General features: G+C 44.6%; 51 protein-coding genes (2 of these 51 cut by a window edge). 21 read left to right on the top strand and 30 right to left on the bottom strand.

Annotation, left to right across the window (positions count from 1 at the left end):
• Positions 1-117 carry the beginning of a methionine synthase gene (locus tag KJB35_RS18715; protein ID WP_031780992.1) on the bottom strand. Its footprint begins 912 nt before the window's first position, so the window shows 117 of its 1,029 coding nt (coding positions 1-117); its start codon is at positions 115-117; its stop codon lies off the left edge, out of view.
• A gap of 30 nt (positions 118-147) precedes the next feature.
• Positions 148-1,122, bottom strand: coding sequence for a DUF1852 domain-containing protein (locus KJB35_RS18720; protein ID WP_025767248.1), 975 nt, complete (start codon positions 1,120-1,122; stop codon positions 148-150).
• Positions 1,123-2,222: 1,100 nt separating this feature from the next.
• On the opposite strand from KJB35_RS18720, the gene KJB35_RS18725 reads away from it, so the two are divergent.
• Together KJB35_RS18725 and KJB35_RS18730 are read left to right on the top strand one after the other, a co-directional pair.
• Positions 2,223-3,140, top strand: a complete 918-nt coding sequence (locus KJB35_RS18725) for a leukocidin family pore-forming toxin (RefSeq protein ID WP_005376731.1) — start codon at positions 2,223-2,225, stop codon at positions 3,138-3,140.
• 75 nt (positions 3,141-3,215) lie between these two features.
• Positions 3,216-3,899, top strand: a complete 684-nt coding sequence (locus KJB35_RS18730; RefSeq protein ID WP_064354156.1) for a hypothetical protein — start codon at positions 3,216-3,218, stop codon at positions 3,897-3,899.
• A 65-nt stretch (positions 3,900-3,964) separates the two neighbouring features.
• Here KJB35_RS18730 and KJB35_RS18735 read toward each other — a convergent pair whose 3' ends face one another.
• The 7 genes from KJB35_RS18735 to KJB35_RS18765 form a co-directional block, all read right to left on the bottom strand.
• Positions 3,965-4,666: an ABC transporter ATP-binding protein gene (locus KJB35_RS18735; RefSeq protein ID WP_141135643.1), complete on the bottom strand. Its 702-nt coding sequence runs from the start codon at positions 4,664-4,666 to the stop codon at positions 3,965-3,967.
• A 22-nt stretch (positions 4,667-4,688) separates the two neighbouring features.
• The gene (locus KJB35_RS18740; protein WP_064354158.1) at positions 4,689-5,972 is read right to left on the bottom strand and encodes an ABC transporter permease; all 1,284 of its coding nucleotides are present in this window, start codon (positions 5,970-5,972) and stop codon (positions 4,689-4,691) included.
• A gap of 2 nt (positions 5,973-5,974) precedes the next feature.
• Entirely contained in the window at positions 5,975-7,189 is a 1,215-nt protein-coding gene (locus KJB35_RS18745) for an ABC transporter permease (protein ID WP_149192479.1), read from the bottom strand.
• Positions 7,186-8,457 carry a TolC family protein gene (locus KJB35_RS18750; RefSeq protein WP_213908146.1) on the bottom strand — a complete coding sequence of 424 codons (1,272 nt, stop codon included), beginning with the start codon at positions 8,455-8,457 and terminating at the stop codon, positions 7,186-7,188. The genes KJB35_RS18745 and KJB35_RS18750 overlap by 4 nt, the downstream gene beginning before the upstream one ends.
• Positions 8,450-9,583 (bottom strand): efflux RND transporter periplasmic adaptor subunit, encoded by a 1,134-nt coding sequence (locus KJB35_RS18755; RefSeq protein ID WP_213908147.1) that lies wholly within the window; start codon positions 9,581-9,583, stop codon positions 8,450-8,452. The genes KJB35_RS18750 and KJB35_RS18755 overlap by 8 nt, the downstream gene beginning before the upstream one ends.
• A gap of 227 nt (positions 9,584-9,810) precedes the next feature.
• Positions 9,811-10,245 (bottom strand): hypothetical protein, encoded by a 435-nt coding sequence (locus tag KJB35_RS18760; RefSeq protein WP_017633884.1) that lies wholly within the window; start codon positions 10,243-10,245, stop codon positions 9,811-9,813.
• A gap of 2 nt (positions 10,246-10,247) precedes the next feature.
• Entirely contained in the window at positions 10,248-11,060 is an 813-nt protein-coding gene (locus tag KJB35_RS18765; protein ID WP_017821644.1) for a TIGR02594 family protein, read from the bottom strand.
• Between the two features lie 425 nt (positions 11,061-11,485).
• Between KJB35_RS18765 and KJB35_RS18770 the strand changes: the two genes are divergently transcribed.
• Positions 11,486-11,707 carry a hypothetical protein gene (locus KJB35_RS18770; RefSeq protein ID WP_017633882.1) on the top strand — a complete coding sequence of 74 codons (222 nt, stop codon included), beginning with the start codon at positions 11,486-11,488 and terminating at the stop codon, positions 11,705-11,707.
• A 49-nt stretch (positions 11,708-11,756) separates the two neighbouring features.
• Here the strand turns inward: KJB35_RS18770 and KJB35_RS18775 are convergent, their stop codons facing one another.
• The 5 genes from KJB35_RS18775 to KJB35_RS18795 all read right to left on the bottom strand — a co-directional run bounded on the left by KJB35_RS18775 (position 11,757) and on the right by KJB35_RS18795 (position 17,406).
• Complete coding sequence (locus KJB35_RS18775; RefSeq protein ID WP_213908148.1) at positions 11,757-12,272, bottom strand: protein disulfide oxidoreductase; 516 nt, start codon at positions 12,270-12,272, stop codon at positions 11,757-11,759.
• Positions 12,269-14,380: a protein-disulfide reductase DsbD gene (locus KJB35_RS18780; protein WP_213908149.1), complete on the bottom strand. Its 2,112-nt coding sequence runs from the start codon at positions 14,378-14,380 to the stop codon at positions 12,269-12,271. Before KJB35_RS18780 ends, KJB35_RS18775 begins: the two co-directional genes overlap by 4 nt.
• 64 nt (positions 14,381-14,444) lie before the next feature.
• Positions 14,445-14,843 (bottom strand): hypothetical protein, encoded by a 399-nt coding sequence (locus KJB35_RS18785; RefSeq protein WP_005376702.1) that lies wholly within the window; start codon positions 14,841-14,843, stop codon positions 14,445-14,447.
• Positions 14,844-14,945: 102 nt separating this feature from the next.
• The gene (locus KJB35_RS18790) at positions 14,946-15,548 is read right to left on the bottom strand and encodes a response regulator transcription factor (protein WP_213908150.1); all 603 of its coding nucleotides are present in this window, start codon (positions 15,546-15,548) and stop codon (positions 14,946-14,948) included.
• A gap of 25 nt (positions 15,549-15,573) precedes the next feature.
• Positions 15,574-17,406, bottom strand: coding sequence for a sensor histidine kinase (locus KJB35_RS18795; protein WP_213908151.1), 1,833 nt, complete (start codon positions 17,404-17,406; stop codon positions 15,574-15,576).
• Between the two features lie 178 nt (positions 17,407-17,584).
• On the opposite strand from KJB35_RS18795, the gene dsrO reads away from it, so the two are divergent.
• From dsrO to KJB35_RS18845, 10 genes are all read left to right on the top strand, one after another.
• Positions 17,585-18,352 carry a sulfate reduction electron transfer complex DsrMKJOP subunit DsrO gene (dsrO, locus tag KJB35_RS18800; protein WP_213908152.1) on the top strand — a complete coding sequence of 256 codons (768 nt, stop codon included), beginning with the start codon at positions 17,585-17,587 and terminating at the stop codon, positions 18,350-18,352.
• Positions 18,349-19,479 (top strand): NrfD/PsrC family molybdoenzyme membrane anchor subunit, encoded by a 1,131-nt coding sequence (gene nrfD, locus KJB35_RS18805; RefSeq protein ID WP_213908153.1) that lies wholly within the window; start codon positions 18,349-18,351, stop codon positions 19,477-19,479. The genes dsrO and nrfD overlap by 4 nt, the downstream gene beginning before the upstream one ends.
• Before the next feature lie 17 nt (positions 19,480-19,496).
• A complete protein-coding gene (locus KJB35_RS18810) occupies positions 19,497-22,589 on the top strand; it encodes a tetrathionate reductase subunit A (RefSeq protein WP_213908154.1) in 3,093 nt (1,030 codons plus the stop codon).
• A 277-nt stretch (positions 22,590-22,866) separates the two neighbouring features.
• On the top strand, positions 22,867-23,430 hold the full coding sequence (locus KJB35_RS18815) for a cytochrome c (RefSeq protein ID WP_370687796.1): 564 nt from the start codon (positions 22,867-22,869) through the stop codon (positions 23,428-23,430).
• Between the two features lie 8 nt (positions 23,431-23,438).
• The gene (locus KJB35_RS18820) at positions 23,439-24,491 is read left to right on the top strand and encodes a c-type cytochrome (protein WP_213908156.1); all 1,053 of its coding nucleotides are present in this window, start codon (positions 23,439-23,441) and stop codon (positions 24,489-24,491) included.
• A 301-nt stretch (positions 24,492-24,792) separates the two neighbouring features.
• On the top strand, positions 24,793-26,124 hold the full coding sequence (locus KJB35_RS18825) for a paraquat-inducible protein A (protein WP_213908157.1): 1,332 nt from the start codon (positions 24,793-24,795) through the stop codon (positions 26,122-26,124).
• Positions 26,117-27,763 (top strand): intermembrane transport protein PqiB, encoded by a 1,647-nt coding sequence (gene pqiB, locus KJB35_RS18830; RefSeq protein WP_064354173.1) that lies wholly within the window; start codon positions 26,117-26,119, stop codon positions 27,761-27,763. Before KJB35_RS18825 ends, pqiB begins: the two co-directional genes overlap by 8 nt.
• Positions 27,763-28,341, top strand: coding sequence for a membrane integrity-associated transporter subunit PqiC (locus KJB35_RS18835; RefSeq protein WP_054577654.1), 579 nt, complete (start codon positions 27,763-27,765; stop codon positions 28,339-28,341). The genes pqiB and KJB35_RS18835 overlap by 1 nt, the downstream gene beginning before the upstream one ends.
• Positions 28,342-28,443: 102 nt before the next feature.
• Positions 28,444-29,217 (top strand): hypothetical protein, encoded by a 774-nt coding sequence (locus KJB35_RS18840; RefSeq protein WP_031778929.1) that lies wholly within the window; start codon positions 28,444-28,446, stop codon positions 29,215-29,217.
• 206 nt (positions 29,218-29,423) lie between these two features.
• On the top strand, positions 29,424-29,663 hold the full coding sequence (locus tag KJB35_RS18845; protein WP_005376679.1) for a hypothetical protein: 240 nt from the start codon (positions 29,424-29,426) through the stop codon (positions 29,661-29,663).
• 60 nt (positions 29,664-29,723) lie between these two features.
• Here the strand turns inward: KJB35_RS18845 and KJB35_RS18850 are convergent, their stop codons facing one another.
• The 8 genes from KJB35_RS18850 to sohB form a co-directional block, all read right to left on the bottom strand.
• On the bottom strand, positions 29,724-31,562 hold the full coding sequence (locus KJB35_RS18850) for an extracellular solute-binding protein (RefSeq protein ID WP_005376669.1): 1,839 nt from the start codon (positions 31,560-31,562) through the stop codon (positions 29,724-29,726).
• A gap of 499 nt (positions 31,563-32,061) precedes the next feature.
• Positions 32,062-32,763 carry an orotidine-5'-phosphate decarboxylase gene (gene pyrF, locus KJB35_RS18855; RefSeq protein ID WP_005376667.1) on the bottom strand — a complete coding sequence of 234 codons (702 nt, stop codon included), beginning with the start codon at positions 32,761-32,763 and terminating at the stop codon, positions 32,062-32,064.
• 84 nt (positions 32,764-32,847) lie between these two features.
• Positions 32,848-34,023 carry a lipopolysaccharide assembly protein LapB gene (gene lapB, locus KJB35_RS18860; RefSeq protein WP_005376665.1) on the bottom strand — a complete coding sequence of 392 codons (1,176 nt, stop codon included), beginning with the start codon at positions 34,021-34,023 and terminating at the stop codon, positions 32,848-32,850.
• An 18-nt stretch (positions 34,024-34,041) separates the two neighbouring features.
• Positions 34,042-34,338 (bottom strand): LapA family protein, encoded by a 297-nt coding sequence (locus KJB35_RS18865; RefSeq protein WP_005376663.1) that lies wholly within the window; start codon positions 34,336-34,338, stop codon positions 34,042-34,044.
• A 281-nt stretch (positions 34,339-34,619) separates the two neighbouring features.
• Complete coding sequence (gene ihfB, locus KJB35_RS18870) at positions 34,620-34,901, bottom strand: integration host factor subunit beta (RefSeq protein WP_005385816.1); 282 nt, start codon at positions 34,899-34,901, stop codon at positions 34,620-34,622.
• Between the two features lie 213 nt (positions 34,902-35,114).
• The gene (gene rpsA, locus KJB35_RS18875; RefSeq protein WP_005385817.1) at positions 35,115-36,785 is read right to left on the bottom strand and encodes a 30S ribosomal protein S1; all 1,671 of its coding nucleotides are present in this window, start codon (positions 36,783-36,785) and stop codon (positions 35,115-35,117) included.
• A 110-nt stretch (positions 36,786-36,895) separates the two neighbouring features.
• Positions 36,896-37,576, bottom strand: coding sequence for a (d)CMP kinase (cmk, locus tag KJB35_RS18880; RefSeq protein WP_021033981.1), 681 nt, complete (start codon positions 37,574-37,576; stop codon positions 36,896-36,898).
• 208 nt (positions 37,577-37,784) lie between these two features.
• A complete protein-coding gene (gene sohB / locus KJB35_RS18885; RefSeq protein WP_005385819.1) occupies positions 37,785-38,846 on the bottom strand; it encodes a protease SohB in 1,062 nt (353 codons plus the stop codon).
• 254 nt (positions 38,847-39,100) lie between these two features.
• On the opposite strand from sohB, the gene KJB35_RS18890 reads away from it, so the two are divergent.
• The 4 genes from KJB35_RS18890 (at position 39,101) to KJB35_RS18905 (ending at position 45,179) form a co-directional block, all read left to right on the top strand.
• Complete coding sequence (locus KJB35_RS18890) at positions 39,101-39,847, top strand: YciK family oxidoreductase (protein ID WP_005372980.1); 747 nt, start codon at positions 39,101-39,103, stop codon at positions 39,845-39,847.
• A gap of 129 nt (positions 39,848-39,976) precedes the next feature.
• Complete coding sequence (gene imuA, locus KJB35_RS18895; protein ID WP_054577653.1) at positions 39,977-40,669, top strand: translesion DNA synthesis-associated protein ImuA; 693 nt, start codon at positions 39,977-39,979, stop codon at positions 40,667-40,669.
• A gap of 4 nt (positions 40,670-40,673) precedes the next feature.
• Positions 40,674-42,077, top strand: a complete 1,404-nt coding sequence (locus tag KJB35_RS18900; RefSeq protein WP_206970736.1) for a DNA polymerase Y family protein — start codon at positions 40,674-40,676, stop codon at positions 42,075-42,077.
• A 27-nt stretch (positions 42,078-42,104) separates the two neighbouring features.
• The gene (locus KJB35_RS18905; RefSeq protein ID WP_206970737.1) at positions 42,105-45,179 is read left to right on the top strand and encodes an error-prone DNA polymerase; all 3,075 of its coding nucleotides are present in this window, start codon (positions 42,105-42,107) and stop codon (positions 45,177-45,179) included.
• Positions 45,180-45,251: 72 nt separating this feature from the next.
• Here the strand turns inward: KJB35_RS18905 and KJB35_RS18910 are convergent, their stop codons facing one another.
• Positions 45,252-46,205, bottom strand: a complete 954-nt coding sequence (locus KJB35_RS18910) for a chemotaxis protein CheV (RefSeq protein ID WP_005372976.1) — start codon at positions 46,203-46,205, stop codon at positions 45,252-45,254.
• A 363-nt stretch (positions 46,206-46,568) separates the two neighbouring features.
• Positions 46,569-47,786: an ROK family protein gene (locus KJB35_RS18915; protein ID WP_005385828.1), complete on the bottom strand. Its 1,218-nt coding sequence runs from the start codon at positions 47,784-47,786 to the stop codon at positions 46,569-46,571.
• A gap of 407 nt (positions 47,787-48,193) precedes the next feature.
• Between KJB35_RS18915 and pyk the strand changes: the two genes are divergently transcribed.
• A complete protein-coding gene (pyk, locus tag KJB35_RS18920) occupies positions 48,194-49,636 on the top strand; it encodes a pyruvate kinase (RefSeq protein ID WP_005372972.1) in 1,443 nt (480 codons plus the stop codon).
• A gap of 108 nt (positions 49,637-49,744) precedes the next feature.
• Here pyk and KJB35_RS18925 read toward each other — a convergent pair whose 3' ends face one another.
• Positions 49,745-50,896, bottom strand: coding sequence for a patatin family protein (locus KJB35_RS18925; protein ID WP_005372971.1), 1,152 nt, complete (start codon positions 50,894-50,896; stop codon positions 49,745-49,747).
• A gap of 44 nt (positions 50,897-50,940) precedes the next feature.
• Positions 50,941-51,033, bottom strand: a complete 93-nt coding sequence (locus tag KJB35_RS18930) for a YnhF family membrane protein (protein WP_005372970.1) — start codon at positions 51,031-51,033, stop codon at positions 50,941-50,943.
• 127 nt (positions 51,034-51,160) lie between these two features.
• Between KJB35_RS18930 and KJB35_RS18935 the strand changes: the two genes are divergently transcribed.
• The 3 genes from KJB35_RS18935 to KJB35_RS18945 all read left to right on the top strand — a co-directional run bounded on the left by KJB35_RS18935 (position 51,161) and on the right by KJB35_RS18945 (position 53,879).
• A complete protein-coding gene (locus tag KJB35_RS18935; RefSeq protein WP_047103413.1) occupies positions 51,161-51,751 on the top strand; it encodes an outer membrane protein in 591 nt (196 codons plus the stop codon).
• A gap of 569 nt (positions 51,752-52,320) precedes the next feature.
• On the top strand, positions 52,321-53,787 hold the full coding sequence (locus KJB35_RS18940; protein ID WP_005372966.1) for a sodium-dependent transporter: 1,467 nt from the start codon (positions 52,321-52,323) through the stop codon (positions 53,785-53,787).
• A complete protein-coding gene (locus KJB35_RS18945) occupies positions 53,784-53,879 on the top strand; it encodes a MetS family NSS transporter small subunit (protein ID WP_005372963.1) in 96 nt (31 codons plus the stop codon). Before KJB35_RS18940 ends, KJB35_RS18945 begins: the two co-directional genes overlap by 4 nt.
• A gap of 67 nt (positions 53,880-53,946) precedes the next feature.
• Here the strand turns inward: KJB35_RS18945 and KJB35_RS18950 are convergent, their stop codons facing one another.
• The 4 genes from KJB35_RS18950 to KJB35_RS18965 form a co-directional block, all read right to left on the bottom strand.
• Complete coding sequence (locus tag KJB35_RS18950; RefSeq protein WP_191116261.1) at positions 53,947-54,348, bottom strand: hypothetical protein; 402 nt, start codon at positions 54,346-54,348, stop codon at positions 53,947-53,949.
• Positions 54,349-54,560: 212 nt separating this feature from the next.
• Positions 54,561-55,991: a PTS glucose transporter subunit IIBC gene (gene ptsG, locus KJB35_RS18955; RefSeq protein WP_005372959.1), complete on the bottom strand. Its 1,431-nt coding sequence runs from the start codon at positions 55,989-55,991 to the stop codon at positions 54,561-54,563.
• Positions 55,992-56,438: 447 nt separating this feature from the next.
• Complete coding sequence (locus KJB35_RS18960; protein WP_054577648.1) at positions 56,439-57,203, bottom strand: TatD family hydrolase; 765 nt, start codon at positions 57,201-57,203, stop codon at positions 56,439-56,441.
• Positions 57,194-57,671, bottom strand: the 3' portion of a protein-coding gene (locus KJB35_RS18965; protein WP_054729226.1) for a DNA polymerase III subunit delta'. It continues 485 nt past the right edge of the window; only the last 478 of its 963 coding nucleotides appear in the window; its start codon lies off the right edge, out of view; its stop codon occupies positions 57,194-57,196. The genes KJB35_RS18960 and KJB35_RS18965 overlap by 10 nt, the downstream gene beginning before the upstream one ends.

Below are 57,671 nucleotides of genomic sequence, written 5' to 3' on the forward strand. Positions count from 1 at the left end.
GCCATCAATCAGTTCTTCACCTTGCAGTTTCCACGGCGACCAAAGTTTTTCTGGTTCCGCTAGCCAAGAAGGTTTCGGTAAGCTCCCAGCCGTTGAAGTCGGTAATAGTGTTTTCATCGTCATTCCTTTCTAGATTCTCGTTATCGATTACGCGTAGCTTGCAGACCATTGTTCAAGCACAGATTGATAAGGTTTGATGAAATGCTCCTCGGCAAATTTCCCTTGTTCAACTGCCAGTTGGCTGCGCTCTTCTCGGTCGTAAACGATTTGAGTTAGCGAGTGGTCTAGGTTTTTTAGGTTTGGCTGGTAGCAATTACCGGCAACCGCGTTGGCATTGTAAATCTCAGGTCGGTAAATCTTCTGGAATGTCTCCATCGTGCTAATCGTACTGATAAGCTCTAGGTTTGAATAATCGTTCAACAAGTCACCGAAGAAGTAGAATGCCAATGGTGCAACACTGTTTGGCGGCATAAAGTAGCGCACCTGTAAGCCCATCTTTTTGAAGTACTGCTCCGTCAACGAAGATTCGTTCGGCTGATATTCAAAGCCCAAAACAGGATGTTGGTTTTCAGTACGTCGGTATACTTTGTTGTCCGATACGCTCAGACAAATCACTGGCAGCTTTTTGAAATGCTGTTTGTAAGACTCAGAATTAACGAAAGCTTTGAACAGTTTGCCATGCAAATCACCGAAGTTCGCTGGGATGCTGAACTGTGGCTGGTTTTTGTTGTGGTCCAACAGCAAAACGCTAAAGTCGTAATCACGCACGTATGAAGAGAAGTTGTTGCCCACAATGCCTTCGATACGCTCGTTAGTGTTGTGGTCAACAATGTTAGTTTTGAGCACTTCAATCGATGGGAAGGCTTCTCCACTACCTTGGATATCCATATCAACGGAGATGATTTCAAGTTCAACGGAGTAGCGGTCACCTTGCGCGTTATCCCAATATGCCAACGCATTAAAACGATTGTCGATCATTCGGAGTGCATTGCGCAGATTCTCTCGGCGGTAGTTTCCGCGAGCCAGATTAGCAAAGTTGGTAGTGATTCGCGTGTTGTCTGATGGTTGGTAATTCTCATCAAAGCGAATGCTTTTGATAGCAAATGTGAAATCGTTATTCATCGTGAGTTGGTATCCTATTTCCTTAGATAAAGCAGACTTTTCCTAACTCTGTGCATGGGGACATTTTTTGTTTTTTGGTTTTCCCAATCGTTAGGTTGCACAACACTTACGACGAACGGTTCGTACAAAAAACGACCGTCGCAGTGCCTAACACCAGAGCAGTCCTTTTTTTATACTTGCTTCACGAGTTGAGTAATATTGGTATTGTTTCACATTGAACATGAAGGAAATTCATAGTGGCAGTTCCAACCCTGAGAGAGCTATCGTAGATACTGTTTTTTATTGACACCAATACACGTAACTTGGCGAGCATATTGCCAATATGTGTAATTAAGAAACGGATAAGAGATTAGCAGTACGTAAACCAGTTTAAGCCGAGAAAACGCATTGTATGAACAAGGCACCAACTGGAATATAGGACAGCGTAACTTAAATAGCACTTTTCACACTCCATCGTTTATTCAAGCATTCGTTTAATTAGAAGTACGTTACATTTTATATTCTCGAAAAATGATTATTTAATAATCTTATTTATTTCTTTTTCTATCTTTACCATCTTAAACGTAAAGTTTAATTTCCTACTATAAAAGCACATATAACTTTATACATGAACATGGCAACTTCATTGACGGACTTTATCACTAAACTATTATATTAAGCTCTAAAAAAATAAGAACAAAAAAACATAAACCACTGTTTTAATTTGAATTAAACCCATAAAACCGAGATAACCACATAACGATACTTTACTTAATTTGGTATAACAAAAACCCTAAAAATAACATGGCTAACATTTATAAAATTCACTTTTATCAATAGAAAATCTCAACACAACATTAGAAAATTAAAATTAAGCAATAACTTAAAAAGACAAGACTTAATAACCAAATTCTTATTTATTATAGTTGAGTGGTGAATTTAAAAACTATGAGACATTAATCCCACGAATCTATCCTTTTTCTTTTTTTAATAAAAAACAAGATGCACTATTTCACCGCTCATTTATTGAGCTTGAATTTATAACCTGTCCATAATTATAAAGTGCCCATCAAGATGGTTTAAAACAAAAGTCTTTATGGGCTGACTAATAGGAAAAAATAATGGAAAAACAGCATCTTTCCGCGAGTATTATCGCACTCGCTTTACTTGGTTCTTTAGCACCAGCACATGCTGAAGATACATTGAAATCTTACACTTCGACATTGCTTCAGCTTGATGATGGTGATGCACGCTCGAAAAAAATCCGCTTAATTTATTCTTTAGAAAATGTCTGGAACCAATCTTTGCTACCAAATGGCGCTAAAGAAGCCAAGTTGATCCTAAATGGCGGTTCTGGCTTCGACATGACTAATGTTCCAAACAAAGAACAAATCTATGGTTTTGCTACTGGGGGAGATTACCGTTACACCGTTCCAACGGCTTTTAAGCTGGCACTGAGCTATTTAAATGGCGCCCCTTTACGCCACATGAGCCATGCTCCAGAAAACACCATTGCAACGGCATCTGTCAGTGAGTCGCTAGATTTTAACCTTGGATTCAGTGCTTCTACTTCTCCAAATATTAGTGGGGGAATCTCCTGGAGCAACCGTGTAACGTACGACCAGCCAGAGTTTCAAACGGTTGCCGATTTTAACCAAGCTAACGAAAGCATTAATTGGTTAATTGAAAACAAGACTATCCGCCATAATACGCCAGCTAAAGACTGGTTATTGTATCGTTGGACCAGTTGTGACATGGGTAATTTGATTGATTACAATGAGTTACCTGTCGTTATGCGTTCAGATTTTAAACCACAAGTCGGCGTCGTATATAGAAAAAATGACATTCAAGATGGCCTAGATACATCAGAGGTCAAGCTGGTTGCTGGTTGGCGAAAAACCAATTACTACTTTGGTCGCGACTGGTGTAGCTGGTATACCACTCCAGAAAATACCTGGAAGAAAAATCGTGATAGCAGTCAATGGACAGAGACTAGCCGAGCCGTAACTATCTCTTGGAATGACGATCTCTACCACTAACTTATTAGCCTGCGGCCACGGAATAAATAAGTGGCCGCTATATTTACTAATGAAATAAACGGTAAGACATGACACATGACAAGTAACAAAAAACTCTTGACTGGATCGGCGCTAGCACTTGGTGCAGTACTCGCCATATTTCTAATTAATTCAAATAACAAGAATGCCCAGACCGAACCTGTTGCAAGCCTTGATGAGCAAATCAAGACAGAAGACGCTGCGACAATAAGTGTAACGCCTCCTGAGAGCGATGCTGCTCAAGAGGTTGTTACCGCTCCAACACCACTAAGTCGCAATGATGATACTTCCGACGTCATTCCAGCTACACCTTGGATATCTGCCCCATTAAATGAACTGAGCAATGAACTGTACGATTTTATTGAAGCTGAACAGGTAAGTTACATCAGTACGACCGACTATCCATTCGACGAGAAAAAGCAAAAACAATTGCGAACATTAGCTAAGCAAGGGGGTCCTATCTTGTTTGACAATACGGAGTCATCCTATTTGGATAGCTACGGTGTCAGCGAAACCAAAGTCGTATCAGAGTATTTTGGTACGGCGTCTGAAGGTGATGTCATCATCGCTACCGGAGTACAGAATGCAGATGGCAGCATTCATTATCTAGTTTTGCCTTTGAAGAGCAAAGATCTCAACGATAACAGTAAATTGATTGAGGACACTAAGCTCGCAATCACTCTACTTAAAGAACAAAAGCATGACTTGATAAAAGAGAGACAAAGCGAACATCGCGAATAAAAGTAAAGGGAGATAGCCTCTGTATCGCTATTTCCCTTAAAACTCAGTTCTCAATTAAGAAAAGCTCATCTCTCCCTACTTACCGGCGCTCTATCCGAAATCACCTTGCCATCTTTGATCGTGATGATGCGTTTGGTGCGTTCTGCGAGGGCGTTATCGTGCGTCACGATGATCAATGTTCTGCCTTCGGCGTGGAGTTGGTTGAACAGAGCTTCGATCTCAGCACCAGATTTTGAATCGAGCGCGCCGGTTGGCTCGTCAGCTAGGATGATTTGAGGGTCGTTGACCAAGGCTCTTGCAATCGCAACTCTCTGCTTTTGACCACCAGAAAGCTGGGTTGGTTTATGGTCTAAACGATCCCCTAGCCCGACTTGCTCTAGCAATTTGGCGGCGCGCTGGCGACGTTCTTTGCCTTTGATGCCAGAGTAAACCAACGGCAGCGCCACGTTATCGAGCGCCGTCGCGTATTCCAATAAGTTAAAGCTTTGGAAGACAAACCCGATCTTTTGGTTACGAATGCCAGCTAGGTCATTCGCACTTAAACTTGCGACGTTTTGGCCGCCAAGTTGGTACTCGCCATCGGTGGGCTTATCTAAACAACCGAGCATGTTCATCAACGTTGATTTGCCTGAACCGGACGGGCCAAGAATCGAAAGAAACTCGCCTTGATTAATGGTTAAGTCAACGCCGTCTAGCGCGCGAACTTCCGCCTCCCCGCTTGAGTAATATTTGCAGATGTTGGTCAGCTCAACAAGCGGCTTCGACATGTTCTCTCCAGAGTTATTGTTGTTATTCACTTTGTAGCGCCTCCAACGGGCTGACTTTTGCGGCTCGGTTTGCAGGTAACCATGCCGAGGCCACACCAATGATCATTAAGGTGAGGATGACAATCGCGACAACGACCCACGACAACTCAGGGACAGGTTTACCCAATTGTTCATAAAAGGCATTGCCCTCTAAAGGAATGGAGCTGATGGCAGACACCAGCGCGTACGTCACGGCTAACCCAAGCGCGCCCCCCATCAACATTGTCAATAAAGACTGCACTAAATAGTGCATGCGAATGGCCGTTGGGGTTGCACCGACTGCCATGCGCACGCCGATATCACGCGTAGATCGCTTTACGGTGGCATACATCACATTGGCGATGCCAACGCCAGCAACAGCTAACGTCACGAAGCCGATAATGCCAAGAAAACTCTGCAAACCTATCAGGAACTGCTGCATACTCTTTTGCTTAAGGAACATATCATCGACTTGGACGATCTGCTCATCGCTGACACTTGCCCCGTGCTTACGGGCAATCACTTGCCTTATCGTCTTTGCTAAGGCTTCTCGGTCTACATTCGCTTGTGGCTGCACATTGATGCCACCAATTTCACCGTTGACATGAAATCGCTTCCACGTCGCTAACGGCACAAAGCTGGAATAGTTGATAAGATCCCCCAGCTCTATTTGAGCGCTGTTTTTCTCCAATACGCCCACAACGGTGAACTCCTCATTGCCGATTTTTACCTTTTTCCCCACAGGGTTGACTTGCAATGTGACTGTCGCAAACCAACTAAAGTCCTCATTCGGGTTGAATAAGTCGGCTGCCAGTTCATAACCCAGTACAACGACTTTGCGCGTCTCTTTTTGATCGAGTGGATTTAACCATCGCCCCCCCGCCATCGGCACCAAATTGGTCATGGATTGAAACTCGCTCGTGACCGCTAACGGCTCTTGCCATGAGTTTCTATCACCAACGGTGATGCGCTCTTTCCACTTCGCAGTTGGCGCAACACTTTTTACATCGGGTAACGCTCGAACGACCTCTGAATCGTCCATTTTTAATGTCAGAAATTTACCTTGGTGAAAAGCACCGTGGTCGACGGTGGCCATCCCTCCGGTCAAATAAATCAAGTTGCCGTTACCATTTTGTGCGGTTTTCAATACGCCCTGACGAATACCCTCACCTACCGCCAACATAGCAGCGATACAGAGGGTCGCCCACGCTACAGCCAGAATGGTCAAACCCAATCTCAGCTTTTCTGCAGCCATTTCTTGGAAAATTTGTCTCATCGGTAACAACATGACTAGGCCCTCGCACTCAAAGCAATGACTGGCGTGAGACGCGATGCTCGCCTTGCTGGGAAATACGATGCCATCAATGCCAAGATAAGCGTCACAAGTAAAGACCAAGCAATGGAATCTGGCGTGATCACAGGCAAACCAATCCATTCCGGTAATGCCATGCTGCTTAAGACAGATACCACGGCATACGAAAACATCAGACCTAATGCCGTGCCCACGGCTACCAAAATAAGCCCCTCAAGAATAAACTGACTGAGTATGGATTTTTGAGTCGCCCCGATCGCCAAACGCACACCGATTTCACGCGTGCGCTCCGTGACAGATAAAAACATGATGTTGGCAACGCCAAGCGCACCGACCGCCATGGTCATCGCGCCACTCGCTCCGAGAAAAATCTGAATGCCACGCAAAATTCCACTGATGACCGCCGCACCTTCACTAAAATCGGGTAATTCGACCGCATCTTTATCACTTGGGTCAAAATGAAGCTGCTTGGCGAAAAAGTTCACGATATTTTGTCGAAATGACGATGCATCCATCCCTTCTCTCGGCTTCATCAATACCATCCAAGGTTTCGCATCCCACAAATCGCGGTACGTTGTTTGAGGAATGAAAACCGTGCGGCTATCGCCGAATGAAATGCCAGTGTCCTCACCAACGGTTATCCCAATCACCAAAAACGGAATGCCGTTGACTTTGAGCCTATCCCCGATTTGGATTCCACCCATTTGCGCAATTTGATCGCCTAACACCGCCACGCGAGTGTGGTTGTCCATATCACTTGGTGACAGGTTTCTCGAACCGGATTGCAGCTTGCGTTGCATTAAAGGAAAGTAAGACGTATCAATACCGCTGACCGTACTCGATAAATTCTGTCCTTTGAGATTGGTGATATTCGCATCCCATTTGGCGTAAACGCTCGACGCCAGTTGCACGAAGCCCGACTGTTTGATCATGTCGACTTTTTCTTGTGGAATATCAATTTGTCGCCTTGAAGGTAATCCTTGCCACGGTTTACTGGTGCTCGATGGAAACACCACTTGCACATTGTTGATCATAAATGAAAACGACTGGGTCTGATGGCGATAAAAGCCTTCGCCAAGTGCGATTAACACCACCACAGAGATCACGCCCCAAGCAATCGCGATAATGGCTAGCACGCTCTTCATGCGGTGCGCCATCAACGTTTGCCAAGTTTGCTGCAATAGGCTGCTCATGAATGAAAAGCCCGAGAGATCAACGCCATGGTATCGTCATCGAGTTTCCCTGCGGTTTGCAGTAAGCCGATTCTCTTACGCCAGTAGCTGTACAAGTTGGTTTGCAGACTGTTTTTCGCCTCAAACAAGCTGTTGTGTGCGCTGATAACTTCCGACACTTCAAGCAGACCAGCGTCGTAAAGTTTCTCTTTGCTTTGCAACACTCTGGCGCGCGACTCAACCAGCTCGTTCGCTATCAAAACTTGATTCCAGTTGATATCGACCTGAGTAAACTGCTGAATAACTCGTTTCTGAATATCAATTTCCACTCTACGCATATCTTGCTTGGCGCTTAAAATGTTCAACGATGCTTCGTCCACTTTCGCTCGCACTGCACCATTGAGGTCAATCGGCAAACTCAAACTAATCCCAGCGTTAAACTCGCCGTTTGAACGATTGTCACCATCGCTGTAGCCCACACTGCCTTTGACGGTTGGGTAGTATCCACCTTTAGCTGAATCTTTCGCGAACTCGCTCGCTTTCACCATCTGCGCCGCCACCAACAGCTCTGGACTGCTGTCTTTAGCCAGCTTTAGCCATTGCTCCTGAGAGTCCACCAGCATCGGCGGCTGAATCAAAGAATCCGTTCGAATTTGGTCGACACTCTCCGGCATTTGATTGATTAACGCCGCAAGCTCTGCTTTTTTCACTTCGAGATCGGCTTTTGCATTGAGGATACTTGCTTGCTCAGAAACTTGATTCGCTCGCATCTCTTCGACATCAACCGACTTCACTTTGCCTGCTCGATAGCGTTTCTCAATGATGTTGAGAAGTTCTTTCCCCTCCTCCAGCTTGGACTGCGCCAATTTGAGGTCGCCCTGTGCGCTTGCCACATCTAGGTAAGCGGTGAGCAACTTTTGCGCAAGCTCGTTATGCGCTTGAGATAACTCTAACTGTACTTTGAGATAATTGGCATTCGCTTGATCCAGTTCCGACCACAAACTACTATCCCAAATAGTTTGAGTTAAGGTAGCGCCGTAACTGTTCGAATGGCTTGAGGACTCATTCCAATCCGCTGACGCACTGGCACTTAAACCCGGCAATAACGCACTGCGGCTGCTCTGTACGCCAACCTCGCCAAGCTGGACGCCGATTTTCGCTTTTTCGTAATTTGGATCGTTCTGCTTTGCTTGTTGCCAAGCTTCTTCAATAGAAATTGCGTAGGTCGGCAAACTGAGCGTGGCAGCCAACAATGCAAAGGCGATTGTTGATCGTTGCAGCTTAACCATGCGCCGCTCCCATCATACTGTTGTCGATAACCTCTTCATCAAGCTCCACGCCGTCAAGCACTTCGACATTGATGCCATCTGACAGACCGAGTTTCACAGGTTGTTTATGAAACCCTTGTTCTGAGCTATCGGGGATCAGAACATTCGGTGCGTCACCATCAAATTGCAGAGCGCGCTCCGGTAGCGTGAGCACGTTTTCAGAAGTCTTCAGAATGATTTGAGCCGTCGATGAAAAACCAGAACGAAGCAACACATCTTGTGGGATCTTGAGTTCTCCCACCTCAACCTCAAAACCGTTATCAAAACTTTTTGCCGAGGTATTGCCCTCTGGTGAGTTGAGGTTCTCAGATTGAATCGCCACTTTGGTTAGCACACCAGAAATCGCCACATCAGGATAAGGCGCAACCGTCAACATAACGGGCATTCCCGGAGACAACTGCGCAGCATCATGCTCACTGACGCTACCTTTAAAAATCAGACTGTTCATGTCGGCCAATGACATCATTTCAGTCGCGGCTTGGCTTGATTGAGTCGAAATGATCGGCTCTCCGACCTCAACTTTCTGGTTGAGTACCGTGCCATCAATTGGCGCGTAGATCGTCGACGTTAAACGCGCATCGCCGATCGACGCCTCACCACTGCGGATGAGTTCGAGATTCTGGCGCTTTTGCAATACGTCCGCTTGCGCAGATTTGACTGCCGAGCGCGCACTTACGTATTCGTCGTAGTTACTTGGAATAATATCCTGCTTGACCAAGCTTTCTAAGTTGGACATTTTTTGTTTGGCGGATTCCAGATCGGCTTCACTACGCATGAGTTCTGCCGATGCATCCGTTAATGCTTGGGGGGTTGGGTTTGGACGCACTTTGATCAGCGGCTGGCCTTGCTTCACCTTTTCACCAACTTTCGCGTAAATTTCACCGACGATACCGTCGATTTGTGACTTGATAGACACGGAGTGTGCAGGGACAATTTTACCAACAGCCACCGCTTGTTTTTCAATCGTGCCTTTTTCCACAATCAATGTAGGCAGTAATTCTGGTTGAGCGGAAGATTGGAGATAGAAATACGTACCACCGCCGAGCAGCGCAATGCTCACAGCGGAGACAAGCCAACGTTTCGTCATTATTTATTCCAACAATTATTGGGTAGTCTAATGACTACTCCTAAAACACAAAGTTGAAGGAATAATATCCTGCTTTAATAGCGGTATGGTTGTCACAGTTGGTATGGTTTTGTCAGTCGCCTCTGACAATCAAAGACTAAAAAATCTCGACGAATCATTCAGCAAAGACGCTGTCTACGATGGCGACTAACATGCTCTGTAACCGCTCGTTTCAACCGCCACCCTTTTCATTCTGAACAATGTGCAAAATGGCGCTGTTCTGTATCCAAGTGAGCAGCTGTTTCTTGAGCGTTTAATATGTTCTCTTGATTAGCCCCAAACTCAGCCCCCGTTCCAGGCCAATAATATGTATCTTTATCACGACATAGTGTGAGAATGACAGGATCATTGTGTATATTGGGCTCATCTCCTAGCTCGCCATACATACTGAAAGTAATCTCAGACCCAACGTCTCCACGAAGTTTCTGAATCACTTCTGCTTGAACTTTAAAGAGAACATCTTCCTCGTGTTCAGCAAACTTTTCAAAACCTGTAATTTTCACCACTGCAGAATAGGGCGTTTGAAATATCGCATCTTTGAGTACCTCATTCTGAGAGTACACTCCCTGTGAAGCACAAGCTGATAAGCTCACACAGCCTAGCAAACTTATAAATTTCTTCATGTTTAACTTTCCGTTCCTGCTAAGGCAGAGCCTTTTGTATATACAGGTAAAGTACCTTTTGTTTCATCGTAGTTACTCGGTACTACGAACTTGTCCCAGACATCAATAGAGTACTTTGCTATATTGACTTGGTTGCTTTGGTTTCCTCCTAACATGTACAAATGCCTACCATCAGGGCTCTTTCCCACGACAAAAGCAACATGCCCACCACCTTTTCTCGATTTAATCCCTAGAGCTCCATGTATAGGTTCTGAGATGTTTTTACCAAAACCCTTCCACTCCTTTGCTCGATAAGCTTCTTTTACTGGAGTGATTCCGTGTTGTTTAAAAACCCAAGCGGCAAACGAACCACACCAAGCATTTTGACCTCCAGAGTCATCAGTGCCCCAGAACTTAGATGCTGTAAAATACTCTAAAATCCTTGGATTGGCCTTAGTGCCTGAAACTTCTTTTTGTCCAATTTCTCCCAACGCTGTTTTCATCCAAGGCACTTTGGTTACTAGTTTTTGAGCATCATGAGGATCATTTTTCACTGAACTATAGGATGGTAATCCATTGAGCTTACGATGAGTTCTACCATTTACATCGATCCGACCATCTGGCTTTACCATATAAAGTAGCTTACGCTGACACACTTTTATTGCCTCTACTGTTTTCGACAAATGAGGACTCCGCCCTAACGAGCCATCAACAACCAACAGTCGGGTAAAACCTATTCTCTTTTGGTTATCATTTAAAAATTGTTGAACTGCTTTAACATCATTTTTCGAATTAGTGCCATTTATACCAACAGAGCCACGGATTTTTAATCCCATTCTCGTTACCTTTATAACTAATCATATAATTAAGAAAGTACGCTTTAGCGTGACAACAATAAAGATAAAATGTTGTTTTATACGATTAGCCATACGAGGGGAATTAGGTGTTGAAAATATAGATTACAAATAAACTCAGCTCATATCACTAAAAACACCTATTTATCACCTTTTGGTCACGCTTCAAAGCAGGACAGCCAAGATGTTTTAAACCATGCGTATTAATAGACGAAAAAATGTTTATAAATGAACACTTAAATTAACATAGTAAAACTATCAATTACTATTTAAAATTTAAATAACACTTCCTTTTTAAAGGCACTCTATAATTAAATTTATCAAACTTTAATTTTTATTAAATTAAGCTTTAATTTATTAATCTGACTATTTAACTAATTTCATTTCAGTTAATTGTACTTTTTGGCATGTTAGCGAGTGATGGCGGCGCCAATAACACCGACCCATTTTCAGAAGGAATAACGGACGATAACCAATGGATTGTGGAAGAACCACACATGATGATTATTACCCTAGACCAAGTGTTGCTCGACTATCTACCCATCGGTTCAAGTTATGATGGCCCATACGTGATGTGGAATGGTATGCCATACGCACACATTATTATTCCCGTTAGAGCGAGAAAATAAAAAGAAAAAATCCGATACTCAATATTTTGAATATCGGATTTTTATAGCGTTATCGAGCTAACCAAACTCTCGCTAGTATTCCTATCGGAGTGGTAACGCCAGTTGTGACGGAGGAAATTTCACCATTTCTTAAAATATAAATGGTTGGAGTCACGCTAATTTTCCATTCACGCATAATATAGCTTGAAGGATCGTTTATGTTTTCAAAACGATATTCTTTTGCCCTCATAAACTGCGCCACACGCTCATTCGGTCCCGACGATCCAGAAACGCCAACTACGGTGTAGTCATCACTCAGCCAACTCACGCTTGGGCTTACAAATTTACAAGCGGGACACCAAGTCGCCCAAAAATAAACAACGACAGGTTGTTCATAACTTTGCGCGATTGCATCGAAGTATTCACCATCGCTCAATACGGAGCTCAATGGTGGTGACTCCTGTTTAGGAATATCTTTAGTGCGATACCAATCCATCGCGATAGAAATCGCGGTGACAATGAGCACCATCTGTACGATTTGAATGAGCCAATATCGGAATGTTCTACGCTGCTTTGTCGAACTCATTGAATAGCTCCCCCACTCGCTTGCTTCACCGCACTTAAAACAACATCATCAGTCAGAATCACAGGTAACGGGATACCTTGTGGCGCTGCCGGGCCATAGACGATGTTAAACGGCACACCGTAACGCCCATGAGCTCGTAAAAAGTCAGTTACCGAGCCGTCCGGATGTGTCCAATCCCCTTTTAACGTCGCTACATTAGGGCTTTGCAGCAATGAGTAGACAGGATCTTGCCAGATCACACCGATCTTGTTCGCTTTACACGTGACACACCAATCCGCAGTGACATCCACAAACACCACTCGCCCATTATTGACGTGATCTTCAATCGCCGAGTTAGAAAGCTCCTGCCACGCTAAGTCCTCAGGAAGCGGTGTCGCCCATTGGTCGGCAGTGACACTACCAAGTAACAGGCCACCAGCTATCAACACTAATGACGCAGTTCCGGATACAGCAAGCGCTTTCTCACCATACACTTTCTTAACTCTTGCCATCATTACAACAAAAGCAACCACAGCGATAAGTGCAATCCATAACATCGGTACATGATTTGCCATTAATGAAAGTAGCCAAATGCTAGTCGCCAGCATCATTATGCCAAACACGATTTTAACGACATTCATCCACGAGCCAGGCTTTGGTAGTTTCAGCGCGATATTTGGAAACACAGCGACTAAGATCCAAGGCAGTGCCATACCCAATGCTAATGCTGTAAAAGTTGCAAATAACGTTAATACGTCGGCACCCAAGGCAAACGCCACGGCCGTTCCTAGAAAAGGCGCGGAGCAAGGCGTCGCAAGCAATGTGGCAAACATACCTTGAACATAGTGACCAACTAGGGAGTTATCACCTTTCGAGGCCAGCCATGTATTGGTACCCGATGATAGACGGATTTCAAACAGCCCCAGCATATTGGCCCCAAACAAAGTGGTGACCAACACCATCAAACCTAAGAACCAAGGGCTTTGAAATTGCACGCCCCAGCCAATGGCATTACCTGTTAGCTTGAGCACCAAAATAAAACCAGCGAGAATCCAGAACGACGTTAATATACCAAGTGACGAGGCAACAAACTGAGCGCGAATTTGACGACGCTCGATACCTTGAGCGGCAACAATACTACTTAGCTTCATCCCCAAAACCGGAAGAACGCAAGGCATGATGTTAAGAATTAAACCGCCGAGCAACGCGAATAGAAAAACACTCGTTAGAGACGTGCTTGGCAGCGGTTCAACTATTGCCTCAGCAGTTGCTTGAGTGGTTTCTTCTGCTAGTAAATTGGTGTCTTTGATGGTCACAAACAGCGACTGACCATCTAACTCCACATCGCCCAGCCAAGTATCAACGATATAGCTCGCGGTGACGATGTTTCCTTCTTGATGCATTCCTTCAAGCTTGAAGCTATAGTCTCGCGTTGCTTCATCGACACCATCCACCAGCACTTGTGGTTGTTGCCAACCCTGACTGTTCTTTAGCTTGATTTGTAGTTTCGATTGGTTCGCATCCCAACTCGCCTGAGTAACATCAATAAACGGCGATGGCTGCGGCACGTTGCTCACTGCTTGAGCGTAACTGAACATCACGCCTTCATCGACTGTTAGATCAGAAGGCAAGAACGTCAATTGAATTTGATAGTCCGTCAGCACACAAATCGTCGTACAAGAAGAAAGTGTCAGTACCGCATCAATCGTGACAGGTTTGGACATGTCTTCGACGTGCAGCGTCATGGGGAACAAAGTGTCGCCTTTATACCCAAGAGTCTCGATACCTAATAGTTCGAATTTTTGTGGGTGCGGCCATTGCCAATCCACTTTGGATAAATTTTGTGAATTTTGCCAATCAATAGATGGTGCTACGCCGCCCTCACCAGGTGAACGCCAGTAAGTTTTCCAGTCCCCAGCCAACTTGACGTCCAGATAACCAGTGATTGTTTTGGCTTGCGGATCTTGTTGACCAGTGAGCACAAAGCGCGTTTGCACTGGAGGATGTTGTGGGTTGGTCAGCCAACCTGTATCAGTAGTTTGAGCTGAAACACTCAGAGAGAGCAAACTCAAAGCAAGCGTCATAAAAAACATGAACGCAAACTGAGTCAGTTTAGTAATTTGATTCATAGTGATTCCTAGTTAAAAGACAAAGGTGCTAAATAACTGACGCTAGTGGTCAGAAAGCACGCTTTTATTCTCGGAACACACAGAAAGTCAGATGGACTCGATACTTACGGCCTATCGGTTCCGTCCAATGTTGCGCACCAATATAGGCACTGCACAACCAAATTGCCGAAGCAAAAAGACCGACAAACAGAACAACAATAAATACATCGAGTTGATGTTGAGAAAACTGAATTAACTTTTCAGACAATTCGCACTTGCTAGTTTCTTTAGTATCAATCGACTTGACGCTCGAACGCTCATCAGCAAGTGAAACCGCGGGCGATTCCGTCTCATATTTCATAGAGCATGACGATGCAAAGCCTGAATTTTGCATCAGACACACAACGACCACCCAGCCAATAATCGCCAGTAGCCATTTTGCCCGCTTATGTGGCGTGTGATGTCGTTTAGTCAACAAACTCATAAGAATTCAGATAAAGTAAGAACGAAGAAGATAATACGCGAGTCGTCATAAAGCTCAAGTTGTATCCTCTAAATAGCCTTAAGAGGCTTCACTCGCTAAGCTTTAATCTAGCCTGCCATAAACATATGCCAACTCTGCGACGGTTTTTGCCGAGAACTTCTTCAATAGATTGGCTCGGTGTACTTCAACCGTTCGCATTGCTATGCAAAGTTCGTCAGCAATACGAATGTTGCGTTTTCCTTCAATGATCAAACGTAAAATGTCTTTTTCTCTAGGTGTGAGCGATTCATAAGCCGATTTAGCTGCTGCCATATCGAGGTTTGTGGTAGACTGCGCCTGTCCCTGCAAAATGGCTCGTGCCAGTTCATCGCCTTTGACTGGTTTTTGGAAGAAATTGACCGCCCCAGCTTGCAATGCATCGACCGCCATCGGAACATCACCATGCCCTGTCAGATAAATAACGGCCAACGGGCTGTTGGCTTGATTTAAAACTTGGTGCACTTGCTGACCACGAAGGTTGGGCATTCGGCTATCAAGGATCACGCATCCGGCCTGATGAATGTTCACTTTATCGAGAAAAGATTGCCCATCAGCAAAAGTCGTCACGTTGAAGTCATGCTCTTCCAGCATAAAAGCGAGCGAGTCACGCACCGCTTCATCATCATCGACTACAAAAACAGGTAGCTGCTTTTCACCGCTGCTCATTGAATGCTCCTATGCCTAGTTCAGATTAGTTTTGATATGGAAACACAAGCTCAACCAAACAACCATGTGGTGCTGTCGAGCTGATGACAAACTCGCCACCATGCATTTCCATCACATCGCGACAAATGGCTAACCCTAGCCCAAGCCCTTCTTCTTTGCTACTCACAAACGCTTGAGTCGGATTCTCTTGCTGCAACCCTGTACCATTGTCTAACACTCGAATAGAGAGTTGACTGATTTGGTAATCGCAATGCAGGGCAATTTTACCTTGATAACCTGATGAGTGATATTTCTCTTGGAACAAAGTACACGCATCAATCGCGTTGCTGATCACATTAACTAAAACCTGTTGTACGCCAACTGCATCGACAAGTAACGGACGAATGTTCCCTTCTGTACTGGCCACAATAGAAATGTTTTGCTTCTGCATCCGAAAATGGAGTAACTCAATCGTGTCATCAATGAGTACTTGAAGATCGCACGACGTTTTGTCGACACTGCGCTTGCGAATCAACGTTCTTAATCGCTGAATAATTGCATCGGCTCTTTCAACTTGGCCCTGTATTTTCTCAAGCACAGGGACAATATCTTCATGAGGGCGCTTTTTGGCCAAGCGAAGTAAACCGCCTTCACTATAGTTGCGAATGGCTGCCAGTGGCTGATTGAGTTCATGAGCAAGACTAGTGCCGATTTCTCCGACAATCGCGACTCTTTGTGAGTGTTCTAACTGTTCGCTTTTCTCTTTTAATCGTAACGATGTCTGCTCCAACGCTTGCTTACTCTTGCTAAATCGATACTCAAGCCAAAAGTGGTACGCGTTCAACACAATAACAAACATGAACAGCGCCCATGCCCATTCTTGATGACTACGCAGCCAGCGCAATGCTTCTTGCCACCAAGGTTGTTGCAACGGATGGAGATCCAACGCCTGATAAAGTTTGTCGATGCTCAGCAAGCTGACGGGGGACGTCCAACCTGACGCGCCTGCCGCAATAACCGCAGGGTGTTCAGGTGGCATCGCTAACAATACTTGCGCAATCTGTTTGGCAATCTGAGCTGAGCCGCGCTCTGTTTTGGCAAATGACCAGTTAGGATAAAGCGGTGTGGAAACAGCGCATAACGAGCGCTCGTTCGGCTGTTGATTTAAAACTCGGTAATTACCCGGTTGTAAAAGCCCTTCACTTAACATCTGTTCCAATAAACAAGCAGGGACGACGGCCGCTTCCACATTGCCATCACGTAATTGATACAGGTTGGCATCAATAGGAAAACCAAGATAGCGGACATCGGAAAAGAAATCGTTTGGATTAAGCCCCATTTTGACTATTTGATAGCGCATCGTGAGATAACCACCAAAGGCTTTTTCTGATACCGCCGCAACGGGACGTCCTGAGACATCTTGCACCGTTTGATAACTTGAATTGGCTCGAACCACAAGCGCCGAACCAATGCCGTAATTCGAGTTTTGTGGTGCTCTGCTGGTTAGCGTTGCCATCCACGACAGCGCGTATTGCCTGCCCAACCGCACTGCTTGACCTGGGTTGGTTAAGATGAAATCCATGGTCTGAAACTTCACCGCTTCGCCCATTTCATCCAAGTTAAGGGGATGAAGGACAAAATGCACATCGGAAATTTGCTGATTGAGCCAATCAATGGTCGGTTGCCATCTCTGCTCAGCATAAAGATGGCCGCGTATCGCTAACACGCCCACTTCGACTTTTTGCTTGGCCTGTGGCTGCTCTGCTTTTTGCTCTTGCATTCCTTGCAGATCTGCTTGTTCAGAAACTGCGCCCTGAGCCAAAGATGCAAAGGCAACTAAGCAAAGAATCCAAAGCTGAAGCCACAGTGCTTTTTTCATGATGAGTCGAATCGTTCCGTCAAGAGAGTACGACAAGAATAACAGCTACCTTCCCTAAACCACATTTGTTTTAGATCAAGTTTGATCTGGGTATGTGGAAATCCACAATATAAGCCTCGCAGTGCATTTCTCACAATGGAATCAGTCAATTCAAATACAACAAAAAAGCAGGTGAGTTATGGATTCCACCAAACGTCGCTTTCTTAGTGCGGTCACAGCCGGAGCCGCATTAATTCCGGTCGCGGGCATTGGCACGGCAACCGCAGGAAACATTATTCGAAATAACCAGTCTGTCGATCGAAAAGGACACGTTGGAAAACGTTACGCCATGGTGATTGATTTGCGTAAATGCGTCGGATGCCAGGCTTGCACCGTGGGTTGCAGCATTGAGAACCAAGCGCCTATCGGCCAGTTCCGAACCACCGTAAAGCAATACGAAGTCACGTTAGATGATGGTTCTACAACCACACGAGAAGCAAAGGCCTTTATGCTACCGCGCCTTTGTAACCACTGCGACAATCCACCTTGCGTGGCAGTGTGTCCGGTGCAAGCAACCTTTCAGCGCGAAGATGGCATTGTCATGGTGGATAACAGTCGCTGCGTAGCGTGTGCGTATTGTGTACAAGCTTGCCCTTACGATGCTCGCTTTATCAATGAAGACACCCTCACCGCAGATAAATGTACCTTCTGTGCTCACCGTCTAGAACAAGGCCTATTACCTGCCTGCGTGGAAACCTGTGTTGGCGGAGCACGTGTAATTGGTGATTTGAATGATCCATCAAGTGAAGTTCGCCGCTTAATTGCGAAGCACCAAGACGATATCAAAGTGCTAAAGCCCAATGAAGAGACCAAGCCGCATGTGTTTTACATCGGCATGGATGAACGCTTCACCAGCCACATCGACGGGCAGCCAGCTATTTACGACCCACAAGGAAAGCGCGCATGAACATCACCGAAGTGTTAGTCCAACCTCAAGCAATGGCTTGGCTCCCGTGGGCGGTGCAGTACTTCTTTTACATCGGTTCTGCTTACGCTGCCGCTATTTTGTTCCTAATCGCACTGTTATTTGAGCAACACACCAGTCATCGGTTACGCGCCGCGCTGGTGCTAACGATGGCCATCGGCGCTATCGTAGGCCCGTTGGCGTTAACTGGCGACCTTCACCAGCCGGGACGAGCTTGGCATTTTTACGCGCACATCACGCCGTGGTCATGGATGTCTCTAGGCTCGCTGTTCCTGCCTGTTTTCTCAGGTTTAGCGGTAGTGACTGCATGGCTGTATCTCCGCGAGGATCTGATCAACTTACGTAATCAGCCAGGGAAAGTACTGCCTCTAATTTCAAAGCTGTCACTGGGTGACTGGGTGCTCTCTCGTAGAGTCATGCTTATGGTATCTGTTATCACGGTGCTATCAGGCATCACCATTGCAGTCTACACAGGCGCTGAAATTGCAGTCGTTAAATCGCGCTCTTTATGGCACCAACCCGCGTCGCCGGTTCTTTGGTTTGTCACTGCATTTATGAGCGCGGTCGGATTTTCTCTGTTGATTTGGCTCTTGCTGCCTAGTCAGTCAAAGACACTGACATCTGGCGATACTAATTTACTTAAAAAATCAGTGGTTACCAGCGGTGTATTAACGCTGATACTGCTACCGATTTGGGCATCCAACAATTCCGCATTTTCGCTCTATTCTAGCGAACAGTGGATGCACAACATTGCCCTGCTCACTTTTGTCGTTTTAGGTTGTGTTTTGCTCGCTTTCATCTTCTTGCGCGATACCCAAAAGTCCGCATCAGCCAGATTTCGTCACGTCATAGGGCTCAGTTTTGTGTCTGCTGCCGCACTGGCAAGTGCATGGCTGATTCGCTGGTTTACCATCATGGAAGTGCAAATCATCGCCAAGTTCGATGCAGGGCTGTATCCATACCAACTCACTATGGATGGAAATGGCTGGATAGGCATTATTGGCATGCTCGGATTATGGCTTGCACTGGCACTGCTCGGTTCGGAGCTGGTTCAGTCAAAACAAGATATCGAAGCAAACGCATCATCACTCACCTTAACTGAACGCTAATCAAAGAGGATTTCATCATGGATAACAAACGCCGTCAGTTTTTGAAATCAGGCATTGCAGTGGGTGGGCTTGGCGCATTCGCTGCGGGTTACGCTACCACCACCAAACACATAGTCGAGGGTGCGCTCGAAGGCACTGCGGGAGAAAAAACGCGTGATATTCACCACGGTAACTCGCTTGAACCAGAGTACACGGTCAACAGCAAAGGCAACCTAATCCCGAATCCAAATCAGCTCGTTGCGCCATCGATGTGTTTTGGTTGTTGGTCACTGTGCGGATTGCGTGTACGCATTGATAACCGCAGCGACGAGATTTTGCGTATTACTGGCAACCCATATCACCCACTCTCTCATCAGCAACACATTCCGTTCGAAACGCCAGTCAAAGATGCTTATTTAAGTTTGACAGGAGAAGCGGGCCTTGACGGTCGTTCAACAGCATGCGCACGTGGCAATGGGATGCTAGAAATTCGCAACAGCCCGTACCGCATTACTCAGCCACTGAAACGAGTTGGAAAACGCGGCGAAGGAAAATGGATTCCGATCAGCTACGAGCAATTGATAGAAGAAATCGTAGAAGGTGGTGATTTATTTGGTGAAGGCCATGTTGATGGCTTACGCGACATTCACGATTTAACAACGCCCGTAGATCCTGAAAACCCAGAATATGGACCGAAAGCCAACCAATTGTTAATGACCAACGCCGGTAACGAAGGCCGAGACGACATATTCAAACGCTTCGCGTTCAACAGCTATGGTACACGTAACTTTGGGCATCACGGCTCTTACTGCGGCTACGCATTTCGTGCTGGCAGCGGCGCATTTATGAACGACTTAGATAAGAACGCACACTTAAAGCCAGATTTTGATAATGCGGAATACATCATCTTCATCGGTATGTCGCCAGCTCAAGCGGGTAACCCTTTTAAGCGTCAGGCGCGCCAACTCGCCAATGCGCGAACAGAAGGTGGCTTGGAATACACCATCATCACACCAAGTTTGCCGGCGGGTTCATCGAGCTTGGCAGCAGGTGACAATAACCGCTGGACACCAATCAAACCGGGCACCGACTCTGCCCTCGTGCTTGGCATGATCCAGTGGATCATCGAAAACCAACGCTACAACAAAACCTTCTTGGCGCAGCCGGGGGCAAACGCGATGAAACGAGCCGGCACCGCGCACTGGTGTAATGCTACGCATCTCGTGATAAGCGATAATCAGCACCCGAGAAACGGCACGTTTTTACGCGCGTCGGACTTGAATCTGCCATTCGAGGGCGAAGCGTTGTCTGACTCCGACCCGTACGTCATCGTGGATGAGCAAAGAGGCGAATTTGGTGTTCATACCCAAGCTGAGGAAGCGGCACTGTTTGTCGATAAAACGGTTTCGCTTGCATCGGGCGAAGTGCGCGTAAAATCGTCTCTACATAGACTCAAAGAAGAGGCGTTCAAATACAGCCTTGCGTTCTACAGCCAACAATGTGAAATCCCTGTCGAACAAATTGTTGAACTAGCAAAGCGCTTCACCAGTCACGGAACAAAAGCGGTGGTCGATACCCACGGTGGCAACATGCACACCAATGGGTTCTATAACTCGTTTACTATCATGATGCTCAATGCGTTGATTGGTAACATAAATATGAAAGGCGGCGCGATGGCCAAAGCGGGTGGCTACCCAACTTCCGCTGCGGGTCCTCGTTACGACTTCACCAAATTTGCTGGCAAAGTCGGCCCGAAAGGCGTCTTTTTGTCGCGCAGTAAATTCCCCTACCACAAAACAAGCGAATACAAACGTCGCGTTGAGGCAGGTGAATCCCCTTATCCAACTCGCGCGCCTTGGTATCCGTTTGCCGCGCCACTGCTGACAGAGCACCTATCTGCGGCTATTGATGGTTATCCATACCGCGTTAAAGCGTGGATCAATCACATGGCGAACCCAATGTATGGTGTACCCGGTTTGAAAGCGCTGCTGGAAGACAAGCTTAAAGATCCAAAACAACTCGGTTTGATTGTGTCTGTTGATGCGTTCATTAACGAAACCACCGCATTGTCGGATTACATTGTGCCGGACACGGTCACCTACGAAAGCTGGGGTATGGCAACGCCTTGGCACGACGTTCCGGTGAAAACCGTCACCGCTCGCTGGCCGATTGTGGGAGCGCGAACAGAGAAAACCGCCGATGGTCGTTCAATTTGCTTAGAAAACTTTTTGATTGATGTCGCCAAGAAAATGCAACTGGGCGGCTTTGGTGACAACGCGATTCAAGATGCGCAAGGGAATTGGCACGCTCTCCACAGCGCTGAAGATTTCTACTTACGTTCCGCGGCAAACTTGGCTTATGTGAAAGGCGGGGTGCCTGAAGTTTCGGCAGAAGACATTGCGTGGTCCGGCCTAGAGCGTTTAATGCCAGCCATGCAGAAGACGCTGACAGCGGATGAGATGAAACGTGTGGCGTTTATTTTTGCTCGCGGTGGACGTTTTGAAAATGCAACCGAAGCGTATCAAGGTGAGCAAATGAAGCACAAATGGACACGACCTGTCGCGATATGGAATGAACGTGTCGGCAGCGCAAGAAACACCATGACCGGTGATTTCTACACGGGTTGCCCAACATGGCATCCACAAAAACTGGCCGATGGCACACCAATGGAAGACCAGTTCCCAAGCTCAGAATGGCCTTTCAGCCTGGCGAACTTTAAATCCAACATTCACAGTGCGGTATCCAATCTATCGCCAAGGTTGAACTCGATTAAAGGCGTAAACCCAGTGTACATCCATCCAATCGATGCCGAGCGCGCAGGCATTAAAACGGGTGATGAGTTTGTTATCGAGACACCATCTGCAAGCACCAAAGCACTTGCGATGATAGTCAGCGGGATTCGCCCTGGCACACTCGGATTTGAACATGGGTTTGGTCATACCGAGCTAGGACAACGCTCGCACTGGATCGGTGATAAACAGCAACCCGTAAAAACGCGCAGCCAAGATGGCGTCAATATTAACGACATTGGCTTAATTGACCCTACTCGAGAAGGCAAAGGCGTGTTGTTGGATTGGGTAGTGGGCGCGGCGGCACGTCAGTCCCTGCCAGCCAAAATCCGCAAAGCGTGACGCCGCACGTTAAGACGTCTCTACCACTTAGAGCTGCCGATTTGTGCAGCTCTTCACCACTTTGTTTTTATCGCTTATAGAACAACCAATAAAAACAAATACGGCCATTTACACTTATTAAATATGTGGAAATCCACAATACCTTTCATTATTGACAAGGCCGACAATATCGTCCAAGTGACTACCAAGTAGCGCTTGGACATATTAATAAAAATTAAAGTGAGTCAGCATGTCAAAAATTCTTTCAGTGGTGGCGGCCTGTTTGTTAACAGCCACTATGGGCGCAAGCGCCTCGTCTATTCCGGAAAAAGCCAGCGTATGTAGCGGTTGTCACGGCCAAGATGGCATGGGACAGCCAAATATCGCGCCTATGATCGCTGGTTTAAACGCGAATTATCTCAACACTCAAATCGAACTATTCCTTAGTGGCGAACGCCAAAATGTGGTCATGCAAGGCATGGCGAAGGAACTCAGCGATCCCGCAGACCGTAAGGAAGTTATGGAGTACTTTGCTAACCTCCCGAGCTATGAGTTCACGAATCCAGAACAACGCGGCGACCAAGCTGATATTCGTAACCCTTATCGTAAATTAATTTTCCAAGGCGATTGGGATAGAAACATTCCAGCTTGCGCGACTTGTCATGGAGCCAGCGGTATGGGCGTCGACAAGTTCCCTCGCCTCGCAAGCCAACATGCTGATTACTTAAAAACGCAATTGATGGCATGGAAAAACGGCACTCGCAGTGGCGACCCGCTCAATATGATGGGGACCATCGCAAAAAATCTCACTGACAAAGAGATCGAAAATCTTGCTTACTACTTTGCCTCATTACGTTACTAGGAGCAGTCATGAAACGTTTCTATTCTTTGTTCGCACTGCCTTTCATTTCTACGCTCGTACTAGCTAACGATCCATTACCGGACCGCCAGAAAGAGCTACCTGCGATAGAAAAAGAAAATAACGGTGAATACTTAAAACCGCGTGATCTCAGCACAATTCCAAACACCGCATTTGGTGAGCAAGTAAAACGTGGTTACTCGCTCTTTGTTAACTCACAACAAATGCGCGGAAAATACGTTGGCAACGAACAAAACTGTGTGAACTGCCATATGGAGGCAGGACGAAAAGCAAACGCTGCGCCACTGTGGGCGGCTTACATGGCATACCCGGCATATCGTAAGAAAAACGATCGCGTAAACAGCTATGCTGACCGTATCCAAGGTTGTTTCGAGTATTCCATGAACGGTAAAGCGCCCGCTTACGATTCGACAGAAATTGTTGCCCTTAGTGCTTACGCCTACTGGTTAGCGATGGGCGGCTTGCTTGACAAACATGGTATGGTGGATGAACCCATTCCAGAGCTAGACGCAAAAACGTTGCAAATTGGTGGAAAAGCAAAAGACTTCCCGTTGCCCGAAGCCATCGCACAAGCATTACCAATTGAAAAGCGGGGTAATCTCTCTGGGCGTGGCTACCCAAAAATCGCCGCCCCTGAGCAAGAACCATCAATAGAGCGAGGCGCATTGGTCTACGAAAAGAACTGTGAAACTTGCCATCGCGCCGACGGTTCAGGCATCAAAGACACCAACGACCATTCATACATTCCACCACTTTGGGGCGAATATGCGTATAACTGGGGCGCAGGTATGCACCGGATTAACACAGCGGCCTATTTTATTTACGAAAACATGCCGCTTGGGAAAAGTGTGCAGCTGACAGAGCAAGAAGCTTGGGATGTCGCAGCATACGTCAACAGCCATGAGCGTCCACAAGATCCTCGATTCAAAGGCAATGTCACCGCAAACGCGGAGAAATATCACCAGCACCAAGGCTATTACGGCAAAACGCTCAACGGTACGCAAGTCGGCTCCAATGCTTTTAAGAGCGGAACGGTCAAGTAAAGTACAACTAAGCACCTTAAATAAAATGCTCTTTTTCCCTGCTCAGATTATCTGGGCAGGGTTACTTACCCTTAAAAACAAGTAATTACCCCTCCACAGACAAGCAATATCACATTATTTTCGGCTTCCAACATACTCATCTTCGCCGTAAAATCTTGTACCAAACGCGACTTCGTTTATGTCTTAGATCTCCCATATGCTCTAATGCCAAAAGTAAGAAACTCGTAAACTCCTGAATCAAAACAAGCGTGCCTAGTGAAAAAAGAGTATTCTTAAAGCAAATGAATCTAAAACCTACCCGATGAGTATTCAACCTAATTCCCGTCAGTTAATTTCATGCGAAGAGTGCGGCCTTGTTGTTCGCATTCCCGATATCGAACAGGGGCAAAAAGCACAATGTCCTAGATGTTCGCATTCGCTGACTAAAGTGAATGCCAAGCCTTACCAAAGCGTGATCGCCATATCATCGGCATGTTTGATCATGTTAGTGCTAAGCATTTCTTTCCCTTTTATGTCGTTCAGCGTGCAAGGGTTGTCGCAAGAAATCACCTTGTTGCACGCTGCCAAAATGCTGGCTGAGTTTCAAAATGTGCTTTTGGGTGTGCTGCTACTCGCAACAGTTATCGTTTTGCCTGCAATCTATGTTGGTCTCATTCTCTTTCTTCACCTTGAAGCATTAAAAGCACGTAAACATACCCCCTCTAGAAAGCAGCAACGAATGGCAAAAGTTTTATGCCGTCTTCTGTTTCGAGTCGAACCCTGGTTAATGGTGGATGTCTTTTTGATTGGCGTGTTAGTCAGCTTAATTAAAATCGCTTCCATCGCAGACATAGGAATGGGCACTTCATTCTGGGCGTTTTGTGTATATACCGTTCTGGTAGTCAAATGCATATCAATGGTCGACAAAAGCTGGCTCTGGGGACACTTTATTCCAGCTATCGAGCTATCTGATGTAAAAGAGGGTGATACGCACCATAACCACAACCATATTGGTTGTCATACGTGTCACCAGCTCAACCCTATTGAAGCTAAAAAACACCAACACTGCATTCGTTGTAAAAGCCCTATTCACAAATACAACCCCGCAGACAATTTACAAAAAGCTTGGGCACTTTTGTTTGCTTCAGTCATTTTCTATATCCCTGCAAACCTCTACCCTATGATGTACACCGTAAGCCTTGGACATGCAGAAGGTTCGACTATCATGGAGGGGGTAATATTGCTTTGGCATTTAGGTTCTTACCCTATTGCGATGGTAATTTTCTTTGCTAGCGTATTTATTCCAATGGCGAAAATGCTGGCACTCGCGTGGCTGTATTACAATGCGCAAAAAGCGCGATATCTTCCGCACGAAGAGAGTATTTCACGCTTAAAGATCTACCGCATAACTGAGTTTATTGGCCGTTGGTCCATGATCGATATCTTCGTCGTCGCGATCTTAGTTGCACTGGTTCAACTGCAAAACTTAATGGCGATTTATCCAGGTCCTGCTGCGCTCTCTTTCGCGGCAGTGGTCATTTTTACTATGCTTTCTGCAATGATATTTGACTCACGTTTGTTGTGGCAATTGCCACAAAACGAAGTGCAGGAGCCGATTTCTGACAACTTAAACGAGAAAGCCAAATATGAGTGATGAGAACAACGTAACCGCTCAAATAAAACCGCAAAAGCAGATTTCTGCGATATGGATTGTCCCGGTCCTTGCGCTAGCCATGGGAGCGTGGATGCTGTTCCAATATATCAACAGTACAGGCCCACAAATTACTCTCCAACTGCCAACCGCAGATGGGATTGAGGTTGGCAAAACCGAAATCCGAGCATTGAATGTAAAAGTCGGACTGATTACTGAAGTCACTCTCAGTGAAAATTACGATCACATCATCGCTAAGGCACAAATGAACAAGGATGCAGAACGCATGCTGCGAGATGACACCATGTTTTGGGTGGTGAAGCCTCGTATTGGCCGTGATGGCGTTTCAGGTTTAGAGACCTTGCTCTCTGGCGCTTATATCCAACTTCAACCGGGTAAATCTAAGATAGAGAAAGAGCGCTTTACGGTCTTAGATGTTCCCCCAGTGGCCTCTCCTGATGCAGAGGGGTTACGCCTTGTGTTAACACACCGCGAGGCTGGTAAGCTAGGCGTTGGTGACCCCGTCATTTATAAAGGCTTTACGGTTGGTCGTGTAGAGAAAACCAGCTTTGATGTTGACACTCGCAAAGCGTTATACCAACTCTTTATTTTCAAGCCTTATGACAGCTTAGTGCGCACTCGTACCAAGTTCTGGCTGAATTCTGGCGTAGATTTACAGCTCAACGCTGAAGGGTTCGAAGTCAAGTTTGGCTCATTAGAGAGCATGCTAACGGGTGGTGTTACCTTCGATACCGTTCCAGGTCTTGAATCCGGTGAACAGCTCACTGAAAATATGGTCAACTTCCGCTTGTACGATGATATTAAACAACTTCGAGAAGGCATGTACGATGATTATATTGAATTCGTTATGCTTTTTGATGAATCGGTACGAGGACTTAAACGTAAGGCACCTGTCGAATATCGAGGCTTGAGAATTGGTACTGTGATGCGTGTACCAATGCGACTTCCAACCCCAGAAGAGAACTTTTCTGCGAAAAAAATCCCTGTATTGGTACGTATCGAGCTCGGCCGTGTTTATGGCGATTTCCAATCCCAATCTTTACCAATGTTAAAAGATAAATTGAAGAGTGAGTTTGCTAAAGGCCTACGTGGTACTTTAAAAACAGGTAACTTATTAACAGGCGCACTGTATGTTGACGCCGACTTCTATCCAAACGACGAGCCTTACGTACCGAGTAAGTTTGCTGATTTAGATGTTTTCCCAACCATGCGTGGTGGTTTTGCGCAGGTTCAGCGCCAAGTGAACGACTTCCTAAATAAGATTAATAACTTACCAATGGAAGAAACACTAGACTCTCTCAATTCAACGTTAAAAACGTCCGAAAAAACGTTAGCTTCAGCAGAACGCGTGGCGGACAGTATTGATAAACTTTTGAATCAAAAAGAGACGCAAGAGATCCCAACAGATATTCGCCAAAGCTTACAGCAATTACAAAAAACACTCGATGGTTATGGGCCCAACTCAACCATGTACAGCGAAATGGAAGCCACGCTAAAAGAATTAGAAAGCGTGATGACAGAGTTTAAACCCGTACTTAAACAGCTAAACGAAAAGCCAAACTCTCTTGTGTTTGGAGAAGATGAAATCAGTGACCCAATACCAGTTAAAGGCCAAAACTAATGAAACGAGTATTCTTTCTGTCTATCGCGCTATTTGTCGGTCTAACGGGTTGCAGTAGCGCTCCGCAAACTAAAGGAGCTATGTACCTTCTACCTAAGGTGGAACCAGTGACGCTGAGCTCTTCTGATATCGCTCAGCGCCCAACTTTAGTTGTTCGTCCAGTGACATTGGCGAGTTATTTGAATGATAGTGGCATTGTTTATCGAACCTCTGAGACCCAAGTTATTCAGGCGAAACACAATCAATGGGCGCACAGTATTTCTGAGCAAATCACTCAGAGAGTCGTCGCGGATCTGCGTCACAAGCAAAGTCATTACTGGCCGGCTGAAATGAATAATCTGTTGGATCAAAGCGGTGAAGCCAAACTCCAGCTTACGTTAAATAAATTTAATGGCAGCTACAAAGGTAATATCGAAATTGAGGGGGAATGGTTACTCATTAATGCCGAAGGTAAGGTAGAAAACAGCGCGCCAATACAAATCTCACAGCCGCTTCAAGATGAGGGCTATGAAGCGCTCGTCAACGCTTTATCCATAGGCTTAGAAAGCCTAACCTCAAACATTGCCAAACAACTCTAAGTCAATGTTAATTACAGGGAAGCAAGTTGCTTCCCTTTTTTATGCAGAGTGTAGCGACTTCTACTAAGCTGAAAGCTGACGAAAAGCCGAAAAGGAAATTGGATGAAACCATGTAACCTGCTATCACTCTCCTCACTCATTCTTGTATTACCTACATCAGTAGCGCTCTCAGCCGAGACACAAGAATCTCGTTGGCGAAATAGCATAGAAGTGTACATGCTAGGACTGAATATCCACGGGGATACCAGTATTGGTCGCTTTTCATCAGAGGTGGATGTCGATCCTAAGTTCATCGTAGACCACCTCGATATTGGGGCGATGTTGCGATTCGAGAGTATTTACCAAAGTAAGTGGGGCTACTACATAGATTATAGTTTCATGAACTTAAGTGGTGATGTTAATAATATCAAGGGCGCTCTGCCTAACGCTCGTTATCGTGCGGACATCGAAATACGGCAAGGTGTTCTAGAAGCAAAGGCATTCCAACGCGAACAATATTCATTTGGTAAACTGGATTATATGTTTGGATTACGTTGGTGGGACAATGACATCACCGGCAAGCTGTATCGTAATGACAACCGGGTACTAGAAGATAGACTGTCATTACAAGAAGATTGGGTCGATTTTTTAGTTGGCTTGCGACTCATTGATGAATTGAGCGAAAACTGGCGATTTCATGCCAGCATCGACGCCGGACTTGGCAACGATACTCACTTCACTTATGCCATTCAAACTGGTGTTCGTTATAGCTTTAACGAATGGTCTGATCTCAACTTAGCTTACAAGTCGACCTGGGTCGATTACAAAAATGAAGAGGTATTTGAATATGATACGGCTTCTCAAGGGCTTTTAGTCGGACTTGGCTTTTACTTTTGATTAGGTTGAACCCTAGCCTATATTCAAGCGTTGTAACTTGTACCAACTCTAGGTACACGTCTAGTGCCACGTTACAGATGCTTAAATAAGGCAAATTGATCTTCATCAGACTATAAATTGCTCTTCGGTGCTACTCTCTGTCACAAAATATAAAACCCCACTCTATGACCTCATATAGGTCTTGTTGATAAGGTTCCCGAGTAGCAATGTCGATTAACATTTCCGATTTAACCACCGCCCTAAATAAGGTGGAGCATATTCATAAAGTGCAGCTTGAAAACGTACATCAGTTCTTCAAAGCAAACGAAGCTTTCTCGTTGCAAACATTCAGCCAGCTGATATCAAGCGACTCGCTTGATGATCGATTTAAAACCATCGATAAAGCGTTCTCTTTGCTTGGTGATGCAAAAACCTACCTTTTAGAAGCGTCTTACCTTATTAAGTAAAAAAGAAAGCCCCGATAAAATTCATTACCGGGGCTATCATTTTCTATCTAAACTACTGATTTACAATTTGTAACGATCATCAATTACCGTTAATTCTGGGAAGGTTTTACCCTCGTCCATCGCTTCTTCTGTCTCTTCTTTTACTTGGTTATCAATCCAGAAATTACCGATATCCATTGGATGAAGCACCCATTCTGTCGCTTTTGTCATGCCGTTTTTAGGAATTTTAACCCAGCGCCAATGAGCAACTCGAGAATAAGGCACCATGTAGCCAGGAACGATGATGTTCGCTTTGCTGACATAGTTTTGGATTTGATGCGACAAGTCGTAACGCTTCTCCTGATCAAACTCAGAATCATACGCTTCAATTAACTTGTCTAGCTCAGGGCTGCTGTAGTTGGTGTGAGCATTCGTTTGTGGTCGATTTGCATTATCCGAGTGTAGGTATTCCCAATACGCAGGGATCTCACCAGAGCCCATATTCAAAAACGCTAGCTGATGCTTTTTCTCAAGAATGTATTTAAACGCAGATGAGCCATCCACCAAGTTTAACGTGAACTCAAGACCAGCAAGTTTCGCTTGCTCTTTCAGGTATGCAATACGCGGTGTCCAAGAGTTGTATCCATAGGTGATAGCAAAGCTCAAGCGTTGGCCCTTGTCGTTAATACGAATACCATCTGCGCCCACTTTGTCAAAGCCCGCTTTTTCGAAGTGTTTAACCGCCGCATCAGCATCAAACTTTGGCGGTGTATTGTTAGGATCATCGTATTCGCCATGACCAAAGCCGAGTCCATGCGGTTTACGTGAATAATCTCCACGCATGATGTTTTCAATCATGCCGTCATAGTCAGTGGCTGCCATAACACCTTTACGCACTTCTAGGTTATCCAACATAGGCATCGCTGTGTTCATCCAAAGACCACCAGCTCCTTGCGGTGCTTCGTTAAAGCCCCAGTACTTTTGGATATAGCCTTTTTTGTACACATCACTATTGGTTTTGTCATGCCAAAAGCTTGGTAGCACCATCTCAAAGTAGTCTAAGTTGCCTTTCTCAAAGTGCTTCATGGCAATATCAGGATCGCGAATCACCTTAATGCGAACCTTTTCAACGTTATAACGGTTTTTATAGTAGCGGTTGTTGTATCCCCACCAATCTTCACCGACATGTTTGAATGTCACGCTCTTACCTTTCTTCACTTGATCAATGTAGTAAGGCGCTGCGGTTGGCTCAGATTTAAAGTTAAACTTTCTGACGAAGTTATCAGGCATACCATCGTTATTTGCGTCCTTTTCTCCTTCAAAGAAGTGTTCAGGACGAGGCTGAAAACCATTACTTGGCATGTTAATCATAACCATAAGTGAGTCATGACTTTGAGCTACAGCAAGATTGACTTTGATCGTGTAGTCATCAATTTTTTCAACACTCACAATACTGTTTGTGAAGAAGTCGTTATACCACGGGTCGATAATGTCTTTTGACGTGTAGTACTTCATCATAAAGACGTAATCATCTGCTGTAATTTTTTCACCATCTGACCACTCGGCCGTTTCGTCGAGTTTAAAGAATACGGTTTTGTTGTCTTCTCCAAATGCCCATGACTTAGCAAGTTGAGGGATCCATTTGCCAGTATTTGGATGACGCTGAGCCAGTTTTGGTGAACCATCCATTAAGTATTGGCGCAAACCTGAGTTCGCATCTGGACCAACACTTCGTAATGTTTGCGGAAAGCTCTGAATGTAAGTGCGATAGGTGCCACCTCGTACCGCTTCTTCAGAGGCAAATAGAGGTTCGTTGTTGTTTGAAATCCATTCGATATCAGCTGGCAATTCTGCCGCACTCAGTTGAAAACTGGCAGCGGTCAGTGTTGCTAGTACTGAAAATGGCAGTTTTTTAGTCATGTTTCTTCCTTGTTGTGTTTGCGCACTAAGGTCGTAACAAGGAAGACAGCGTGTGAAAGCTCACAGAAAGCTGCGATTTAAAATACGCAGATAGGAAATAATAGGAACGTAATATGAAGTGACGTCCTGCCAGCTTCTATATTAATTTCAAAGAGTTTCACTAGGTCATCCTAGACCTTACAACGCAGTGAATGCATCTTCGCCATAGTATTCTTTAGACATTTGTAACGCAAGCCATCAATAACACATGGTTGCATTTTCGAGGCATCACAGTGAGTTATGTTACAAAAGTGTGATCGGCATAGTACCAAGCCCTACTTTACTCAGAATAAACCGCAGAACCTTTATCTCAATTGGCCCCGATATACCAGTTAAAGCGAGTAAATGATCAGACATAGCTGGTTAAAAGGAATGGTTGTTTACCGCGATCAGTATTTTCATTCGATGTAAAAAGTGAGGCATCTTAGCCTCACTTTTCTCCATACAATCGAGACAGTGCTTACATGTTAGATAAGCTCTCATTGATCGACTTCAGCACTTCTGCAGGATTTGACGCTTGAGTGATAGGGCGACCAATCACAAGATAATCTGAACCTGATTGGATAGCGTCTACTGGCGTCATGATACGGCGTTGGTCACCTTGTTCTGAGCCAGCAGGTCGAATACCAGGGGTCACTAACTTAAATTCTTGGCCTAGTTCGCTCTTCAGTAATGAGGACTCTTGCGCTGAACATACCACACCATCTAAGCCTGCGTTTTTGGTCAAGGTTGCTAGACGAATCACTTGCTCCTGAGGCGCAACATTCAAACCAATACCAGCTAAATCACTTTGTTCCATACTGGTTAGTACCGTTACACCGATAAGAAGTGGACGATCTTTACCATATGGCTCAAGAATTTCACGTGATGCCGTCATCATACGCTCACCACCGCTCGCGTGTACGTTCACCATCCATACACCCATTTCAGCCGCAGCGCGAACTGCTTTCGAACAGGTGTTTGGAATATCGTGAAATTTTAAATCTAGGAATACCGAGAAACCACGTTTATGGAGTTCACGTACAAAATCAGGACCAAATAGCGTAAACATCTCCTTGCCAACTTTTAGTCGGCATGACGCAGGATCAATTCTATCTACAAACGCAAGTGCATCTGCTTGGTTATCATAATCCAGTGCGACAATAACTTTTTGGTCGATCATTTCATCTCCTAACTGTTTTGGTTCTTATTAAATAAAAAGTTAAAAAAATGCAGCGGACAGAAACTCTGCCAGCTGCATTAAGAATTATTCACCATCCAATCCGCGGATTGGCTTGATCGTCCCCCATCCTTTACAGGACGGACAATGCCAATAAAGGGAATGGGTAGAAAATCCACACTTCCGGCATCGGTAATGTGGTTTCACTTTTAACTGTTCACCCACCATCGCTTGTAGTGTTGATAGGCTGTCTTTCGCTCGACCATCTTCTGCTTCTGCAATGTGGTAGTCAATTAAACGGTAGAAGCCCTTCATGGTTGGGTTTTTCAGCAATTGTTTCGTCAGTAACTCTTGAGCAGCCCCAACGTTCTCGTGATGAGCAACTAATTGAGCCAACATCAACTCGGCTGATACGCCTGCTTTCTTATCAATACAAGCTCGCAGAAACTCGACAAGTTCATCTTCCTGACCCAGATGATGATAGCATTCTGCAATAGTTGGCAAGACATCACTGATAAAGTCTTTATCTTGCTCAAGTACCCCTGTCAGATATTTGATGGTGTGCTTATAGTCTTCAGACTCTAGATAAATTCGTCCCAAAGCAATACTTGCTCGAACACACTTCGGGTCTTCCGCTAACGCTTTTTTAAAATGCTGTATTGCCTTATTAGTATTCCCATCAGCTTGGTCGAGCATGGCTATTTCACACCAAAAATGGGCAATATTTGCACGCATCCTTGAGCGTTTATTACCTAACTTAGCCAATTGGTTCGCGTAATAAATCGCCTTTTCCCATTCTCGTGTTTGCTGATAAATGGTCACTAATTGTTGAAGAGCCGCCTCTTTGTAATCTGGCTCTTCGACTAACTGTTCGAAGATTTTCTCTGCACGATCAAGAAAACCTGAGACCATGTAGTCTTTCGCTAACTGTTGAAGGGCGAGGTTCTTTTGGTCCAGTGTTAAGCCTGAACGAGAAATAAGATTTTGGTGAATTCTGATTGCGCGGTCGACTTCACCACGAGACCGGAACAGGTTACCCAACGCAAGGTGAGTATCGATGGTCTCGTTATCAACTTGGAGCAATTCAATAAAGTGATCGACAGCCTTATCTGATTGGTCAGAGAGCAGCAGATTAAGACCCGTCATATACTGACGAGAGATTTGATGAGATTGCTTCTGCTTGTCTTGCTGAGCGCTGCGATGCCCCATATACCAGCCATACGCAGCAGCTATAGGCAACAACAAGAAGAGTAGTTCAAGCATTAAAGTTAAGCCTTATCCTTATGCCTGTTTTTCAATGGCTGGCTTATCAGCAGCGTTGTTTGATTCAGTTGGTTCGTACTTTTTCAGTTTTTTCTTTAAACGACGGACCTGTAGCTGAGTTTTCAGTTGGATGCTACCAAAGATAACCCACGCTAAAGCAAAGCCAACCACAAATACTACACCTAATAGCGTAGATAAGTGGAACTCTCCTTTTGCTAGAAGATAGTTAAAAGTCACGAGCTCTTGGTTTTGGGAACCTAACGCCAATGCAATTAAAAAGAGAGCTAAAACAGCAACGATTTTTATAATTTTCATGTTACATCACCCTTCTAGGAGTAAGTCGGTAAGATTATGCAGGAAAATGCTTCTTCAGACTACGTATATTAGCAATAATCTATACCCAAGTAACCTCAAGATGCTTAGTTTGTAGACATGCTTAGAAGTTAAAGTTATTTGGGTATAGAAAGCAGCAAAGAAAACAGCTGAATCCACAATTAGATTAGTAAACGATCTTGGATGTATGACTAACTTGGATACATTACAAAAAAGCGGCATACACAAACGTATGCCGCTTTTTTCAAACTAATAAGAGTGCATTAACCAATATTTACACGCTCACGAAGTTCTTTACCAGGTTTGAAATGTGGAACGTATTTACCTTCCAATTCCACTTTATCGCCCGTTTTAGGGTTACGACCTACGCGAGGCTCGCGGTAATGAAGAGAAAAACTACCAAAGCCACGGATCTCGATACGGTCACCGCTCTCTAGTGTAGAGGCCATGTGCTCTAAAATATCTTTTACAGCATCCTCTACCTCTTTCGCTGATAAGTGTGTTTGCTCAGCGCAGAGTCTTTCAATCAGTTCAGACTTAGTCATAGTTGCCCTCTTTGAGTATCTTTATCACTTATTATAGTAAGTAATACTAATTCCAACAAACACTTGCTGACAATTCTAGACAAATTTTATGCAAAATGCGCAATGAAGAAATGCCTTTTATTAAGATAGTTTACTGTCATTAGTATTACTACTTAAATATGACCAAATATAAAAAAGGAGCCTTGCGGCTCCTTTTTTGCTTAAGCGAGTATATTATTCGCCTTTAGCAGCTTTGAAAGCGTCAGCCATTGCGTTACCGAATGCATTGTCATCTTGCTTGTTGATAGATGCCATTGCTTCTTGCTCGTCAGCTTCGTCTTTAGCTTTGATAGATAGGTTGATTACGCGGTTCTTACGGTCTACACCTGTGAACTTCGCTTCAACAACATCACCAGCGCTTAGGATTAGAGAAGCATCTTCTACGCGATCGCGTGATACTTCAGAAGCACGGATGTAACCTTCAACGCCTTCTGCGATTTCAACAGTAGCGCCTTTAGCGTCAACAGCAGTTACAGTAGCGTTAACTAGAACACCTTTCTTGTTGTCAGCAACGTAAGCATTGAATGGGTCATTTTCCATTTGCTTGATGCCTAGAGAGATGCGCTCACGCTCAGCGTCTACTGCTAGAACAACTGCAGAGATCTCGTCGCCTTTCTTGTACTCACGTACAGCTTCTTCGCCAGCAACATTCCAAGAAATGTCAGATAGGTGAACTAGACCATCGATGCCGCCTTCTAGACCGATGAAGATACCGAAGTCAGTGATAGACTTGATCTTACCAGTAACTTTGTCGCCTTTAGCTTGTGCTTCAGCGAATGACTGCCATGGGTTAGCTTTACACTGTTTCAGACCTAGAGAGATACGACGACGTTCTTCGTCGATTTCAAGAACCATAACCTCAACTTCGTCGCCAACATTAACAACTTTAGAAGGGTGGATGTTCTTGTTAGTCCAATCCATTTCTGAAACGTGAACTAGACCTTCAACGCCTTCTTCGATTTCAACGAAGCAGCCGTAGTCAGTTAGGTTAGTTACGCGACCAGTTAGTTTGTGACCTTCTGGGTAACGCTTAGCGATTGCTACCCATGGATCTTCGCCTAGTTGCTTAAGACCTAGTGATACGCGAGTACGCTCACGGTCGAACTTAAGAACTTTAACTTGGATCTCGTCACCAACGTTAACGATTTCAGATGGGTGCTTAACGCGCTTCCAAGCCATATCAGTGATATGTAGAAGACCGTCAACGCCACCTAGGTCAACGAACGCACCGTAGTCAGTAAGGTTCTTAACGATACCTTTAACTTCAGAACCTTCTTGTAGAGTTTCTAGAAGCTCGTCACGCTCAACGCTGTTCTCTGATTCGATAACTGCACGACGTGAAACAACTACGTTGTTACGTTTTTGGTCAAGTTTGATAACTTTGAACTCTAGCTCTTTGTTTTCTAGGTGAGCAGTGTCGCGGATTGGACGTACGTCTACTAGAGAGCCAGGAAGGAAAGCACGGATACCGTTTAGTTCAACAGTGAAACCGCCTTTAACTTTACCGTTGATGATACCAACAACAGTTTCAGCTTCTTCGTAAGCTTTCTCAAGTACGATCCAAGCTTCGTGACGCTTAGCTTTCTCACGAGAAAGTTGAGTTTCACCGAAACCATCTTCAACAGCGTCTAGAGCTACGTCTACTTCAGCGCCAACTTCAACTTCAAGTTCGCCAGCAGCGTTCTTGAACTGTTCAGCAGGGATAGCAGATTCAGACTTAAGACCAGCGTCAACAAGAACGAAACCGTTCTCGATAGCTACTACAGTACCTTTAACGATGCTGCCTTGTTGGAATTCTGTTTCGTTTAGAAACTCTTCAAAGAGTTGAGCAAAAGATTCAGTCATTTAATTAATCTTCAATAAATTAAACTTCCACGGGTATCCTACCGCATGGGGTTATTAAATTCGCCAGTCATCATCCTTGCGACCAACGCTCTTAGCCTAGTCGAGTATTATTACTCAGCTAGCTTCGATTCGATATATTGTAGTGCCTTTTCTACTACTTCGTCGATAGTCATCGACGTAGAATCTAGCACAAGCGCATCCTCAGCAGGGCGTAATGGCGCCACTGGGCGGTTACGATCTCGGTCGTCACGCTCTTGGATCTCGCTTAAAAGGTCAGCAAATCTAACATCTAACCCTTTCTCTTGCAACTGTTTAAGGCGTCGATTTGCACGCTCTTCAGCACTCGCATCAAGGAAGATTTTTGCTTGCGCACTCGGGAATACAATTGTGCCCATATCACGACCATCAGCAACCAGACCCGGAGCGGTCTCAAATGCACGCTGACGACGTAGTAATGCTTCACGAACACGTGGCAAAGCCGCAACTTTAGATGCTGCCATGCCTGTTTCTTCTTTGCGAAGCTCCCCTGACACGTCTTCGCCTTCTAGAATGACCTTAACTAAGTCACCTTCCGCGATAAATTGAACGTCTAGGTGGGTTGCTAGTGGGACAAGAGCATCTTCTGACTCGGTGTCGACACCGTGGTGAATCGCAGCGAGTGCAAGTACACGATAAATTGCGCCAGAATCTAAGAGTTGGAAACCCAACTTTTTCGCCAGCAACATACATAAAGTGCCTTTACCTGCACCACTAGGTCCATCTACGGTTACAACCGGAGTTTGAGAGGACATGTTCTTCTCCACCAATAGTTTCTTTTCAGCAATTTGCTCGGTTTTCGAGGCGCACATTATACGGGTAATCAGTCTTTGGAGCGAGGAAAAATGTCGTGTAAAGCATTACACCTAATGCGTAATTGGATTCATCAATAAACATAAAGTTCAACAAAAACGGCGAGAGCTTCTGCCCTCGCCGTTTTAAATGTCATGAACTTAAGCTCGATTAAACAATCGGTTTTTGACCACGCTCAGCTAACTTTAAGATCACACTGTCAGCAACTTTGCCCGCGACACCTGCTAGCTTGTCTGCCAGCTTTTTCTTCTGCACATAATGCACAGAAAGTACGGTTTTATCTTTGCATGCCGCAACAACGATATCATCAGATGTACTAATGTCATCCACCAAACCAAGCTCTTTCGCTTGTGTACCGAACCAGTGCTCACCAGTGGCTACTTTGTCTAGGTCCAAACTAGGACGACGCTCACGGATGAAGTCTTTAAACAAGACATGTGTTTCTTCAAGTTCTTGCTTAAACTTATCGCGCGCTTTATCGGTATTCTCACCGAACATCGTTAGCGTGCGTTTATATTCACCCGCTGTTAGTTGTTCGTACTCAATGTCATGTTTCTTCAACAGTTTGTTGAAGTTAGGAATTTGTGCGATAACGCCAATAGACCCCACAATTGCAAATGGTGCAGAAACAATCTTATCTGCTACACATGCCATCATGTAACCACCACTTGCCGCAACTTTGTCAACAGAGATGGTCAGAGGAAGACCCGCAGCTTTGATTCGGTCCAGTTGAGAAGAGGCAAGGCCGTAACCATGAACCATACCACCGCCAGACTCTAAGCGAAGTAACACTTCATCACCTTCACGTGCGACAGCCAAAATAGCGGTGATTTCTTCACGTAGAGACGCGACTTCTTTTGCGTCTATGCTACCGTTGAAATCAAGAACAAATAGGTGTGGTTCACGCTTGCTATCTAATGAACCGTCTTTGCTCGCTTGTTTGATTTCTTTCTCGCGAGATTTGTTCTTCTCTTTTTCTTCTTTCTTGACGGCTTTATCTCGAGCCTTGATGAAAGCATCGTCATGCAAATGATGCTCTAACTGCTCAACAGATTGTTTGTGTTGCTCTGAAAGGTTGGTAATCTCTAACTCCCCTTTCGCCGCACCCGATTTGCCACCAGCCGATTTTGCAATAATGAGCAGAACAATTATCGCAGCAACCACCGTGATAATTTTGGCCAGAAACAGACCATAATCTAATAAAAATTCCAACGAGAGCTCCTTTATCTCATTTCAGATGACGTTAGTATGTTACGCAGAAACATCAGCGAGAAGGCAGCGCGGTTTGTAACCACTTGTTCTGATTGATAGCATACCTAACGAAAGTTCTGGAATTGGTATAACACATGAATTGGTGTATTGTAACCATCTTGTCACGATTACCAAGATTTTCCATTGAGAAACAGGCGTTTTTTAGCGTCAATTAACTATCATGGACCCTCTTACAATAATAAGGATTTATCGCCGTGAACTACTCCGTTTCAGCTGATGCTCTAAAAGGTAAAGTCATTCTTGTTACTGGCGCTGGTAATGGCATCGGCCGTCAAGCCGCGCTTTCTTATGCCGAGCACGGTGCAACTGTTATTCTCTTGGGTAGAAATGTGCAAAACCTTGAATCTATCTATGATGAGATTGAAGCTGCTGGCTATCCACAAGCAGCTATCATTCCATTGGATCTCAAGGGCGCAACTCAGCAGAATTACATTGATATGGCAGAGACAATCGAAGGACAGTTTGGTCGCTTGGATGGTCTATTACACAACGCAGGTGTCTTGAGTTCGCTGTGTCCATTTGATCAAATCAAAGAGGAAGACTTCGACGATATCATGCAGATCAACGTGAAAGCCGAAGTGCTAATGACTCAAGCACTACTGCCTGTGATGCGTAAATCAGAAGCTGGGCGTATTATCTTTACCTCTTCAACCGTCGGCCACTCTGGCCGCGCATTCTGGGGGCCATACGCTATCTCTAAATTTGCCGTAGAAGGCATGATGCAAGTTTTGGCTGACGAGCTGAGTGATACACCGATCCGCGTTAACGCAATTAACCCTGGTGCCACTCGTACTCGCATGCGTGAAAAAGCATATCCGGGTGAAGATGCGAATACTCTCAAAACGCCACTGGATATCATGCCGCTATATTTGCACTTAATGGATCCTGCGGTTACCGATGTGAACGGTCAGTGCATCGACGCTCAACCGAAGCGTAAATAACTCATTCAGGTTACCTCACATAATCGATTGAAAAGGCAGCAAACGCTGCCTTTTTTCATTTCTCTCTTCATAAAAATCTTGCGACTTTCTCCCACAGAAATATACTGTACATATATACAGGTGTTTATTATGCAAGATATTATTCAGAACTTAAAAAGCCAACACCTTGTTTGGCAAGCAAATTTAACGAAAGCAGATCCTCAGCAGTTGCAGACTAGTTCCGGTTTTTCTGAATTAGATGATTTGCTCGGCGGAGGCTTTCCACCTCATGGCGTAGTGGAGATGGAATCTATTGGTAGTATTGGTGAATTGCGTTTGCTCGCTCCCTATTTAAAAGCCACTCAGACCAATGGTATAACCGCATTTATTCAACCACCTGCGCTAGTGAATTCTCTGTTTTTACACTACATCGGGTTGGATATAAACCAAGTGTGGGTTGTTAATCCAGCTCATCCCAAAGATGCTCTTTGGGCTGCAGAACAATGTCTGAAAAGTGGGGTATGCAGTAATGTTTTGTTATGGCAAGAAGAGCTTGAAATACATCAAGTGAAACGCTTACAGGTAGCAAGTGAACAAGGGAGTTGCCCGCTCTTTATGCTTAAAACAGATACTATCAACCGCTTGTCTTTGCCTGTGTCACTCAGTTTAAAACTGAAAGGCGACGAGCAAGGGATTAATGTTGAAGTGCTGAAAAGGAAAGGAGGCTGGAATAGAGGTAGCGTTAGTATCGGCTTCCAACACCATTACCCGCAACTGGTGAAACCATCATCTGAAACTGTGCACTCGACTGTGGTCAATTTCCCACTGGCGAACCAAGGTTAGTGATATGGCTCTGTGGATTTACTTGCACTTCCCTCGCCTACAGCTAGACGCACTCTTTGGTGATAACCAAGAACAACCCGTGGTGATTGTCGAAAGCCAACGTTGCCAGATTATTCAATACAACGAGATTGCCGAACAACAAGGCATTAAGCCAGGTATGGGCCTAGGCAGTGCTGCGTCCTTGTGTCGAGATTTACAAGTGCATCCTTATCATCCACAAACCGAATTAAATAAATTACAAGAGGTAGCTCAGTGGTTGTATTTGATCACATCTGACGTTGTGTTGATGCCAAACCAAGGTATTTTACTGCGTGCTACTCCAATGCTCGCTCTGTATGAAGGGCTTGAAAACTATTGGAATAAAGTCAGAGCTCACTTATCGGAGCTGAAACTGAGTTTTCAATTCGGATGTGGTTTTTCTCCTTTTGCTGCCAAATTGATGGCAATATCAGGAGCGAACGTCATCAGTGAAGACAAATCTGCCATACAAAAAGCTTTATCACCACTACCGTTAAAACTGACAGATTTATCAAACGCTACCGTAGAGAAGTTACAACGTGTAGGTGTCACCACATTGCAAAACCTGCTTGAACTGCCATTGCAAGACATCGCACGACGCTTTGATATCGATTTGGTGAACTACGTTGGTCGACTGACTGGGCAGTTTAAACACCCTGTCGACTTTTATCACCCTACCGAATCCTTCCAAGTTTATTTAGAGCTGTTGTTTGAGATCGAAAACGTTCAGTGGATTGAAAAGCCGTTGGCCAAATTACTTCGTCAACTCGAAATCTTTCTTAAATTAAGAGATAAGGTCGCTTTTGAACTGTGTTTAACACTCCACCAGCGTGAGAAACAAGAGCAACACCTTCAACTCACTTCTGCGCAAGGTGATTACCTATGTCAGCGTTGGCAACAGTTAGCGAGTTTGAGCTTAGAGTCACTCTCGCTTAATGGCCCAGTCACAGGGCTAACGTTAAAAGTCATCCGTCAAGGTGAGCCTCTTAGTGCATCACGCGATCTCTTTGCTGGGCAGAAAGGAAACATGAATGCTTTAGAGTTGCTTTCTTTACTGCAAGCTAAATTGGGGAAAAGTGCCGTTTTAAAACCCAATATTGCTTGCGATCCTAGACCAGAAAAGGCCAGTCAGTATCGCCCTGCTGATGCTACGGATGAAAAGGGGCACGCCATACCATCCATACTACGCCCAGCAATGCAATTACCGACTCCCATTGTATTGCAAGAGCAAGTTTCTTTGGTCCACGGACCTGAGCGAATAGTTTCTGGGTGGTGGGATGGTGATGAGATCATGCGTGATTACTACATTGCACACACCAAGCAAGGCCGCTGGTTATGGATATTTCGTGATCAGCACAAGCACTGGTTTCTTCATGGCTATTTTTGTTAAATCGACAGTTATTTTTGTTGGGTCATTATGAGTTACGCGGAACTATTTTGTCAGTCTAACTTCTCTTTTTTGACTGGAGCTTCTCATGCAGAAGAGCTGGTACTCCAAGCTGCTTTCTATCGCTATCAAGCTCTAGCTATAACGGATGAATGTTCAGTCGCGGGCGTTGTCAAAGCCCATGCAACCATCGAACAACATAAACTCGATATCAAACAAATCGTTGGAAGTATGTTTTGGTTAAATGATGAATGCCAAATCGTACTGCTTTGCCCTTGTCGCAAGGCTTATGCCGAGTTGTGTCGTATCATCACAAACGCAAGGAGACGCAGTGAAAAAGGCAACTATCAACTGTTCGAATGGGATTTGATGTCGGTTCGACATTGTTTGGTATTGTGGCTGCCCACACATCAAGAGAGTGATCACTATTGGGGGCGCTGGCTCAATCAACACCACGCTAATCGTTTGTGGGTAGCGATTCAGCGCCATTTGAGTAACAACGATACTGAGTACATTGCGCACTGCGAGCAGTTAGCACATGAATTTCAATTACCTATAACTGCCTGCGGAGGCGTTCTCATGCATGACGTTGAACGCTTGCCATTACAGCATGTACTTACTGCTATAAAACATGGGTGTAGCGTCGATAAACTCGGTTTTGACCGTATTTCGAATACTGAGCGAGCGCTTCGTCCTTTTAAAAAGTTGATTCGGATTTACAAACCAGAATGGCTGGAAGAAAGTACTTACATCGCCGATTTATGCGAGTTTAAGCTCTCCGATTTAAAATACGAATATCCTACCGAGCTGATCCCAGATGGTTATACACCCGACTCTTACTTACGTATGTTGGTCGAACGTGGTAAAAAGCTGCGTTTTCCTGAAGGCGTGCCCGCAGAAGTCAATCAAACCATCGAGAATGAACTGGCGCTTATTCAAGAGCTTAAATACCACTACTACTTCCTTACTATTCACGACATCGTAATGTTTGCGAAACAGCAAGGTATTCTTTACCAAGGGCGAGGTTCCGCTGCAAACTCTGTAGTGTGTTATTGCCTGGAAATTACCGCCGTCGATCCTCGACAAATCGCTGTCTTATTCGAACGATTTATCAGTAAAGAACGTAAGGAACCGCCGGATATTGATGTGGACTTTGAACACGAGCGCCGTGAAGAAGTTATCCAGTATATTTACAAAAAATATGGTCGTGAGCGTGCAGCACTTGCTGCAACAGTGATCAGCTATCGCTTTAAAAGTGCCGTGCGTGAAGTCGGTAAAGCACTAGGGATTGAAGAGACCCAATTAGATTTTTTCATTAAGAACGTTAATCGCCGAGATCGCAGCCAAGGCTGGCAAGCTCAAATTATTGAACTTGGCTTACAACCAGAATCTCTCAAAGGGCAGCAGTTTATCCAATTGGTCAACGAGATCATTGGCTTCCCACGCCATTTATCTCAGCACGTAGGTGGCTTTGTAATTTCATCTGGCCCTTTATATGAGTTGGTACCTGTTGAAAATGCCTCGATGGAAGATCGCACTATCATTCAATGGGATAAAGACGATTTAGAAAGCTTGAAGCTACTAAAAGTCGATGTACTCGCACTCGGCATGTTAAACGCCATCAAAAAGTGCTTTCAACTGGTCGAGAAACATCACCAGCGATCCCTCTCGATTTCCGAGATCACTCGCCGACAAGATGATCCACACGTGTATCGCATGATCCAAAAAGCCGACACGATAGGCGTATTCCAAATAGAATCTCGTGCACAAATGAGCATGCTTCCTCACCTAAAGCCTGCTTGTTATTACGACTTAGTGATTCAAATTGCAATTGTTCGTCCAGGCCCTATTCAGGGTGATATGGTGCATCCTTTTTTAAAACGACGAGATCACAAAGAGCCTGTCAGTTATCCATCGGAAGAAGTAAAAAGCGTTCTTGAGCGGACTATGGGCGTCCCTATTTTCCAAGAGCAAGTCATCAAGCTAGCCATGGTAGCCGCAGGGTTTAGCGGCGGCGAGGCCGATCAACTCCGTCGAGCGATGGCATCATGGAAAAAGAATGGCGATCTCGCTAAATTCAGACCAAAACTGATCAATGGTATGCAAGAGAGAGGTTATGACTTAGCGTTTGCTGAGCGCATTTTCGATCAGATTTGCGGCTTTGGTGAGTACGGCTTCCCTGAAAGTCATTCAGCGTCTTTCGCAGTGCTGGCATATTGTTCTGCATGGTTAAAATATTATTACCCAGCCGAATTTTACACTGCATTATTGAACAGCCAACCAATGGGATTTTATAGCCCATCGCAATTAGTACAAGATGCTCGCAGACATGGCGTCGAAGTATTGCCGGTGTGCGTCAATCATTCAAAATATCAACATCATCTCGTCTCACGTCCGAATGGCAGGCTCGGCGTGCAACTTGGTTTTCGCTTGGTGAAAGGCTTTAACGCAGAAAGCGCACAAAGGCTTATTGAGCGCAAACCACTTAATGGTTACCGATCGATTCAAGAAGTAAAGCAGATATTAAGAAGCCGAAGTGACATTGAATTATTGGCTTCAGCCAATGCATTTCAGGCCTTATCGGGAAATCGTTATAACGCTCGCTGGGCAGCAATGGATTCCTTATCTGACCTACCATTGTTTCACAAGGTCGAAGAACCCAATGTTAGCTACCAGACTCAACCCTCTGAATATGAAAATTTAATTGAGGATTACGCAAGCACGGGACTATCTCTTAGCCGCCATCCAATTAAATTATTAGAAGAAACGGGCAAACTCCCTCACTTTACCCGCATGAGGCAACTGACAGAGAAACCGCATAAGTCACTGGTCACAGTGGTAGGTGTGGTAACAGGAAGACAATCTCCAGGCACCGCCGCTGGCGTGACATTTTTTACGTTAGAAGATGACACGGGCAACATTAATGTGGTCGTTTGGCAAGCGACAGCACGAGCCCAAAAGCAAGCGTATTTAGGCGCTAAAGTATTAATGGTGAAAGGCATTCTTGAAAAAGAGGGAGAAGTCACACACGTTATTGCTGGCAAGTTGATGGATTGCACGCACTACTTGAACAATCTACAAAGTAAATCTCGGGATTTCCATTAGTACAGAGGAATTAAGGAGAGAAATGTTAAAAATCAGAGAGAGGTGCGCTCCCTCTGATTTCACTAGATCTAATCATGCACTTTTAGAAAGCATCTGGCGTAATCGGTCTTGAGCAACTTCAACCAGCAGATCCGGTTGGAATTTAGATATAAAGCGATCACAGCCTACTTTTTGTACCATGGCTTCATTAAAACTACCGCTCAGAGAAGTGTTCAATGTGATAAACAACTTAGACATACGTGGATCTTGGCGCACTTCATGGGTCAGTTTATAACCGTCCATTTCAGGCATTTCAGCATCCGTAATCATCATCAACAGCTCTTTTTCTACATCTTTACCTTCATCACACCAACGTTTTAAAACCGTTAACGCTTCTAGCCCGTCACGGCACTCGATGATATTCATACCCAATTGAGAAAGCGTATCGCGAACTTGATTACGAGCTGTAGAGGAATCATCCACAATCAGAACATTACGCCCGACCATTGCTTGGGCCAATTCTTGATCGAGAATGTCCTCCGAGATAGTCACGTCGTAATGTACGATCTCTGCTAAAACTTTTTCAACGTCAATAATTTCGACAATTTGAGAGGCATCCCCCTCTTTGATTTGCGTGATAGCCGTGAGGTAATTCGAGCGACCAGACGTGGAAGGAGGCGGCTGAATTTCAGTCCATGCCGTATTAATAATGTTTTTAACCGGACCGACTAAGAAGCCCTGCACCGTGCGGTTGTACTCTGTCACGATCAAATTTTCTTCTTCCGCTTCACCACGTAAAGCAGGAAAACCAATTGCGCCTCGTAAATCAATCACTGGTACCGCTTCACCTCGTAGAGAAGCAACCCCACGAATATTGTAGTGCGATCCAGGGAGCTTGGTTAACGGTGGAAGCTTGATGACCTCTTTCACTTTGAACACATTAATCGCAAATAATTGGCGACTATTTAAAGTGAACAGCAGAAGCTCTAGTCGATTTTCACCAACCAAGTTTGTACGCTGGTCAACCGTATTTAACACTCCGGACATACTACTACCTAAATTATGGATAATTCTTATTTTACTCGAAATCAGTACAGACACAGCAAGGTTATATAACCAAATAACCTTAAAATATTTGGCTTTTCGAGCACAGCTTTAAAGTACAACAGTTTTAGCGTATTACTTCTCTTTGCATCAGACGCAAAGTCACGCAGCACATTGAAAGCCATTTTGTTTATTTACTTGAGCTTTTTAGGAAATTACATGAATGGCGCAGATATAGCAATGCAACATAACTCAAATTCCCTTTCTAGTAATAGGCGATCAAAAAGGGTGAGCCGTTAAGTCTCACCCTAAATCACCTACAAATGCAGTCTCAACAGCCCGGCACATCATCATGTTAAAAAGTACTTAACCTTCCACAACCTTCATCAATAGTTGACCATCGTACAACGCTTGCTTAATCAACGCGGCACCAGGCATTGTGGCTTGCTTATAGAAACGAGACTCCACCAGCTCAAGATCTTGGTGATAAACAGGTAAACTCTGCTCTTCGATACAGCGACGAACCGCAGGATAAAGCACATCTTTTGCTTGGTTAATCACACCACCGATCAAGATTTTCTCAGGGTTAAATAAGTTGATCACAATAGCAATTGCAGAGCCTAAGTAGCGTCCAAGTTTTTCAATCACATCGACGGCCAAAGGATCACCGTTTGCAGCGGCTTCACAAATGCTCTCAATACTCATTTCCTCTTGTTTAGCAAGAATAGAGTCTTCGCCATCAGCGATTCGTCTTACGACTTCTTCACGAATTGCTTGAGAACTGGCAACGGTTTCCAAACAGCCAATATTGCCGCAATGACAACGTTTTCCATTTGGGTCAATTTGAATATGCCCGAGTTCACCAATGTTACCGTGACGGCCTTGCAAAACGCGCCCATCCAGAATGATGCCCGCACCTAAACCGTGGTGGATAGAGATAAGAACGGAGTTGTCATTATCTTGAGAATGACCAAAAAGCTTTTCTGCTAATGCCCAAGCTCGCGTGTCATTGGCAATGAAAACTGGCAAGCCTGTTGCTTTGTATATCTCTGGTCCAAGAGCAAGATTTTCGACATTGTAATGAGGCATCTGCAAAACGACACCTTGCTCTGAGTTCACGAGACCAGGCAGCGTAAGGGCAATACTGGTAACACGATCCAGTTGATCCGCGTAAGTCTGAAAGAATTCATCAATTTCGTAAAGCAGGCGCTCAAGCACATCGTCTTGATCAAGCTCGTGTATCTCGATTTTAGTATCGATTAGTACATCACCGCCTAACTCATGCAAAGCAATGGTTAAATAACCCCGCCCCAAACGCATTGACAAAAATTGCCAGCCTTCATTATTGACCTGCAAACCGACAGCAGGTCGACCACGACTCGTCGCTTCTTGTACTGTCGTTTCATGAATCAAGTGCGCTTCAATTAATTCTCGAGTGATTTTGGTGATACTAGCAGGAGCAAGCTCACTCTGCTTGGACAAATCAATTCGAGAAATAGGACCTTTTAGGTCAATTAGTTTATATACACGACCAGCATTGACCTGTTTGATATGATCAATATGGCCCGGTTGAGCCATGTACATCTTGCACTCCGAAATTCTATAACGGGACAATTTTTTTACTTTGCGAACTAATTGTGAAGTGAATTAATAAATCCCCGTGACAAGCATCACGTATAAACCTGTTTGTTTGTGTATTCAATCAAATAACGAAGAATCTACTCCTGTTAAATTGTTTGAAAAATAACTTATTTTTATTCACTAAATTATGAAGTAATGCCTTTAAAGCAGCGTATTTTTATCAATAAGGCCATTGCCTGTCGAATATCTGTCTGTTTTACCGGGGTTACTCTTAATGTAAACATTCTGTGCATATACTTATATTCAAGTAGCTTTAAGGTGTGGGCTAAGCGAGGCTAACCTTGAGAGCGATTGCGTAAAGTAAGGATAGAGTTCAAGTTACCTGTACACACACATTCATCGGAGAATCTATGACTTCCAAATTAAGACGAACAAAAATTGTCACTACGCTGGGTCCTTCAACGGATAAGGACAATATACTTGAGGAGATCATCAAAGCCGGTGCAAACGTTGTCCGTATGAATTTTTCACATGGAACCAGTGAAGACCACATTCAACGTGCGAACAAAGTCCGTACCATTGCAGCAAGACTTGGGCGTCAGGTTGCAATTCTTGGTGACTTACAAGGCCCTAAAATCCGTGTATCAACGTTTAAAGACGGCCAAGTCATTTTGAATGTGGGCGATAAATTCACATTAGATAGTGATTTACCAAAAGGTGAAGGCAATCAAGAATCTGTAGGGTTAGATTATAAAGAACTACCGCAAGATGTTTCACCAAATGACATTTTATTACTCGATGATGGACGCGTTCAGCTGCAAGTTACCAAAGTAGAGGGTAATAAAGTTCATACCCGTGTGATTGTCGGTGGTCCACTGTCCAACAATAAAGGGATCAACAAAAAAGGCGGCGGATTGTCAGCCGATGCGCTCACAGAGAAAGATAAAGCCGACATTCTTACCGCCGCAGCAATTCAAGTAGACTACCTTGCTATTTCATTCCCGCGTAACGGCGAAGACATGCATTACGCTCGACGCTTAGCCAGAGATGCAGGCCTTGAAGCCATGTTAGTGGCTAAAGTCGAACGAGCAGAAACCGTCGCGACCAATGAGTCTATTGACGACATTATTCTCGCATCCGATGTGGTGATGGTTGCACGTGGTGACCTTGGTGTAGAAATCGGTGACCCTGAGCTCATAGGTGTCCAGAAAAAACTGATTCGCCGCGCACGCAGTTTAAACCGTATCGTGATTACTGCGACACAAATGATGGAGTCCATGATTACTAGCCCAATGCCAACGCGTGCTGAAGTGATGGATGTGGCCAATGCGGTTCTAGACGGCACTGACGCGGTGATGCTTTCTGGAGAGACCGCTGCAGGTAAATATCCTGTAGAAACGGTCAAATCCATGGCCGAAGTATGTGTGGGGGCAGAAAAAATGTCGGAGGCAAGTCTATCAACCTATCGCTTAGATAGAACCTTCGAAACCGCTGAAGAAACCATCGCAATGGCAACCATGTACTCTGCGAATCACATGGAAGGAATTAAAGCGATGATCTCGTTAACTGAGTCCGGCAGGACTGCGTTGATGATGTCTCGCTTAAGCTCTGGCTTGCCAATATTTGCCTTATCACGGAATGAATCGACACTCAATCGAGCAGCATTATACCGAGGCGTGACACCTGTATATTTCGAGTCAAAAAGTGATGCGGGTTTACCAACGGCTCAAGCAGCGATTACTAGCCTTAAAGAGCAAGGGTTCTTGCACAAAGGTGATTTAGTCATTATTACTCAAGGCGATGTAATGGATGTTGTTGGCTCAACCAACTGCATGCGCATTCTACAAGCGTAGTCGTTATACCTAACTGGAATTAACCACAAGAACCCGCAAATAAGGCTCCGAAAATGGAGCCTTATTTATATGCTTTGTATATTGCGCACATCGTGAACGTAAGAAGGTTTATGCACTCTCTCTACCATCAATTTCAACATCCAGCTGGTCATAGAGTTGAACTAGGTTAAACCCAGCTTGAAGCCCAAGTTGATAGTCATGCTCTAGTGACTCTTGGTCACTTAACAAAGAAGAAGAACGAAGTCCCTCTTTAGGCGCAACTTGTAAAATAAAAGTGTCGTCAGGTGGAGCAGATATAAAGGCCTGCGTGAGCTCAAATGTTTGATAATGAATCATCAGCATGTCGGCTAAACCTGAGTCAAAATTCTCACCAATCAGGTGGCTTAAACGATACAAGTTATCGGCACCGAACAACCAACGGCCTCCATTTAACAGCATTTTCCCTGCAAGCTTCGATTGATGTGCTGCATTAATTTTTTGTTGGAAGAACGACGCCCAATCCAGCTTCCACTGATTCACTTTTTGCTGCCATGATTGCTGTACTGAGTTGATAGACTCCCGATACCATTCGACAGGCACATCCCCCACCTCACTTTGGGCTCTCGCTTCAATCTCTGAAAACGGCTCTGTGCGAATGACAATAATGTTGCGAGCATTCTGACGCCACGCTTCTTGAACAGGGATAGAGGCAGACACGCCGCCATCAACAAACTTATTGCCATTTACGTCGACAGGTCCGTGGTACAACTTGGGAATCGCACATGTCGCTAGCATAGTGTTAAACCACGAGTCATCCAAGATTGGTAGATATTGATCTGATAGCGTCTCTATATTCGTTACCGCAGCAAACGCTCCTCGTTTTCCCAATGCACTACGACCTAAATCAAGGTCAAGCTTGTATGGGAAATCTTGAATCCGTTCTAATGCCCACTCTAAACCTAAGTACTGCTGCTTTCGGATATAGCGAAACAGATTAAAAAATTCAGGAGACGTTGTCAGCTCGGTAATAAAAGCTTTGCCCATGCCATGTTGACGACACAAGTAAGAACATAAGTTAAGTGCTCCGGCAGAGGTGCCATAGAATTCATCGAAAGGATCGAAGTTGGAAAGTAAAAAGGCGTCTAAAACGCCAGCGGTAAAAATCCCTCTCTGCCCTCCACCTTGCGTGACTAAAGCAGTTTTACCATGCCTAAAGTGCTCATAAACTTTTACATCAAGCTCTGCATGGCTTTCTGTGATTATACCGCTGTTACGTATCATAGGCTCACGCCATTTTGTTAAAACGTTTGGTAAAAGTGGTTATCTTAAGCTGTTGTAATAGCAATGATGCCAAATGACAAAAGCACTGCAAAAACAGTCACCACAATGATTAATGCGGATTTTAGATCGTGTTCCATAAACACCTCCTTAATATGTAACAAATTAATAACACCGGTGTGAAATATGTTCAAGATTTGCTTAATTTAGTCGCGCAATTTTGACTAACCCATCACAATTAGCTTAGTCATAATAAGGAGATAGGGCATGAACCAAAAACTCAGCTGGCTAGTAGGAATCATGATGATGAGTACTGCTATCAATGCACAAGCGAATATCATCGTTACACCATACATAGGCTATACAGGAGGCGGCCAAGTAGAGGATGAAAGTGGTAATACATACGATCTCGACCCCGCAGTGAACTACGCTCTTTCAGTCGAGACTCCCTTAGAAAAAGGAAGGATCGGATTGTTTTACTCCAATCAATCGACGGAACTTGAAAAGCTGTCCAACTCAGCAGATATCCATTATCTGCACTTCCAAAGCAGCATGTACTATCCTGTCGCAGAAAATTGGCAAACCTATATCGGTGTAGGTTTGGGCGCTTCTTATGCCGATGTGGATTGGGTAGACAAAAAATACGGATTTTCGGCTAGCGCTTTTGCAGGGCTGGAATATGAATTTTCAAAGAACTTTGCATTAACAGCCCAACTGAGATGGTTAGGAACGGTCGTTGATAACGATACATCTGGCGCCTGCAATCTACCTAATGACGGCTCAAACTGTATCATTAAGTTCGATACTGATTGGATGAACCAATTCCAATCAAATGTCGGTTTTAGTTTCCGCTTCTAATTTTTATGCATGTTCCTTTGTAGGACTCGTCACAAAGAACGCTGAACGAGTCCTGCACAGAGCCGATAAAGGATATCGTCTAAACACCATTGTTTGGCAAAGTAACGAAGCATCATCTAGATAGGTGCACAAAAGATAGCCGTACGCCCTAATTAATCAAAATAGTCTTAAACACCAAAGCAATTATTAGATCCCAGTCATTTATTCCAGACAAACAACCACCTACCCACACAAAACCACAATCAAACTCAAATTTAACAAGATTAAAACCAGACAACGTATCTGAATTAACATTTAGATTCTATTGCGCTAAGTATTATTAGAAGTTAGTCTGATCAGTGAAAACAGATAAATATTTCAGTTTTATCAAACACACATCAAAATTTTAAGATTAATAATCTACTTTCTCTTACAGTAGACAGAATATAGCTCTATAAAATTATAATAAGTTAGAATTAAGGATAGAAAAGCTGATGGATAACAGCGGTCCTTTCTTCCAACTGTTTGCGCAATTATTACTGTGTTACGTAGAGAGCTTCATTCCTCAGGGAGTCTTATAGGAGTCAAATATGAAGCGAGAACAATGGGGATCCCGGGCGGGATTCATCTTAGCAGCAGTTGGGTCTGCTATCGGTTTGGGAAACATTTGGCGTTTCCCATACATGGCCTATGAAAACGGTGGCGGCGCATTTTTTATTCCTTACATTTTTGCCATGATCACTGCCGGTATTCCATTTATGATCCTTGAGTTCAGTATGGGACAAAAATACCGAGGCTCGGCACCAAAAACACTTGCGAAAATTCATTCTAAATTTGAATGGCTTGGCTGGTTCCAAGTTGGTGTGGCTGCAGTTATTGCCGTTTACTATGTGGCTGTTATCGGTTGGTCGATTTCTTACTTTGGGTTGTCGTTCACTCAAGGTTGGGGAACCGATACCAACGCATTTTTCTTTAGTGAATACCTAAAGCTAGGTGACAACTCACCAACAGACTTAGGCAGTATTCAATGGAAGATTGCTTTATCCATGGTGATTGCTTGGGCAATTACTTACACCGCTATTGCCAAAGGCGTGAAATCAGGAATTGAACGAGCATCTAAAATTATGATGCCAATCCTATTCTTGATGGTGATTTTCTTAATCGGACGTATGATTTTCTTGCCAGGAGCTCTAGATGGCGTGAACTACATGTTCGAACCCGATTTCAGCAAAATTTGGGATGTGAAAGTATGGGCAGCGGCATATGGTCAGATCTTCTTTACGCTAAGTATCGGCTTCGCCATCATGCTAGCTTACTCTAGCTACCTACCAGAAAAGTCGGACATAACGAATAACGCGTTTATGACTGTGTTGATCAACTGTGGCTTCTCGATCCTAGCCGGCATCATGATCTTCTCAGTATTGGGTTACATGGCTCAAGAGCAAGGTAAGCCGTTAACAGAGGTGGTATCTGCAGGCGTTGGCTTGGCTTTTGTTACTTTACCTGCGGCAATTAACCTACTACCTGCCCCATATATTCTTGGTCCACTGTTCTTCTTTGCACTGGTGGTTGCGGGTCTAAGTTCGCATATTTCAATTATGGAAGCCGTAACTTCAGCCATTATCGACAAGCTGAAGTGGAGCCGTAAAAAAGCTGCAAATGTTGTGATTGGTATTGGCTTCGTTGTCTCTATGGCGTTTGCTACCAATGGCGGTCTGCTGCTACTCGATCTAGTAGACCACTTTGCAAACAACGTTGGCATCATGGTTGGTGGTCTGGTTGAGATTGTCTTGATGGCGTGGCTATTGAAGCGCGTGCCAGAAGTACGTAATTACGTTAACGAGCGCTCTGATTTCTCTGTTGGTCAATGGTTCGAGATCTGCTTACGCTTCGTTACACCAATCATGCTCGCCATTATCTTAGCGACCAAGCTATACGCCCTAATTACTGAAGGCTACGGTGGCTATGATCTAACTTTAGGCTGGGCACTTATCGCCGCACTCTTTATCTTTGGTCTAGTGATCAACGCAGTGAACCGCAAGGAGACAGCAAAATGACAATCAGCGCAATTATTATGATGGTTATTGGTTTAGGTATCACTTGGGGCGGCGCTGCCGTTTGCATCAAGCGAGCCATGGATAAACAATAGAACGTTAAGTTCCACATAAAAACGCCGGTAGTTACCGGCGTTTTTTTATACATACATTAGTTCAATTCTAGAAACTGTACTTGATGCCAACGGCGCCGCCAAGTTGCAAGTCAGCACCTTTGTAAAGATCTAGCTCTGGGTGTATTTGACCATAAAGGTCCCAGCCGCGTGATAAATCCCAGTTCACACCAAGTGGTACTCTCACACCAAACTCGTCATCCCATTCATACCAGCCACCAACGCCGACATACCAAGTCACAGGCATGTTTTGATCGAATGTTCCACGCTTAGCGATGTAATCAAACGCCATACCATCGTTTCCGATAATGCCACGATATTTGTTATCTAACTCTACAACAACACTTAATTGTTGATCGACAGCCATACCAACTGATAGATCCGTTGGCTCGCTTGCCGCCATTGCCGTACTAGAAACTAGTCCCAAAACTAAAGTGAATTTGTTCTTCATACACGTTATCAATTATTCAAAAAAACATTATTCGCTATTCAAACATAATGGCATATCAATATGTCAACGATGGGTAAGCTCGATGTATGAAAAAGCTGACAAAAGTAAAGATGAGTTTAGGATCACACTAAAAAGGAACTGTCAGTTAATAAAATAGGAACTAAAAAAGGAGGCCGAAGCCTCCTTTTATGCATTACTATGAATGACTGCGATTAACCGTGGTTACGAATCCACTCATCCATTTCAGTTTTTAGGTTATCAGACTTAGTACCGAAGATAGCCTGTACACCACCAGCTACAACTACAACACCAGCAGCGCCTAGTTGTTTTAGCTTGTCTTGGTCAACAGCTGCTGTATCTGCAACTGCTACACGTAGACGTGTGATACATGCATCTAGACCAGTAATGTTAGCTTTACCGCCAAACGCTGCAACCAGTTCACCGCCCATATCAGAGCCAGAAGTTACAGCTGCACTTTCCGTTTCATCTTCACGGCCAGGTGTTTTTAGGTCAAGCGCTGTGATTACACCACGGAACACTACGTAGTAAATTACTGCGTAAACTAGACCAACGGCAATCATTAGCACCATCTTCTGAGCGTTACCAGATAGAACTAGGAAGTCGATCAGACCGTGAGAGAAAGAAGTACCGTGTACAAAGCCTAGAGTGTTCGAAACGATGTATGCAGAACCAGCTAGTAGAGCGTGGATACCGTATAGTAGTGGAGCAACGAATAGGAATGAGAATTCGATTGGCTCAGTAATACCAGTTAGGAATGAAGTCAGTGCAGCTGACGCCATGATACCCATTACTTTTGCACGGTTTTCTGGTTTAGCACAATGAGCAATTGCGATTGCTGCAGCTGGTAGACCGAACATCTTGAACATGTAACCACCCGCTAGCTGACCGAAGCCATTACCAGCAGCACGAGATGCTTCATCAGCAACTAGGTAACAAGTTAGTACACCATTTTGAGCTTCACCGGCAGCGTTAACACAAGAACCTGCTTCGAAGAAGAACGGTACGTTCCAGACGTGGTGTAGACCGAATGGGATTAGAGAGCGCTCAACAACACCGTAGATACCGAATGCTAGCTGTGGGTTTTGGTGTGCAGCCCAATCAGAGAATGCAGAAATTGCACCGCCAATTGGTGGCCAGATAACAGAAAGGATAACACCTAGGATGATCGCAGCAAAACCAGTGATGATTGGCACTGCGCGCTTACCAGCGAAGAAGCCAAGGTACTCTGGAAGTTGGATTTTGAAGAAACGGTTGAATGCCCAAGCAGCCACACCACCGACAAGGATACCACCTAGTACACCTGTATCGATTTTCTCAACACCCATAACGCCCGCCATTACACCTAGCGTTGCCGTCATGATGCCGTAACCAACGATAGCTGCAAGACCTGCAACACCGTCGTTGTTAGTGAAGCCTAGCGCTACACCTACTGCAAATAGAAGTGCCATTTGGCCGAATACTGAACCACCAGCTTGTTCCATAAGATTAGAAACGATCTCTGGAATAAAGCTTAGATGGGCAGCACCCACACCTAATAAAATACCTGCAACTGGTAAAACTGATACTGGAAGCATCAGAGCCTTACCAACTTTTTGCAGGTTAGCAAAAAGGTTCTTAAACATGTTTATGCTCCTGATAAATTTATAAGTATTATTTGGGCACTAACGGCACACCCCCGTAGCCTAAAGGTTAGCACCCAATGAAAATGTAACCACAACTGCATTATATTTTCCGGCTCTAAATATATATTGATGACCCTCAAACTTTCCACACAGTTACGAAATTTAGTTTCAAAACAAGTCTTGGATCACACCCAAAAACAGCCGATGAAAAGGTTTGCATTGCACTTATATTACTGTTTTATAAAGAATTAATTATTTATATAATTAATTTTAAGGCGTAAATAAAATACGCCTCAATGTTATTTTTAGTAACAAAATTACATTTGTGATTTTTGAATGTTATTAAATCAACATTTTTAGTAAACATTAAACTCGTGAGCGTATCTGTTGTTTTTATCAACAAAAAAGGAGCCTAAGCTCCTTTTTTATGCTCTTATTATTTTTTCATCACAAAAAAAGATTTCGGAAGTTTTCGGTGGTTTTTTGTGCCACTTCAGAAAGAGAGCACGATTTGAGTTGCGCAATATAAGAAGCGACTTCGACAACGTAAGCGGGTTGATTCTCTTTGCCACGATGAGGGACAGGAGCCAAGTAAGGAGAATCTGTCTCAATAAGAAGCTTCTCTAAAGGTAGAGTCTTCACCACTTCTTTTAACTCTGTAGCTTGACGGAAAGTAACAATCCCCGAGATAGAAATATAAAACCCCAGCTCCAGTGCAGCTTCAGCAAATGGAAGATCTTCTGTAAAACAGTGGATAACACCACCACATTTCTCTGCCCCACCCTTACGCAAAATATCTAGAGTATCCGCACGTGCGTTTCTGGTATGGATAATTAAAGGTTTGTTGAGCTCCACTGCAAGATCAACGTGTTGCTCAAAGCGCTCTTTCTGTAACGCGGCCGTTTCGGGCTTGTAATGATAATCTAAACCCGTTTCGCCAATAGCGACGACTTTTGCATTCGACGCATGGTGGCGCAATACGTCCATCGAAAAGTCGCTTTCAACATCAAGTGGGTGCACACCGCACGAAGCATAAACATTGTCATAAGGCTCGATCATTTCCATCATTTTCGGGAAAGAATCCAGCGTTACTCCAACAGAAAGTAGTTCAGTTACGTTTGCTTGTTTAGCTTTGTTAATAACGTCTTCCACATTGATGTGGAGATCGTCGTAATTCAATTTGTCTAAATGACAATGAGAATCTACGAACATAATGCCTCTCGTGATTCAATTAACCAATTCATTGATAGTAGCTCAAGGTTCAGGCCAGGAAAGGCTTGCACCTGAGCTTTCAGGTTCATCAGCGCCTTCGCTGATGAGTACAAACCGTTATAGTTGTCCGGTTGAAACTTTGTCGCGCCCGGAAGCATTTGAGCTTCTGATACACCAAACTGCGCTTTCTGAGCATCTGTCAGTAAATACCATGCCCAGTCTAGTGATTGCTCTGAGTGTTTAGCGATTAAAGAAGCACACTCAGAAACGTCTGAAACAGGCGAAGACATTGCCTTAATAAAACTGCGTTCAAAAGCCAAGTAAGCTTCGAGCTCACCATTATTTAACGCATCCAATGTTTTTATTGGAGAGCCCATATTCAGTTTTAAGGCATAAGCAGGAACTTGCTTCGCCCCTTGTTCGTGCATCCATTGCATCGCTTGTTCCGCTGACGGAGGCGCAACAACC

The organism is Vibrio sp. D431a (genome assembly GCF_030248655.1).
In the GTDB taxonomy this organism is placed as follows: Bacteria; Pseudomonadota; Gammaproteobacteria; order Enterobacterales; family Vibrionaceae; genus Vibrio; species Vibrio alginolyticus.

Coding starts and splice junctions, on each gene's coding strand:
- cmk (WP_021033981.1), bottom strand. CDS start 37,576: ATGTCCTCTCAAACTCCGGTTGTAACCGTAGATGGACCTAGTGGTGCA.
- pqiB (WP_064354173.1), top strand. CDS start 26,117: ATGAGTGATGAGAACAACGTAACCGCTCAAATAAAACCGCAAAAGCAG.
- KJB35_RS18850 (WP_005376669.1), bottom strand. CDS start 31,562: ATGACTAAAAAACTGCCATTTTCAGTACTAGCAACACTGACCGCTGCC.
- KJB35_RS18775 (WP_213908148.1), bottom strand. CDS start 12,272: ATGAGTTCGACAAAGCAGCGTAGAACATTCCGATATTGGCTCATTCAA.
- KJB35_RS18935 (WP_047103413.1), top strand. CDS start 51,161: ATGAACCAAAAACTCAGCTGGCTAGTAGGAATCATGATGATGAGTACT.
- KJB35_RS18790 (WP_213908150.1), bottom strand. CDS start 15,548: ATGAGCAGCGGTGAAAAGCAGCTACCTGTTTTTGTAGTCGATGATGAT.
- KJB35_RS18915 (WP_005385828.1), bottom strand. CDS start 47,786: ATGTACATGGCTCAACCGGGCCATATTGATCATATCAAACAGGTCAAT.
- KJB35_RS18950 (WP_191116261.1), bottom strand. CDS start 54,348: ATGAAGAACAAATTCACTTTAGTTTTGGGACTAGTTTCTAGTACGGCA.
- KJB35_RS18770 (WP_017633882.1), top strand. CDS start 11,486: ATGTTAGCGAGTGATGGCGGCGCCAATAACACCGACCCATTTTCAGAA.
- nrfD (WP_213908153.1), top strand. CDS start 18,349: ATGAACATCACCGAAGTGTTAGTCCAACCTCAAGCAATGGCTTGGCTC.
- pyrF (WP_005376667.1), bottom strand. CDS start 32,763: ATGATCGACCAAAAAGTTATTGTCGCACTGGATTATGATAACCAAGCA.
- KJB35_RS18945 (WP_005372963.1), top strand. CDS start 53,784: ATGACAATCAGCGCAATTATTATGATGGTTATTGGTTTAGGTATCACT.
- pyk (WP_005372972.1), top strand. CDS start 48,194: ATGACTTCCAAATTAAGACGAACAAAAATTGTCACTACGCTGGGTCCT.
- KJB35_RS18900 (WP_206970736.1), top strand. CDS start 40,674: ATGGCTCTGTGGATTTACTTGCACTTCCCTCGCCTACAGCTAGACGCA.
- KJB35_RS18720 (WP_025767248.1), bottom strand. CDS start 1,122: ATGAATAACGATTTCACATTTGCTATCAAAAGCATTCGCTTTGATGAG.
- KJB35_RS18925 (WP_005372971.1), bottom strand. CDS start 50,896: ATGATACGTAACAGCGGTATAATCACAGAAAGCCATGCAGAGCTTGAT.
- KJB35_RS18785 (WP_005376702.1), bottom strand. CDS start 14,843: ATGAGTTTGTTGACTAAACGACATCACACGCCACATAAGCGGGCAAAA.
- KJB35_RS18795 (WP_213908151.1), bottom strand. CDS start 17,406: ATGAAAAAAGCACTGTGGCTTCAGCTTTGGATTCTTTGCTTAGTTGCC.
- KJB35_RS18780 (WP_213908149.1), bottom strand. CDS start 14,380: ATGAATCAAATTACTAAACTGACTCAGTTTGCGTTCATGTTTTTTATG.
- KJB35_RS18740 (WP_064354158.1), bottom strand. CDS start 5,972: ATGTTGTTACCGATGAGACAAATTTTCCAAGAAATGGCTGCAGAAAAG.
- KJB35_RS18865 (WP_005376663.1), bottom strand. CDS start 34,338: ATGAAAATTATAAAAATCGTTGCTGTTTTAGCTCTCTTTTTAATTGCA.
- rpsA (WP_005385817.1), bottom strand. CDS start 36,785: ATGACTGAATCTTTTGCTCAACTCTTTGAAGAGTTTCTAAACGAAACA.
- KJB35_RS18960 (WP_054577648.1), bottom strand. CDS start 57,203: ATGTTCGTAGATTCTCATTGTCATTTAGACAAATTGAATTACGACGAT.
- KJB35_RS18940 (WP_005372966.1), top strand. CDS start 52,321: ATGAAGCGAGAACAATGGGGATCCCGGGCGGGATTCATCTTAGCAGCA.
- KJB35_RS18930 (WP_005372970.1), bottom strand. CDS start 51,033: ATGGAACACGATCTAAAATCCGCATTAATCATTGTGGTGACTGTTTTT.
- KJB35_RS18750 (WP_213908146.1), bottom strand. CDS start 8,457: ATGGTTAAGCTGCAACGATCAACAATCGCCTTTGCATTGTTGGCTGCC.
- imuA (WP_054577653.1), top strand. CDS start 39,977: ATGCAAGATATTATTCAGAACTTAAAAAGCCAACACCTTGTTTGGCAA.
- KJB35_RS18820 (WP_213908156.1), top strand. CDS start 23,439: ATGAAACGTTTCTATTCTTTGTTCGCACTGCCTTTCATTTCTACGCTC.
- ptsG (WP_005372959.1), bottom strand. CDS start 55,991: ATGTTTAAGAACCTTTTTGCTAACCTGCAAAAAGTTGGTAAGGCTCTG.
- ihfB (WP_005385816.1), bottom strand. CDS start 34,901: ATGACTAAGTCTGAACTGATTGAAAGACTCTGCGCTGAGCAAACACAC.
- KJB35_RS18765 (WP_017821644.1), bottom strand. CDS start 11,060: ATGGGATTAAAAATCCGTGGCTCTGTTGGTATAAATGGCACTAATTCG.
- KJB35_RS18735 (WP_141135643.1), bottom strand. CDS start 4,666: ATGTCGAAGCCGCTTGTTGAGCTGACCAACATCTGCAAATATTACTCA.
- KJB35_RS18825 (WP_213908157.1), top strand. CDS start 24,793: ATGAGTATTCAACCTAATTCCCGTCAGTTAATTTCATGCGAAGAGTGC.
- KJB35_RS18745 (WP_149192479.1), bottom strand. CDS start 7,189: ATGAGCAGCCTATTGCAGCAAACTTGGCAAACGTTGATGGCGCACCGC.
- KJB35_RS18835 (WP_054577654.1), top strand. CDS start 27,763: ATGAAACGAGTATTCTTTCTGTCTATCGCGCTATTTGTCGGTCTAACG.
- KJB35_RS18730 (WP_064354156.1), top strand. CDS start 3,216: ATGACAAGTAACAAAAAACTCTTGACTGGATCGGCGCTAGCACTTGGT.
- KJB35_RS18815 (WP_370687796.1), top strand. CDS start 22,867: ATGGGCGCAAGCGCCTCGTCTATTCCGGAAAAAGCCAGCGTATGTAGC.
- KJB35_RS18905 (WP_206970737.1), top strand. CDS start 42,105: ATGAGTTACGCGGAACTATTTTGTCAGTCTAACTTCTCTTTTTTGACT.
- KJB35_RS18810 (WP_213908154.1), top strand. CDS start 19,497: ATGGATAACAAACGCCGTCAGTTTTTGAAATCAGGCATTGCAGTGGGT.
- KJB35_RS18755 (WP_213908147.1), bottom strand. CDS start 9,583: ATGACGAAACGTTGGCTTGTCTCCGCTGTGAGCATTGCGCTGCTCGGC.
- KJB35_RS18840 (WP_031778929.1), top strand. CDS start 28,444: ATGAAACCATGTAACCTGCTATCACTCTCCTCACTCATTCTTGTATTA.
- KJB35_RS18845 (WP_005376679.1), top strand. CDS start 29,424: ATGTCGATTAACATTTCCGATTTAACCACCGCCCTAAATAAGGTGGAG.
- lapB (WP_005376665.1), bottom strand. CDS start 34,023: ATGCTTGAACTACTCTTCTTGTTGTTGCCTATAGCTGCTGCGTATGGC.
- KJB35_RS18725 (WP_005376731.1), top strand. CDS start 2,223: ATGGAAAAACAGCATCTTTCCGCGAGTATTATCGCACTCGCTTTACTT.
- KJB35_RS18910 (WP_005372976.1), bottom strand. CDS start 46,205: ATGTCCGGAGTGTTAAATACGGTTGACCAGCGTACAAACTTGGTTGGT.
- dsrO (WP_213908152.1), top strand. CDS start 17,585: ATGGATTCCACCAAACGTCGCTTTCTTAGTGCGGTCACAGCCGGAGCC.
- KJB35_RS18760 (WP_017633884.1), bottom strand. CDS start 10,245: ATGAAGAAATTTATAAGTTTGCTAGGCTGTGTGAGCTTATCAGCTTGT.